53 protein-coding genes (1 of these 53 cut by a window edge) are annotated in these 56,923 nt (G+C 63.9%); 26 read left to right on the forward strand and 27 right to left on the reverse strand.

The features are described 5' to 3' along the window. Positions 1–464: 464 nt before the first annotated feature. The gene (locus tag FLO80_RS17325) at positions 465–1,022 is read right to left on the reverse strand and encodes a GNAT family N-acetyltransferase (RefSeq protein ID WP_188078329.1); all 558 of its coding nucleotides are present in this window, start codon (positions 1,020–1,022) and stop codon (positions 465–467) included. A gap of 300 nt (positions 1,023–1,322) precedes the next feature. Here FLO80_RS17325 and FLO80_RS17330 point away from each other — a divergent pair, with 300 nt between their 5' ends. Continuing rightward, positions 1,323–2,021 (forward strand): Crp/Fnr family transcriptional regulator, encoded by a 699-nt coding sequence (locus tag FLO80_RS17330; RefSeq protein WP_111364657.1) that lies wholly within the window; start codon positions 1,323–1,325, stop codon positions 2,019–2,021. Positions 2,022–2,038: 17 nt separating this feature from the next. Here FLO80_RS17330 and FLO80_RS17335 read toward each other — a convergent pair whose 3' ends face one another. Then, positions 2,039–2,722: an NnrU family protein gene (locus tag FLO80_RS17335; protein WP_111364660.1), complete on the reverse strand. Its 684-nt coding sequence runs from the start codon at positions 2,720–2,722 to the stop codon at positions 2,039–2,041. A gap of 139 nt (positions 2,723–2,861) precedes the next feature. Between FLO80_RS17335 and FLO80_RS17340 the strand changes: the two genes are divergently transcribed. From FLO80_RS17340 to FLO80_RS17380, 9 genes are all read left to right on the forward strand, one after another. Continuing rightward, entirely contained in the window at positions 2,862–4,547 is a 1,686-nt protein-coding gene (locus tag FLO80_RS17340) for a cytochrome D1 domain-containing protein (RefSeq protein WP_111364663.1), read from the forward strand. Between the two features lie 113 nt (positions 4,548–4,660). Then, positions 4,661–6,412, forward strand: coding sequence for a NapC/NirT family cytochrome c (locus tag FLO80_RS17345; protein WP_111364666.1), 1,752 nt, complete (start codon positions 4,661–4,663; stop codon positions 6,410–6,412). A gap of 120 nt (positions 6,413–6,532) precedes the next feature. Beyond that, positions 6,533–7,003, forward strand: a complete 471-nt coding sequence (locus tag FLO80_RS17350) for a c-type cytochrome (RefSeq protein WP_111364669.1) — start codon at positions 6,533–6,535, stop codon at positions 7,001–7,003. 85 nt (positions 7,004–7,088) lie between these two features. After that, the gene (gene cobA, locus FLO80_RS17355) at positions 7,089–7,865 is read left to right on the forward strand and encodes a uroporphyrinogen-III C-methyltransferase (RefSeq protein ID WP_111364672.1); all 777 of its coding nucleotides are present in this window, start codon (positions 7,089–7,091) and stop codon (positions 7,863–7,865) included. Then, the gene (locus FLO80_RS17360) at positions 7,858–8,193 is read left to right on the forward strand and encodes a c-type cytochrome (protein ID WP_111364675.1); all 336 of its coding nucleotides are present in this window, start codon (positions 7,858–7,860) and stop codon (positions 8,191–8,193) included. The genes cobA and FLO80_RS17360 overlap by 8 nt, the downstream gene beginning before the upstream one ends. 2 nt (positions 8,194–8,195) lie before the next feature. Continuing rightward, positions 8,196–9,350, forward strand: coding sequence for a cytochrome D1 domain-containing protein (locus FLO80_RS17365; RefSeq protein WP_111364678.1), 1,155 nt, complete (start codon positions 8,196–8,198; stop codon positions 9,348–9,350). 3 nt (positions 9,351–9,353) lie between these two features. After that, complete coding sequence (ahbB, locus tag FLO80_RS17370; RefSeq protein ID WP_111364680.1) at positions 9,354–10,343, forward strand: siroheme decarboxylase subunit beta; 990 nt, start codon at positions 9,354–9,356, stop codon at positions 10,341–10,343. After that, positions 10,340–11,077: a CbiX/SirB N-terminal domain-containing protein gene (locus FLO80_RS17375; protein ID WP_111364683.1), complete on the forward strand. Its 738-nt coding sequence runs from the start codon at positions 10,340–10,342 to the stop codon at positions 11,075–11,077. The genes ahbB and FLO80_RS17375 overlap by 4 nt, the downstream gene beginning before the upstream one ends. Beyond that, entirely contained in the window at positions 11,074–11,331 is a 258-nt protein-coding gene (locus FLO80_RS17380; RefSeq protein WP_111364686.1) for a hypothetical protein, read from the forward strand. The genes FLO80_RS17375 and FLO80_RS17380 overlap by 4 nt, the downstream gene beginning before the upstream one ends. A 13-nt stretch (positions 11,332–11,344) precedes the next feature. Here FLO80_RS17380 and FLO80_RS17385 read toward each other — a convergent pair whose 3' ends face one another. Both FLO80_RS17385 and sfsA read right to left on the reverse strand, forming a co-directional pair. Then, entirely contained in the window at positions 11,345–11,563 is a 219-nt protein-coding gene (locus tag FLO80_RS17385) for a hypothetical protein (protein ID WP_146611023.1), read from the reverse strand. A gap of 125 nt (positions 11,564–11,688) precedes the next feature. Next, the gene (gene sfsA / locus FLO80_RS17390) at positions 11,689–12,387 is read right to left on the reverse strand and encodes a DNA/RNA nuclease SfsA (protein ID WP_111364691.1); all 699 of its coding nucleotides are present in this window, start codon (positions 12,385–12,387) and stop codon (positions 11,689–11,691) included. Between the two features lie 59 nt (positions 12,388–12,446). On the opposite strand from sfsA, the gene FLO80_RS17395 reads away from it, so the two are divergent. From FLO80_RS17395 to FLO80_RS17410, 4 genes are read left to right on the forward strand one after another with little or no spacing between them, the layout of a single operon-like run. Further along, positions 12,447–13,178, forward strand: coding sequence for a competence/damage-inducible protein A (locus FLO80_RS17395; protein WP_111364694.1), 732 nt, complete (start codon positions 12,447–12,449; stop codon positions 13,176–13,178). Beyond that, the gene (locus FLO80_RS17400) at positions 13,165–13,890 is read left to right on the forward strand and encodes a GNAT family N-acetyltransferase (protein WP_342781745.1); all 726 of its coding nucleotides are present in this window, start codon (positions 13,165–13,167) and stop codon (positions 13,888–13,890) included. Before FLO80_RS17395 ends, FLO80_RS17400 begins: the two co-directional genes overlap by 14 nt. Positions 13,891–13,892: 2 nt before the next feature. Further along, a complete protein-coding gene (locus FLO80_RS17405; protein ID WP_111364696.1) occupies positions 13,893–14,462 on the forward strand; it encodes a peroxidase-related enzyme in 570 nt (189 codons plus the stop codon). Continuing rightward, a complete protein-coding gene (locus FLO80_RS17410; protein WP_111364699.1) occupies positions 14,434–15,447 on the forward strand; it encodes an OmpA family protein in 1,014 nt (337 codons plus the stop codon). Before FLO80_RS17405 ends, FLO80_RS17410 begins: the two co-directional genes overlap by 29 nt. 306 nt (positions 15,448–15,753) lie before the next feature. On the opposite strand, the gene FLO80_RS17415 is transcribed toward FLO80_RS17410, so the two are convergent. The 3 genes from FLO80_RS17415 to FLO80_RS17425 form a co-directional block, all read right to left on the reverse strand. Continuing rightward, positions 15,754–16,659 carry a LysR family transcriptional regulator gene (locus FLO80_RS17415; protein ID WP_111364702.1) on the reverse strand — a complete coding sequence of 302 codons (906 nt, stop codon included), beginning with the start codon at positions 16,657–16,659 and terminating at the stop codon, positions 15,754–15,756. Between the two features lie 243 nt (positions 16,660–16,902). Further along, positions 16,903–17,190, reverse strand: coding sequence for an NfeD family protein (locus FLO80_RS17420; protein ID WP_111364704.1), 288 nt, complete (start codon positions 17,188–17,190; stop codon positions 16,903–16,905). Beyond that, positions 17,190–18,083, reverse strand: a complete 894-nt coding sequence (locus tag FLO80_RS17425; protein WP_111364985.1) for an SPFH domain-containing protein — start codon at positions 18,081–18,083, stop codon at positions 17,190–17,192. Before FLO80_RS17425 ends, FLO80_RS17420 begins: the two co-directional genes overlap by 1 nt. 147 nt (positions 18,084–18,230) lie before the next feature. Between FLO80_RS17425 and FLO80_RS17430 the strand changes: the two genes are divergently transcribed. Next, positions 18,231–19,484 (forward strand): DNA polymerase IV, encoded by a 1,254-nt coding sequence (locus tag FLO80_RS17430; RefSeq protein ID WP_111364706.1) that lies wholly within the window; start codon positions 18,231–18,233, stop codon positions 19,482–19,484. A gap of 186 nt (positions 19,485–19,670) precedes the next feature. Here FLO80_RS17430 and FLO80_RS17435 read toward each other — a convergent pair whose 3' ends face one another. After that, positions 19,671–20,804 carry a citrate/2-methylcitrate synthase gene (locus FLO80_RS17435; protein ID WP_111364708.1) on the reverse strand — a complete coding sequence of 378 codons (1,134 nt, stop codon included), beginning with the start codon at positions 20,802–20,804 and terminating at the stop codon, positions 19,671–19,673. A 33-nt stretch (positions 20,805–20,837) separates the two neighbouring features. Between FLO80_RS17435 and FLO80_RS17440 the strand changes: the two genes are divergently transcribed. Next, positions 20,838–21,692 carry a phosphate acyltransferase gene (locus tag FLO80_RS17440; RefSeq protein ID WP_111364710.1) on the forward strand — a complete coding sequence of 285 codons (855 nt, stop codon included), beginning with the start codon at positions 20,838–20,840 and terminating at the stop codon, positions 21,690–21,692. Positions 21,693–21,742: 50 nt separating this feature from the next. Here FLO80_RS17440 and xsc read toward each other — a convergent pair whose 3' ends face one another. The 8 genes from xsc to FLO80_RS17480 all read right to left on the reverse strand — a co-directional run bounded on the left by xsc (position 21,743) and on the right by FLO80_RS17480 (position 32,030). Further along, positions 21,743–23,515, reverse strand: a complete 1,773-nt coding sequence (gene xsc / locus FLO80_RS17445) for a sulfoacetaldehyde acetyltransferase (protein WP_111364712.1) — start codon at positions 23,513–23,515, stop codon at positions 21,743–21,745. A 117-nt stretch (positions 23,516–23,632) separates the two neighbouring features. After that, positions 23,633–25,102 (reverse strand): MocR-like pyridoxine biosynthesis transcription factor PdxR, encoded by a 1,470-nt coding sequence (gene pdxR / locus FLO80_RS17450; protein ID WP_111364714.1) that lies wholly within the window; start codon positions 25,100–25,102, stop codon positions 23,633–23,635. 126 nt (positions 25,103–25,228) lie between these two features. Next, a complete protein-coding gene (locus FLO80_RS17455; protein WP_188078335.1) occupies positions 25,229–25,909 on the reverse strand; it encodes a DUF1523 family protein in 681 nt (226 codons plus the stop codon). A gap of 21 nt (positions 25,910–25,930) precedes the next feature. Continuing rightward, the gene (locus FLO80_RS17460) at positions 25,931–26,203 is read right to left on the reverse strand and encodes a hypothetical protein (RefSeq protein WP_111364718.1); all 273 of its coding nucleotides are present in this window, start codon (positions 26,201–26,203) and stop codon (positions 25,931–25,933) included. Further along, positions 26,191–27,570, reverse strand: coding sequence for a DUF6638 family protein (locus FLO80_RS17465; protein WP_111364720.1), 1,380 nt, complete (start codon positions 27,568–27,570; stop codon positions 26,191–26,193). Before FLO80_RS17465 ends, FLO80_RS17460 begins: the two co-directional genes overlap by 13 nt. Positions 27,571–27,693: 123 nt before the next feature. Continuing rightward, positions 27,694–29,631, reverse strand: a complete 1,938-nt coding sequence (locus FLO80_RS17470; RefSeq protein ID WP_111364722.1) for an AAA family ATPase — start codon at positions 29,629–29,631, stop codon at positions 27,694–27,696. A gap of 68 nt (positions 29,632–29,699) precedes the next feature. Beyond that, entirely contained in the window at positions 29,700–30,857 is a 1,158-nt protein-coding gene (locus tag FLO80_RS17475) for a hypothetical protein (protein ID WP_111364988.1), read from the reverse strand. Positions 30,858–30,953: 96 nt separating this feature from the next. Continuing rightward, positions 30,954–32,030 carry a hypothetical protein gene (locus FLO80_RS17480; RefSeq protein WP_111364991.1) on the reverse strand — a complete coding sequence of 359 codons (1,077 nt, stop codon included), beginning with the start codon at positions 32,028–32,030 and terminating at the stop codon, positions 30,954–30,956. A gap of 218 nt (positions 32,031–32,248) precedes the next feature. Between FLO80_RS17480 and FLO80_RS17485 the strand changes: the two genes are divergently transcribed. Both FLO80_RS17485 and FLO80_RS17490 read left to right on the forward strand, forming a co-directional pair. Then, positions 32,249–33,067 (forward strand): cyclase family protein, encoded by an 819-nt coding sequence (locus FLO80_RS17485; protein WP_111364724.1) that lies wholly within the window; start codon positions 32,249–32,251, stop codon positions 33,065–33,067. A gap of 251 nt (positions 33,068–33,318) precedes the next feature. Then, complete coding sequence (locus FLO80_RS17490) at positions 33,319–34,308, forward strand: P1 family peptidase (RefSeq protein ID WP_111364726.1); 990 nt, start codon at positions 33,319–33,321, stop codon at positions 34,306–34,308. Between the two features lie 59 nt (positions 34,309–34,367). On the opposite strand, the gene FLO80_RS17495 is transcribed toward FLO80_RS17490, so the two are convergent. Further along, complete coding sequence (locus tag FLO80_RS17495) at positions 34,368–35,159, reverse strand: hormone-sensitive lipase (protein ID WP_111364728.1); 792 nt, start codon at positions 35,157–35,159, stop codon at positions 34,368–34,370. A 110-nt stretch (positions 35,160–35,269) separates the two neighbouring features. On the opposite strand from FLO80_RS17495, the gene FLO80_RS17500 reads away from it, so the two are divergent. Together FLO80_RS17500 and FLO80_RS17505 are read left to right on the forward strand one after the other, a co-directional pair. Further along, positions 35,270–36,745, forward strand: a complete 1,476-nt coding sequence (locus FLO80_RS17500; RefSeq protein WP_111364994.1) for an NAD-dependent succinate-semialdehyde dehydrogenase — start codon at positions 35,270–35,272, stop codon at positions 36,743–36,745. Between the two features lie 115 nt (positions 36,746–36,860). Beyond that, positions 36,861–38,093: an META domain-containing protein gene (locus FLO80_RS17505; protein WP_111364730.1), complete on the forward strand. Its 1,233-nt coding sequence runs from the start codon at positions 36,861–36,863 to the stop codon at positions 38,091–38,093. Between the two features lie 71 nt (positions 38,094–38,164). Here the strand turns inward: FLO80_RS17505 and FLO80_RS17510 are convergent, their stop codons facing one another. The 8 genes from FLO80_RS17510 to pyrF all read right to left on the reverse strand — a co-directional run bounded on the left by FLO80_RS17510 (position 38,165) and on the right by pyrF (position 45,908). Continuing rightward, positions 38,165–38,635 (reverse strand): Hsp20 family protein, encoded by a 471-nt coding sequence (locus tag FLO80_RS17510; RefSeq protein ID WP_111364733.1) that lies wholly within the window; start codon positions 38,633–38,635, stop codon positions 38,165–38,167. 269 nt (positions 38,636–38,904) lie between these two features. Continuing rightward, positions 38,905–39,723, reverse strand: coding sequence for a trypsin-like serine peptidase (locus FLO80_RS17515; RefSeq protein ID WP_111364736.1), 819 nt, complete (start codon positions 39,721–39,723; stop codon positions 38,905–38,907). A gap of 16 nt (positions 39,724–39,739) precedes the next feature. Continuing rightward, positions 39,740–41,080, reverse strand: coding sequence for a glycolate oxidase subunit GlcF (gene glcF / locus FLO80_RS17520; protein ID WP_111364738.1), 1,341 nt, complete (start codon positions 41,078–41,080; stop codon positions 39,740–39,742). Positions 41,081–41,086: 6 nt separating this feature from the next. Next, on the reverse strand, positions 41,087–41,431 hold the full coding sequence (locus tag FLO80_RS17525) for a hypothetical protein (RefSeq protein ID WP_146611024.1): 345 nt from the start codon (positions 41,429–41,431) through the stop codon (positions 41,087–41,089). Between the two features lie 5 nt (positions 41,432–41,436). Then, a complete protein-coding gene (locus FLO80_RS17530; protein ID WP_111364743.1) occupies positions 41,437–42,570 on the reverse strand; it encodes an FAD-binding protein in 1,134 nt (377 codons plus the stop codon). A gap of 58 nt (positions 42,571–42,628) precedes the next feature. After that, positions 42,629–44,062 (reverse strand): FAD-linked oxidase C-terminal domain-containing protein, encoded by a 1,434-nt coding sequence (locus FLO80_RS17535; RefSeq protein ID WP_111364745.1) that lies wholly within the window; start codon positions 44,060–44,062, stop codon positions 42,629–42,631. 62 nt (positions 44,063–44,124) lie between these two features. Further along, positions 44,125–44,865: a DUF998 domain-containing protein gene (locus FLO80_RS17540; RefSeq protein ID WP_146611025.1), complete on the reverse strand. Its 741-nt coding sequence runs from the start codon at positions 44,863–44,865 to the stop codon at positions 44,125–44,127. A gap of 329 nt (positions 44,866–45,194) precedes the next feature. Next, positions 45,195–45,908 (reverse strand): orotidine-5'-phosphate decarboxylase, encoded by a 714-nt coding sequence (gene pyrF / locus FLO80_RS17545; protein ID WP_111364750.1) that lies wholly within the window; start codon positions 45,906–45,908, stop codon positions 45,195–45,197. A gap of 357 nt (positions 45,909–46,265) precedes the next feature. On the opposite strand from pyrF, the gene FLO80_RS17550 reads away from it, so the two are divergent. Continuing rightward, the gene (locus FLO80_RS17550) at positions 46,266–47,303 is read left to right on the forward strand and encodes an AI-2E family transporter (protein ID WP_246156717.1); all 1,038 of its coding nucleotides are present in this window, start codon (positions 46,266–46,268) and stop codon (positions 47,301–47,303) included. A gap of 260 nt (positions 47,304–47,563) precedes the next feature. Beyond that, positions 47,564–50,182: an ATP-dependent chaperone ClpB gene (clpB, locus tag FLO80_RS17555; RefSeq protein ID WP_111364753.1), complete on the forward strand. Its 2,619-nt coding sequence runs from the start codon at positions 47,564–47,566 to the stop codon at positions 50,180–50,182. Between the two features lie 59 nt (positions 50,183–50,241). Here clpB and FLO80_RS17560 read toward each other — a convergent pair whose 3' ends face one another. Both FLO80_RS17560 and FLO80_RS17565 read right to left on the reverse strand, forming a co-directional pair. Then, positions 50,242–50,709 (reverse strand): hypothetical protein, encoded by a 468-nt coding sequence (locus FLO80_RS17560; RefSeq protein WP_111364756.1) that lies wholly within the window; start codon positions 50,707–50,709, stop codon positions 50,242–50,244. Then, complete coding sequence (locus tag FLO80_RS17565) at positions 50,706–52,466, reverse strand: DNA polymerase III subunit gamma/tau (RefSeq protein WP_111364759.1); 1,761 nt, start codon at positions 52,464–52,466, stop codon at positions 50,706–50,708. The genes FLO80_RS17560 and FLO80_RS17565 overlap by 4 nt, the downstream gene beginning before the upstream one ends. A 356-nt stretch (positions 52,467–52,822) precedes the next feature. On the opposite strand from FLO80_RS17565, the gene FLO80_RS17570 reads away from it, so the two are divergent. The 4 genes from FLO80_RS17570 to FLO80_RS17585 form a co-directional block, all read left to right on the forward strand. Then, positions 52,823–53,356: a phosphatase domain-containing putative toxin gene (locus FLO80_RS17570; RefSeq protein ID WP_111365000.1), complete on the forward strand. Its 534-nt coding sequence runs from the start codon at positions 52,823–52,825 to the stop codon at positions 53,354–53,356. Positions 53,357–53,607: 251 nt separating this feature from the next. Further along, entirely contained in the window at positions 53,608–54,693 is a 1,086-nt protein-coding gene (locus FLO80_RS17575; RefSeq protein ID WP_111364761.1) for a TRAP transporter substrate-binding protein, read from the forward strand. A gap of 112 nt (positions 54,694–54,805) precedes the next feature. Next, positions 54,806–55,801, forward strand: a complete 996-nt coding sequence (locus tag FLO80_RS17580; protein ID WP_111364764.1) for a TRAP transporter small permease subunit — start codon at positions 54,806–54,808, stop codon at positions 55,799–55,801. 15 nt (positions 55,802–55,816) lie between these two features. Beyond that, a protein-coding gene (locus tag FLO80_RS17585) for a TRAP transporter large permease subunit (RefSeq protein ID WP_111364767.1) crosses the window boundary here: on the forward strand, positions 55,817–56,923 show its 5' portion. 1,554 nt of this gene lie beyond the right edge of the window; 1,107 of the gene's 2,661 nt are visible here — the first part of the coding sequence; the start codon lies at positions 55,817–55,819; the stop codon falls past the right edge of the window.

Raw genomic sequence — 56,923 nt, forward strand, 5'->3', positions numbered from 1 at the left:
CGACGACTGCGTCTCTGATTTTCATACCCAATCCTTCTTTCTGTCCACCAGTTGCTCAAAGGTACGCAGCCTACTGAAAGAAGGCAATCAGCAGCAACTCGCCAATGCTGCCATTCGTCCATGCCGCAGCATTAGTCGAAGAGGGCTCTTTTCAGGCATTCTCTGCGCGCCGTCCTAATGGCCGCTTCAGTGACACTGGCGCGCGAGACGCGCCAGGTGCAAGGCAAGCCATTCTGACAAAAAGCCAGATTCTGCGCTGTGTGGGATTTATCATCCTGTTTGAAATGGAATTTCGTTGTCTTAAAGGCAGAACGTTGTGACAATTTTCATTCCACCGGAAAGCACCAGACAGTTTTGCCTTTGGGGTCAGGGGTTTTGCCTTTGCGGCCTTTCCATCCCGCGAATGACGGCATGGCGGGTTCAAACGGGCCTCGATCTCAAGGCATTGTCCGGGGCGGCCCGGCCTATGCGTCTCCTTGGGAGCGCGCCCGCGCGCCGGGCGCCCAATCCGCCTTGTCCAGCCGCCAGAACCGCTTTTCGCTGACCCCGACGGGTGTGAAGCCGGCGCTTTCGGCGAGGCGGGCAGCGACGACATTGCCGGGCGCGGTGTCGGCCGTGAGGGCCTTCAGCGGAAAACAGGTGAACGCCCAGTCTATGATCGCTTCCGAAATCTCGATTGCAAACCGATGTCTTCCCCAGTAGCGGCGCGCAAGTTCTATCCCGAAATCCGCCGTCTCGGCCCCGGGAGTTTCCATCCTTATGCCACAGCTCCCGATCAGGCGGTCATCCTCGGCCGCATGGCATACGGCCAACTGGTAATGCGTGCGCGGGGTCTCTGCCTGCCAGTCGATGAATTTCCGGAACACGGCGCGCGCATGCTGCGCGCCACGTTCGTCCGCGGTGTGGTGGATCGCGAACCCGGGATCGGTTTGATAGCGTATGAACTCCGGTTCATCGGCGGGTGAATAATCGCGAAGATGGAAGCGATCGGTTCGGATCGGCAGGGCAGGGGGTTTGTACATTCTCGAAATATGATGCCTTTTCATGGGCTTGAAAACCCCGGTCGGCTTGATGCGGCTGCGGCACCCGTCATTGGCGCCGACAAGTGTCATCATGCCTGTCTCGATGCACAGCAATGGCTGTTGGCGGGATTGGCGCGCGGCTTTGCATCACGGCGAAAGCGTTGACTGCCTTTCGAGCCGAGGTGCGAATCGCTTTGAGCGGCCGGTATTGGCGGGGCGCGAGCCGGGTGGCAAAGGCTTGCCTTGCCCGGGCCGGGTCGCGTAACCAGTATGGAGCAGGGCCAGACGCAGGGGCGGGACATGAAACCGGAACACAGGCAGATCGCCTGCCAGACGCTTTTGCTGACAAGCGTGCCGGAGGGCGAGGTCGACCGAATCCTGTCCGAAGCGCATGTGACGCGGTTCGACCGCGGGCAGACGATCTTCCTCCAGGGTGAAACCGCGAACGCGATCTATATCGTGCTCGACGGCTGGGTCAAACTCTACCGCATCGCGGCCAACGGCGCCGAGGCGATCGTCGGGGTCTTTACCCGCGGGCGCAGCTTTGGCGAGGCGGTGGCCTTTCGCAAGGATGTCTACCCGGTTTCGGCCGAGGCGGTGACGCCCTGCACGCTGATTCGCGTCGAGGCCGACAGCTATCTGCGCGGGGTGCGCAATTCGCCCGAGACGGCAATCGCGATGCTGTCCTCGACCTTCGCGCATCTGCACAGCCTGGTGTCGCAGCTCGAGGCGATGAAGGCGCGCACCGGGGCGCAGCGGGTGGCGGAATTCCTGTGCGAACTGGCGCCATGCGACGACGGGGCCTGCGAGGTGACGCTGCCGTATGACAAGGTGCTGATCGCCGGGCGGCTGGGGATGAAGCCCGAAAGCCTGAGCCGTGCCTTTGCCAAGCTCAAGCCCGAGGGCGTGACGATCCAGCAGAACAAGGCCCGGATCGCGGATGTCGGGCGGCTGCGAACCTATGTCGAGGAAGATCCCGCGAACGCCTGGAACCGCTGAGACCCGGCCCCACCTGCTCACGGCAGGGGCGAAACGCCGATCACGGGCAGGTGCAGATACCACAGCAGCGCCCATGTCCCGATCGCCAGCGCAAGGCGGGCCACCGAAGGCCCCGACGCCGGGCGCCAACGCCCCGAGATCAGCGCGGCAAAGGGCACAAGCCCGGTGTGGCGCGCGGCGCGGTCAAACCCGTCGGCCCCCATCTCGCGCCGTCGCCGCGCCTCGACGATCCACATGCCCAGCGCCGAGAACCCGGCGAAGGTGCCGAACAGGATCGCATGGGCGAGATCGCCATTGGCCCCGAGATGCGCGCATGACCACAACAACAGCGCCCAGAGCAGCGGTTGCCGGGTGAGTCCGGCAATGCCGGGGCGGTCGGGGTCGAAATCGCCCTTGCGCCCCTCGAAGGCAAAGGGGTTGGGCGCGCCAATCGCGAAAACGGCCAGCGCCACCGCAAGCGGCATGGCGAGGTTCACCGCCCAGCGCGCCGCCAGCGTCTGATCCCACAGCGGCACGAACGGCGCGCGCCCGGCGGCCACGATCACCCAGGCCAGGAGTGCCAGCGAGGCGAGGCTGAAGAGCGCGGTATAGCCGCGCGCCCCCAGCACCCGCACCAACCCCTCTTTCACTCCCAGCGCGGCGGGAATGCGGTGCGACGCCATGAAAAGCACCATGGCGAGTGCGAATTCGATCCATCCCATCTGGTCCTGCCTTTCCCTCGCGTGTCGGTGACACCCCTATGCGCACCCCCCGCCTGTCGGTCTTAACGAAAGTCAAGGCGCGTGGCGGCAATGTCATGTTCACGTTTTCGTGCCTCACCAGCGCAACGGAGAATATGACATGACAACCCCAAATGCGAAGAAAGCAAGGACCACGGGCATTGGCCTGGGCTTTGGCTTTTCGCTGCTTCTGTCGTCGGTCGCTCAGCCGGTCTTCGGGCAGGAACTGCCGACCATGTCCGAAGACGCCTTTGAAGGTGCCAAGCAAACCTATTTCGAGCAATGCGCGGGCTGCCATGGCGTGTTGCGCAAGGGCGCAACCGGCAAGCACCTGCTGCCCGAGGTCAAGGTCAAGAACGACGACGGTACAGAAACGGTGACTGGCACGCTCAAACTCGGCCAGGACCGCCTCGAGCGGATCATCACCTGGGGCACCGAAGGCGGGATGAACAATTTCGACGGCATCCTGACGCCCGAGCAGATCACCGACCTGGCCACCTATATCCAGATCGACCCGCCGAAACCGCCGGAAATGTCGCTCGCCCAGATGAAAGAGACCCGCAAGGTCTATATCGAGCCCGAGGATTACCCGACCGAGCCGCTGCATGGCCGCAACTGGGAAAATTTCTTTGTCGTCATCGAACGTGACGTGGGCAAGGTGGCGGTGATCGACGGCGACACCAAGGAAGTGCTGGTGCATATTCCGACCGGATATGCCGTGCACGTTCTCAAGGCGTCCGAGCATCACAGCATCAACGAGCCCGAGAATCCCGGCCGCTTCTGGTACACCATGGGCCGCGACGGCAAGATGACCAAGATCGACCTGTGGCAAAAACCCGAGAACATGCTCGTCGCCGAGGTCAAGATCGCCTATGACGCCCGCGACGTGGCGGTGTCGGGCGATGGCAAATACGTCATCGGCGGGGGCTACTGGCCGCCGCATTTCGCGATCGTCGATGCCGAAACGATGGAGCCGAGAAAGGTCGTCTCGACCCGTGGCATGAACGTCGACGGCGAATATGTCGAGGAAAGCCGCGTTGCCGCGATCTATACCACCCCGCACGAACCGACATGGGTGGTCGCGATCAAGGAGCTGGGCCAGATCTGGCAGGTCGATTACAGCGATATCGACAACCTGCGGATCGACAAGATCGACAATTCCAAGTTCCTGCATGACGGGTTCTTCGACCCGACCGGCCGGTATTTCCAGATCGCGGCGAACGCCTCGAACCAGATGGTCGTGGTCGACACCAAGACCCGCAAGCTCGAAGCGACGATCGACACCAAGGCCCTGCCGCATCCCGGCCCCGGCGCCAACTGGATCGACCCGAATTGCGGCCCGGTAGGCGGCACCACGCACCTTGGCACCGGTTACGTGACCGTTTGGGGCAACGACCCGGTGAACCGTGCCGACGACGCCTGGAAGATCTGCTACGAGGTCGAAACCGACGGACCCGGGCTCTTCATCCGGACCCACCCGAACAGCGATTATGTCTGGGCCGATCAGACGCTGCATCCGGAGCCGGAAATCCAGCAATCGGTGCAGGTCATCTCGAAAGAGACTGGCGAGATCGTCAAGACGATCCAGTTGACCGAAACCGAGGGCTACGTGGCCGTTCATTTCGAGTTCAACCAGGATGGTTCGGAAGTCTGGGCCTCGGTCTGGAACCGGAAGGATTCGAAGACCGACAACGGTGAAATCGTGGTCTTCGACGCCCAGACGCTGGAAGAGAAATACCGGATCAAGGGCCTGTTTGCGCCCACCGGCAAGTTCAACGTCTACAACCGGTCGAACCACAAGACCTGAGGCCAAGCCGTGCATCGGGGGGCGGTGACAGATCGCCCTCCGTTTCATCCGCCCGCCCGGTGGCCGCACCCCCGGTGCGGAACCGCCCGTAAACTGGACAGAGCGTTATTCACATGACAGACGAAACCCAAAAGAAGCCCGGTCGCATGTGGCGCCGCTGGATCTGGTTCGGCGTGCCGATCGGCGGCGCAGCCGTGGCCTTCATCGTCGGCATCGTCTTCTGGGGCGGGTTCAACACCGCCATGGAAGCCACCAACACCAAGGAATTCTGCATCTCGTGCCACGAGATGCGCGACAACGTGTTCCTCGAATACGAACACACCATCCACCACGAGAACCGCTCGGGCGTGCAGGCCACCTGTTCGGATTGCCACGTGCCCGACCCGTGGATTCACAAGATGGTGCGCAAGGTCAAGGCATCGAAAGAGCTCTTGGGCTGGGCCACGGGCAAGATCAACACGCCCGAGAAGTTCGAGGCGCATCGCCTCACCATGGCGCGCAACGTCTGGGAAACGATGAAACAGACCGACTCGCGCGAGTGCCGCAACTGTCACACGCTCGAAAGCATGAACCCGCGGTTCCAGGCGCCGCGCGCGCGTCAGCAGCACCTGACCGCGATGGAAACCGGCCAGACCTGCATCGACTGTCACAAGGGCATCGCCCACAAGGACGTGCGCAACCTCTTGCCCGAGGACGAGCTTGAGGCACTGGAAGCGCCGAACCCCGCCCATATCAAGGAAGTGCCGACGAGTTTTACCGACGGGCTGGCCTATATCCAGAAGATCGAGGCCGAGGAGGCCGAACGCGCCGCCGCCGCCGCGAAGGCCGCCGAAGAGGCCGTCGAGGCGCGCATCGCGTCCGCGGTGCAACGCGCCATGGCCGAGGCCGAGGGCACATCGGAGGCCGCCGCCGGTGACGGGCCGGGTCGCGCGATCGACTGGTCGGCCATTCCGGTGGTCAAGGTCGGGCTGTTCTATCCCGGCCAGGCGTCGTGGGAATGGGTGCTCAACGGCAAGACCCATGGCGGCGCGCGCGCCTTTACCAAGGGCGGCGACAATTGCTCGGTCTGCCATTCCAAGGAAACACCCGCCATGGGCGCCAGGATCGTGAGCGGCGAAACCGCCGAAACCACGCCGATCTCCGGCAAGCGCGGCGCGGTCGAGCTTGACGTGCAGGCCGCCCATGACGGTGAGATGCTGTATCTGCGCATGACATGGAAAGACACGCCGCATGTGCCCGTGCCGTTCATCGAGGGCGGCAAGATGGACCCCGACAACAAGGTCAAACTGGCGATGATGGTGATGGGCGATGGCGTCGAGCACGGGGAACAGGCCGGGTGCTGGGCCAGTTGCCATATCGACAGCCGCACCATGCCCAACACGCCCGAAAGCACCGGCGATCTCGACGAGCGTCTCGGCGGTCATGGCTACGTGCAGAAATACATCCCCGAAAGCCGCACCAAGATCGAGCTGCGCGGCCGCAACCGCCCGATGGGTGGCTGGGACATGCTGCAAAGCGAAGACGACCTTGCCGCTTTCCTCGAAAACGGCACCTTCATGGACCTCACCCGCGTCGACGCCACGGGCGCGCCGCAACGCGGTTACCTGCTCGAAAGCCGTCACGAGAATGCGGGCCACCCGGTCGAGGCGCAGGCCACGCTTGATGGCGACACATGGACCATGGTCATCGCCCGCCCGCTGGCGGCGACCGGCCCCGGCGAGATCGCGATCGAACCGGGCAAGGTCTATACCGTGGGCTTCGCGCTGCATGACGATCACAGCGCCGCGCGGTTTCACCATGTCTCGCTCGATCTGCGGCTCGCGCTTGACGATGCGTCGGTCGAGTTGAACGCGACGCAACCCTGAGCTCCCTCAGGGCAGGCGGGGTTTTCCCTGCCCGCCTGCCTGCCCCCGGTCCGGCCCCTCGCAAGGGGGCCGGGCCATTTGCCATCGCTCGCCCCGACCGGGATCGAAAGGAGACCCGCCATGCGCAAGATCATTTTCGCCTGCCTTCTGCCCGTCGCGGCGCTGGCCGGTGGCGGCGCGGCCGACGAGGCCCAACCGCACCTGCAAGGTGACGGCGTGGTGATCGACGGCACGCTCTTCACCCAAGAGGACATCGACAAGGGCGCCGCGATCTTCATGCGGCGCTGCTCGCAATGCCACGGGCTCGACCGCACCAACTACAAAGCGCCATGGCTCAACGGTATCTTGGGTCGCCCCTCGGCCAGCGTCGCGGATTGGGCCTATTCCGAACCGTTTCGCGCATGGGGCGGGGTCTGGACGGTCGAGAGCCTGAGGGCGTGGCTGACTAGGCCGCAGGACATGATTCCCGAAACCGAGATGAATTTCGGCGGGTTCCGCCGCCGCACCGAGGATCGCGACAACGTCATCGCCTTCCTGGTCGCGCGCGCGCTGGCCGAAGGGATCGAAGGTGCTGACCCGGCTTCCGACTGATCCACCGCCCCCGCGCTTAACGAAAGTCAAGGTCGGCCCCGGCCCGATCGGCGACGATAAACCAACATCACATCGGGAGACAGCGATGAAAGATCTCAGCCAGGGCCGTGTGTTGCTTGTGGGGGCCGGACCGGGCGACCCCGAACTTCTGACCGTCAAGGCGCTCAGGGCGATCCAGACTGCCGATGTGGTGGTGTTCGACCGCCTCGTCAGCCCCGAGATCATGGCGCTGATCCCCGACACCACGCGGCGGATCGACGTCGGCAAATCCCCCAAATGCCACAAGCTGCCACAGGACGACATCAACGCGCTCTTGGTCGCGCTGGCCAGCGACGAGCTGATGGTGGTGCGGCTCAAGGGCGGTGATCCGCTGATCTTCGGGCGGGGCAGCGAAGAGGCGGCGGTGCTGCGCAAAGCGGGCATCGACTGCGATTACATCCCCGGCATCACCTCGGCGCAGGGGGCGTCATCCTCGACCGGCGTGCCGCTCACCCATCGCGGGCTGGCCACCGGCGTGCGCTATGTCACCGGGCACCGCGCGGCCGATGCGCGGCTCGATCTCGACTGGCCAAGCCTCGCCTGCGCCGACACCACGTTGGTGTGTTACATGAGCGCGATGAACATCGCCGAAATCGCGTTCGAACTGATGCGCCACGGCCTGCCCGCGACGACCCCGGTGCTCAGCGTCGCCTCGGCCACCACCCCGCGCGAGGCGCGCATCGTCTCGACCCTTGGCGGGATCGCCGCCGATGTCGCCATGCATCGGCCCGAAGCCCCGGTTCTCTTCATCATCGGGCGGGTCGTCTCGCTCTATGGCGCGCTGCCCGACGCGGCGGTGCTGAGGGCGCAAAACTATGCCTGATCCGCGCGCCCTGCTTGCCGCGCTCGTTCTCGCCACGGGCGCACATGCCACCGATTCTGGCCCGACCGGGGCCGAGGCGGCATGGCTCGAGCACCTGGTCATCCAGGATTGCGGCTCGTGTCACGGGCTGCGTTTCAAGGGCGGGCTGGGCAGCCCGCTCACCCCCGAGGCGCTGGCCCATCACGACGGGCCCGAAACGCTGGCCCATATCATTCTCGACGGTATCCCCGACACCGCGATGCCGCCATGGCGCGCGCTTCTGACCGAGGAACAGGCGCTGTGGATCGCCCGTTACCTGATCGACCCCGACGCCCGAGACAAGGAGTAGCCATGTCCCGCTTTCTCGTCCTCATGTCCTTTGTCCTGCTGTTCGCGGCAGGCAAATCCATCGCCGAACCGGCGATGCCCACCGGCGCGCTGGGCGTGGTGATCGAACGCGCCACCGGGTCGGTCCTCATCATCGACCGGATGCAGCACGAGGCCATCGACCGGATCGAGGGGCTGGGCGATCTGTCCCACGCCTCGGTCAACTTCTCGCCCGATGAGCGTTTTGCCTATGTGTTCGGCCGCGATGGCGGGCTGACCAAGATCGACCTCTTGGAACGCCGCATCGCCAAACGCATCATCCAGGGCGGCAACTCCATCGGCGGGGCGATCTCGGACGACGGCGCGCTGGTCGCGGTGTCGAATTACGAACCCGGTGGCATTCGGGTGTTCGACGCCGACACGCTCGACATGGTGGCCGACATCCCGGCGCAATCGAAAACCGTGGGCCTCGTCGAACTGCCCGGGCGGCGCTTTGCCTGGGCTGGGTGGGAAAGCGGCGATGCCTACATGGCCGACCTTTCGGGGCCCGAGCCGGTTGTCACCCGGCTGGGCGCGACCGGGGCCAACCCCTATGACGCGGTGCTGTCGGGTGACGGGCGGCATTTCGTGGTGGGGCTCTTCGGTGAACAGGGCCTTACGCTTTTCGACATGTGGGAGGATGCGCCGGAACCCGTCCGCTTCCTGTCGGATTACGGCAAGGAGGGCGAGGACATGCCGGTCTACAAGATGCCCCACCTTCAGGGCTGGGCCTTTACCGAGGGGCAATTCGCCCTGCCCGCCGTGGGCCGGCACGCGGTGCTCTGGGTCAACCGCGACACGCTGGCCGAGACCGCCCGCACCAAGACCCATGGCCAGCCGATCTTCGTGCTCTCGCAACCGGCCAGCCCCTATGCCTGGGTCAATTTCGCCTTGCCGCATAACGACACGCTTCAGGTGATCGACAGCCGCACCCACGCGGTGGTCGCAACCCTTAAACCCGGCGCGGCGGTGCTCCACATGGAGTTCAGCCCCCGTGGGCACGAGGTCTGGGTGTCGTCGCGCGATGACAACAAGATCATCGTCTACGACACCCACCGCCGCGCGGTGAAAGCCGAGATCCCGGCGCAAAGCCCCTCGGGCATCTTCTTCACCGCCCGCGCCCACAGAACGGGACTCTGAGCCATGACACCCCGGATCGACCCGACCGATGCGCGGCTCTTGCAAGAGTATCAGCGCGATTTCCCGCTGGTGCCCGCGCCCTTTGCCGCCATCGCCGCCGATCTGGGCCTTGCCGAAGACGACGTGCTCGACCGCCTGCGCCGCCTGCAGGGCGAGGGCAAGATCGCCCGCGTCGGTGCCACGGTGCGCCCCAATACCGCCGGGGTCTCGACGCTGGCGGCACTCGCGGTGCCCGAAACGCGGCTGGACGAGGTGGCAGCGATCGTGAGCGCGGAACCCGGCGTCAATCATGCCTATCACCGCGAGAACCGCTGGAACCTGTGGTTCGTCGCCACCGCCGCCAACCGGATCGACCTTGCGACGACGCTCGACCGGATCAGGCGGCGCAGCGGGCTCGGACTGCTTGATCTGCCGCTGGTGCGGGCCTTCAACATCGACCTCGGCTTCTGCCTTGACGGGGGGCGCCATTCCATGGGTCGCGCGCATGCGCCTGACCTGTCCGCGCTGACCGAGGGCGACCGCCCGTTACTGCATGCGCTGTCACAGGGTCTGGCGCTCGACCGCGCGCCCTTTGCTGCGCTGGGCCGTGACCTCGACCTGCGTGAGACACAGGTCATGATCCGGATTGCCACGCTCTTGCGCGCGGGCATCCTCACCCGCCTGGGCGTGATCGTGCGGCACCGCCCGCTGGGCTGGTCCTCGAACGCGATGGTGGCCTTTGATCTGCCCGACAGCCTGATCGAGGCGGCGGGCTTCGCACTCGCCCGGCATCCGGGCGTCACCCTGTGTTATCAGCGCCGCACCGCGATGGGGCTCTGGCCCTATGGCCTTTTCTGCATGATCCACGCCCGCAGCCGGTCCGAGGCGCAGGGCATCCTTGACGGCGTGCGCGCCCTCCCGAGCCTGCGCGGCACCCCGCATCAGGTCATGTTCTCGCTGCGCTGTTTCAAACAGACCGGCGCGCGCCTGACCCGGCAGGAGGACGCGGCATGAGCGACCGGGCCCGCCCCGTCCCTTTGCGCGCCGTGATCGTGGCGCACGGAAGCCCCTCGAACCCCGACCCGCAGGACCGCGCGATGCGGGCGCTGGCGGCGTCGGTCGCCCGGCACCTGCCCGGCGCGGATGTCGTGGGCGTGACGCTCGCCAGCGAGGGCCGGTTCGAGGCGGCGCTGGACAGTGCCGCAGAGGGGCAGGGCGCGCCCCTCGTCTATCCCTTCTTCATGGCGCGCGGATGGTTCACCGAAACCTTCCTGCGCCGCCGCACGGGCAACCGGCCCGGGTGGCAAATGGCACCGTTCGGGCTTGAACCCGGACTGCCCGATCTGGCGGCCGGCACCCTGCGCAAGACGCTGGCCGAACAGGCATGGGCGGCGGGGGATACGACCCTGTTCCTCGCCGCCCATGGCAGCCGTTCGAACCGCGCCAGCCGCGACAGCGCCCTGCGCGCGGCCCCGGCCATCGCAAAGATGGCGGGCATGGCCCGCGTCCGCGTCGGGTTCGTCGAGGAAGCGCCTTTTCTTGCCGAGACCGCGCGCGATCTGGGCCAGGCGATCTGCCTGCCGTTCTTTGCCCTGCCTGCCGGCCATGTCACGGAGGACATTCCCGAGGCATTGGCCGAGGCGCGTTTCGACGGGCCGGTCCTGCCGCCCTTTGTCGACCATCACGATGTCGGCGCGCTCATCGCGGCAAGCCTTGCCCGCGCGGCGCGCGCAAGGCGGGCGGCATGAACCTGCACAGCCGCAAGGGATTTCTCAGGCTCTGCGCCTGGCTCTATCCGTTCACCGCCGCGGCAGTGGCGATCAACCTCTTTCTCTTGTTCCTGATGCTTCAGGCGCTGGGCGTGCCCGCCATGCCGCCGCTGGTCGCGGTGATCGTCGCCATCCCGCTTGGCATCCCGGCCACATGGGCCGCCGCCCGCTGGGTCCGCCACCTCATCGACGAGGCCGAACGCCGCCCCGGGCACCGTGATGACGGGGCCTAGCGCCTGTTGCCAATCAGCGCCGGTTCCTTCTCACGATCTTCCATAAACCAAACAGGAACATCGCCGCGCCGATGATGAAGGTCGGGACGAAGAATTGAAGGGCCTCCCAATCACCCCAGGCGAGTGTGACGCCCCGGCATCCGGTCGTGTTCATCCCGCAGGCCAGCGCATTGAGATACCACCACGCGGCAAAAGTGATGGCGAAAATCACTGCGCCGAAGAACATCAGCAATGCGGATTTCACGATTGACCTCTCAAAGGGTTCGTTGCCTGTAATGAACCATCAAACACCGGCGCGCGCCCGGGTGTAAAGCCCATGAACGGCGACGGCACGCGGTGAAAGGTGCAAGATGAGACCTAACCCCGAAACGGCAACGCCCGGCCCAGCGTGATCTCTTGCGGTGAGATCCGGCAATCGAACACCATCACCTCGACCCCCGCCGCCCGTGCCCGCTCCAGCCCGGCGGCATAGTCGGGGTCGATATCGCCCGCGATGCCAACGCGCGCGCAGTCGGTGCGCTGCACGAGGTAGAGCATCACCGCCCGCGCCCCTGCCTGCGCCACTTTCGACAGTTCTTCGAGATGCCGCAGCCCCCGCGCGGTGCGCGCATCGGGAAACTCGGCCAGCCCCGCCTCGCGGCACAGCGTCACGGATTTCACCTCGACGTAAACATCCGGCCCCGCCCCCGAAAGCAGGAAATCGACGCGGCTTTTCTCGCCATATTTCACTTCCGGCCGCACCATCGGCGCCCTGAGCCCCGGCACCTCGCCCGCGATCAGCGCCGATTTCAGCGCCCGGTTCGGCACCGAGGTATCGACCCCGGTGAAATGGCCGTTTTCATGATCGACAAGCCGCCAGCCGTATCCGAGTTTCTTCCTCGGATCGTCATTGGGTTCCACCCAGATTTTCATGCCTTCCCCGGCCAGCCCCATCATGGAGCCCGGATTGGCACAATGCGCCACAACCTCGCGCCCGTCCTCCAGCCGTATGTCGGCCAGAAACCGTTTATAGCGCCGGATCAGCCGGGCCGGTTCAAGAGGGGTTTGAAAGCGCATGGGCTTGGGCCTATACCGACCCCACGCATCGTTCAAGTGCGCCACGCGAAGGAGGCCCCATGCCCAACCCCACCGCCGCCATGCTTGTCATCGGGGATGAAATCCTCTCGGGGCGCACCCGTGACGCCAACATGCATCACCTTGCGGGGGCGCTGACCAAGCACGGCATCGACCTCAAGGAAGTGCGCATGGTCTCCGACGATGCCCCCGCCATCACCGCGGCGGTCAGGGCGCTCAGCGCCGGGTTCGACCATCTCTTCACCTCGGGCGGCATAGGCCCCACCCATGACGACATCACCGCCGATTGCGTCGCCGCGGCCTTTGGCCGCGCCATCGACATCCGCGACGACGCCCGCGCCGTCCTTCAGGCCCATTACGACCGCACCGGCACCGAGCTGAACGAGGCGCGCCTGCGCATGGCCCGCATCCCCGACGGGGCGACGCTCATCGACAACCCGATCTCGGCGGCGCCGGGGTTCACCATCGAGAACACCCATGTCATGGCCGGTGTGCCACAGATCTTCGAGGCGATGGTCGCCTCCGTCCTGCCCACGCTCACCGGCGGTGCGCCGCTTCTGAGCCAGAGCCTGCGCATAGAGCGTGGCGAGGGCGACATCGCCGGCCCCCTGCGCACGCTGTCCGAGGACTTCCCCGATCTCTCGTTCGGCTCCTACCCCTATTCGCATTCCGGGGCGTTCGGCGCGCATATCGTGATCCGCGGTCATGACGGCGCGCGGCTCGATGCGGCGATTCAGGCGCTTTCAAGGTTGTTCCCCGATGATGCTTCCTGATGTTCAGACGCTTTACGGCGTGATCGACGGCACCTGGCCCGCCGCGCGCTATACCGAGACCCCCGCCTTCACCTTCCGCGAAGGGCAGGGCGGGGGCCAGCGGGTCAGCGCCACGACCGTCAAACGCCCGGTCACCGAGGACGAGTTGACCGAGGCCGAAGAGACCATGCGCAGCCTGGGCCAGCCCTGCCTTTTCATGATCCGCGCGGGGCAAGAGCCGCTTGACGCCCAACTTGCCGCGCGCGGCTATGACGTGGTCGATCCGGTCAACCTCCATGTCACGCCGATCGAGACCCTGACCGCCGAACCCCTGCCACCGGTGACCGCCATCCCGGTCTGGGAGCCCTTGGCGATCATGCACGACATCTGGGAAAAGGGCGGGATCGGGCCGGGGCGGGTCGCCGTGATGCACCGCGCCCAGGGCCCCAAGACCTCGATCATCGCGCGCTGGAACGACCATCCGGGCGGCGTGTGCTTCATCGCGATCCATGATCGGATCGCCATGGTCCACGCGCTTGAACTCCTCGCCCACCAGCGCGGACAGGGGCTTGGAAAATGGATGATGCGCCGCGCCGCATTCTGGGCCGCGGACCAGGGCGCCACGCATATCTCGGCCGTCTGCACCCAGGCGAACGTGGCGGCAAATGCGCTCTATGCTTCCCTTGGAATGACCCTTGTGGGACAGTATCACTATCGCAAACGGAAAGGCTGAACATGAGCAAGGACCAACCCACCGCCCTCGACCTGCCGATGGTCGATCCGCTGCCCGAAAAGACGCAGAAATATTTCGATATCTGCCAGGACAAGCTGGGCCTCGTGCCCAACGTGTTGAAATCCTATGCCTTCGACATCGACAAGCTCAACGCCTTCACCGCGCTTTACAACGACCTGATGCTGGGCGACTCGGGATTGACCAAGCTTGAACGCGAAATGATCGCGGTCGCGGTCTCGTCGATCAACAAGTGCTTCTATTGCCTCACCGCGCACGGGCAGGCGGTGCGGGAATTGTCGGGCAACCCGATGCTGGGCGAGATGATGGTGATGAACTGGCGCGCGGCCGATCTCGACGATCGCCAATATGCCATGCTCGACTTTGCCGAGATGATGACCGTGGCAAGCCACAAGATCGAAGAGAAACACCGCGCCCGGCTGCGCGAGGTCGGATTCACCGACCGCGACATCTGGGACATCGCCAATGTCGCGGGCTTTTACAACATGACCAACCGCGTGGCCTCGGCCACCGACATGCGGCCGAATGACGAATACCACGCGCAATCGCGCTGAACCGGGCCGGGCCCTTGCCCGGATCCTGACACTGGGTCTGGGCCTCGTCCTTGCGGGCGGCCCCGCCCGGGCCGTCGATCTTGTCCTGCCGTCGAATGCGCGGCTCACCGCCGAGCGGCTCAGCGGCCAGGATAGCCATGTCCTTGCCACCGGCCCTGTCGTCGACGGCCAGGTCCCCACGATCACCGCCGAGGGGCAGGTGGCGCGCCGGGCCTGGCGGATAAATGCGCAGGGGCTGACCACGCTCCAGCTTCTGGCGCCGCTGCGCGCGCAACTGGTCAATGCGGGCTATGAAACCCTCTATGAATGCGCGGCGGCGGCCTGTGGCGGCTTCGATTTCCGCTTCGCGCTCGAAGTGATGCCCGCCCCGGACATGCATGTGGACCTGTTCGATTTCCGCTATCTCGCCGCCCGGCGCACCGACAGCGACGGACGCCAGAGCCATGTCGCGCTGTTGACCAGCCGCACCGCGACCGCGGGTTTCGTGCAGGTGGTCCAGATCGTGCCCCCGGACCGGGCGGCACCTCGAAGCGCGGAAGGCGACCGGCCCGCCCTTGGCCCGGCTGACCCGGCACAGACCGCGGACCCGGCACGGCCCGGCACGCCGCTGCCCCTCGTTGCCGCGCTCGAACGCGACGGCCACGCGGTTCTCTCGGATCTGACCTTCGAAACCGGGTCGTCCACGCTCGGGTCCGGCGATTTCGCCTCGCTCGCGGCGCTGGCCGACTATCTTCTGGCCGATCCCGCCCGCCGGGTCGCGCTTGTCGGCCATACCGATGCGGTCGGCGGGCTCGACGGCAATATCGCGCTGTCCAAGCGCCGCGCGACGTCGGTGCTCGAACGGCTCGCCACGGATTTCGGGGTGCCGCGATCGCAGATGGCGGCCGAAGGCATGGGTTATCTCGCGCCGCTTGCCTCCAACCTGGCGCCGGAGGGCCGAGAGATGAACCGCCGGGTCGAGGCGGTGCTGCTCAACACCGAATGATCCCGACGATCCCGACGGGCCTGTCCGCGACGAGGGATTGCGCCGCGGCTGCGCCGCGTCGCGGCGGGCCTCGCTTCGCTCGGCCCTGATGAGTATTTTTCCCAAGAAAGAGAGGGGGCGGTGCGGGGGCGTCGCTGCCCGGCGCACGGTGGATTAATGAATTTCCGGTTAACAGATGCCGCGCTGCGGCGGTGCACGCCGGGCAGCCGGGCGGCAGCCGGACATCACCCCCCGGTTCCAGGGGTGGTCACGGGCGTTAACCCCACCGCGCGCCGTGGCAGGACATTGGCAAGGAATACCGGGGGCTCACCAGTTGGTCGGCCCCTTGTCGGTGAACGTGTAGACCAGGAAATCGATGAAGGCGCGCACCTTGGGCTGGGTAAACCGGCCCGGCGGATAGACCGCGTAGATGCCCTGCGTCTCGACCGGAAGATCGGGGATCACGTCCTCGACCAGGCCCTTTTTCATCGCGTCGGCATAAAGAAAACTCGGCAGGTAGGCGATGCCAAGGCCGGAAACCGCAGCGTTCAGAAGGCTTTGCCCGTCATTCACGCTCAGCCACCCGGCGGTGCGAACCTGGCGTTTTTCGCCCGAGGGCGCGGTGATCTTCCACACGTTTCCGGCCGACTGGTTGGAATAATGCAAAAGCTTGTGTTCATTCAGATCGTCGATCCGCTCGGGCCGGCCATAGCGTTTGAAATACTCGGGGCTGGCGATCATCCGCTTGTTGGTTTCCGTGAGTTTGCGGGCGCGCAGGGTCGAATCTTCGAGTTCGCCAATGCGAATCGCCATGTCGAACCCTTCCGAGATCAGTTCGACGTAACGGTTGTTCAACACCATGTTAACCGTGATGTCGGGAAAATCGGCCAGGAAATCGCCCAGAATCGGGCTCAGGTGATTGACCCCGAAATCGGTCGCCACCGAGATCCGCAACAGGCCCGAGGGGTCCGACTGCATCGAGGAGACAAGCGCATCCGCCTCCCCCGCATCGTTGAGAACGCGCCGCGCGCGATCGTAATAGGCCAGCCCGATCTCGGTCGGGCTCACCCGGCGCGTGGTCCGGTTCAGCAGCCGCGCACCCAGCCGCGCCTCGAGCGAGGAGACATGTTTCGAGACGGCGGATTTCGAGATTCCCATCTTCTTGGCGGCATCGGTGAAACCGCCCTGATCCACGACTGTCGCAAAGGCTTCCATTTCGGTCAGACGGTCCATGCTCGATCCCTCGGTATCTTCCTGGTCAGCCCCGGTATGACCACAGAATAGGGCAGAATGCGGGCATGGATGCGATAATATCAGGGATTTGCCGCAGATCGTTGATGGTGCGGAAACAGGGAAACGGAGGTTTCCAAGGGCGACAAGACCCGCTTGCCACCTTGCCATGCAGAGGCTGACCGCCGCGCCGCCGCAAGCCGGAACGCATTGTTGTGAAAGGCATAAAGGCGCGCAATGGGGCCGTCAGTCCTCGTTGATGTCCTTGTCCCAGATGCGGGTCTGGCCCTTGCGCACGCCGACCACCTTGCGCATCACCAGCCACGCCACGAGCGAGAAGATCGCGAACATCAGCACGGTCATTGCAAGCGACCCGCCGAGCCATGCGGCCACACCACCACCGAGGAGCAGCAGGAACCCGATCACCGCCGCGCCCACGGCAAATCCGAGGAACACGTAACCGGGCGCCAGAACCTCGAGAATGGCCAGAACGATCGCCCCGGCCATCCAGACCCACCAGACATCCCAGCCCATCACTTGCCCCCCTTGAGCATCCGGAAGGCATCGGCAAAGGCATCGACCGCGTTGGCGGGCAGGATGACGGTCTGGTTGCCCGTGCCGTCGGCCACCTTGGCCAGCGCCTCGACCTGTTTGAGCGCGACGTTATACTGTGCCGCCTCCATGCCGTTGTCCTGGATCGCCGTGGCCACGACGCTCGTGGCATAGGCTTCGGCATCGGCGGTGACGCGCCGCGCCTTGGCGGCCTGTTCGGCGGCGTAAAGCTCGGCATCGGCCTGAAGCTCGACCGCGCGGCGCTGGCCCTCGGCCTCCATCACCACCGCGCGCCGGGCGCGTTCGGCGTTGAGCTGTTGCAGCATCGCCTGCCGCGTCGCCTCGTCGAGATTGACATCGAGGATCTCGGCCCGCGTCACCTCGATCCCCCAATTGTCGACGGCGTCTTCGACATTCGACTTGATCTCGGAGATCAGTTCCGAGCGGTTCGACTGCACCTCGTCGAGTTCCATCCGACCGATCGCGGCGCGCACGATCCCCGCCACCGTGGTGGCAATCGCGCCATCCACATCGCGAATGCGGTAGACCGTCTTTTCCGGCTCGATGATGCGATAGAACACGCTGGTCTCGACCTGAACCAGCACGTTGTCCGAGGTGATCGCATCCTGCATCGCATCGGGCAATTGCCGCTCGAGGATCGAAATCTTGTGCCGCACCCGGTCGAGAAACGGCACGATGATGTTGATCCCCGGCCCCAGAACCGCACGCAACCGCCCGAACCGTTCGACCACGTGCTTTTCCGATTGCGGCACGATTCGCACCCCCAGAAGGATGCAAAGGATGATGAATCCGGCAAGGAGCAGCCAGACAAGGCCGCTCCCCGTGGCTTCGGCCAGAATCTGATCGGGGGTCATGAGAACCATCCTTTCCAAACAACGAAAACCTGCCCCGATAATGGAGTTTTGTGCCGGAACGGAAAGCCAAACCGCAGCGAAAGGCGTATTTTCGCGATGCGCGCAGGGCTCTGGCGTGGCGCGGCGAAGGGGCGTATCCTGTGACCCATGCCCGCGCTTTGCCGTTCCTGCCTCCAGAGTTTTGACACAGGCCCGCGTTGTCCGGCCTGTCACAGCCCGCGTGTGAGAGAACATCCCGAGCTGTTCACGCTCTCCATCGCGCATATGGATTGCGATGCGTTTTATGCCTCGGTCGAGAAACGCGACAATCCCGACCTTGCCGCCAAACCCGTGATCATCGGCGGCGGGCGGCGCGGCGTGGTCTCGACCGCCTGCTATATCGCCCGCATCCGGGGCGTGAAATCGGCCATGCCGATGTTCCAGGCGCTGAAGCTCTGCCCCGATGCGGTGGTGCTGCCACCCCGGATGAAGCTTTACGCCGAGGTCTCGCGCGAGATCCGCGCGATGATGGAAGAGCTGACCCCCGCGATCGAGCCGCTGTCGCTCGACGAGGCGTTTCTCGATCTGACCGGCACCGCGCGGCTGCACGGACAGCCCCCCGCGGTGATGCTGGCGCGGCTGGTCAGGCGGATGAAGGACGAGCTGGGCGTGACCGGCTCGATCGGCCTTTCGCATAACAAGTTCCTCGCCAAGATCGCCTCGGATCTCGACAAGCCGAACGGGTTTTCCGTGATCGGCGAGGCGGAAACCGCCGGTTTTCTGCAGGACAAGCCGGTGCGGATGATCTGGGGCGTGGGGCAGGCGATGCAGGCGCAGTTGGACAATGCGGGCATCCACCGGTTTTCCGACCTGCTCAGATGGGACAAGACCGACCTGCATGCCCGGTTCGGCGCGATGGGGGATCGGCTCTATCACCTCGCCCGCGGCGAGGACCGGCGCCGCGTTTCGGCCAATGCGCCGGTCAAGTCGATCTCGAACGAGACCACGTTTTTCGAGGACACGTCCGATCCCGACCTGCTCGATGGCCATATCTGGCGGCTGGCCGAGAACGTGTCGGACCGGGCCAAGGCGCGCGAACTCGCGGGGCGGGTGGTGACGCTCAAGCTCAAGCGGGCCGATCACACGTCACTCACCCGCCGGGTGAGCCTGCGCGACGGCACGCAGATGGCCGACACGATCTATCGCACCGCGCGGGCGCTGTTTGATGCTGCTGGCGACCAGGGGCCTTACCGGTTGATCGGGGTGGGGATTTCCGACCTGATCACGGAGGCGGAGGCCGACCGCGCCCCAGACCTGCTCGATCCGGGCGCGGCCCGGCGGAGCGGGGCGGAACGTGCCAGCGACGCCATTCGCGCCCGGTTCGGCCCGGACGCGATCCGCAAGGGGCGCTCGCTGCGCTGAACGAGGGTTTGCGCCGCGGCTTCGCCCGCGTCGCGGCGGGGSCYCGCYTCGCTCGGCCCSGGKGGCCCGGGCGGSATGACCCCGGTATGTGCCCCGGCCCAGATGTCGGGCCGCGTGGCGGTGTCGGGAAAGTGAGTATTTTTCCCAAGAAAGAGACAGGGATGCGCGTGTCGGGGCAGGGTGCCGTTATCGTTGCTCTATCGGCACATAGGCACGGGTGTCCGGCCCGTCATAGAGCGTGAGGGGGCGGATCAGGATGTTCTTGCGCTGTTGCTCGATGCACTGGATCACCCAGCCGGGCATGCGCCCGATGGCGAAGATCGGCACGTAGAGATCCATCGGGATGCCATGCAACTGGTAGATCACGCCGGAATAGAAATCGACATTCACGTTGAGCCCGTGGCGGGCATAGGGCTGCATTGCCTCGACCACGGCTTGCAGGATCTCATACCATTCCGGCGCGCCCATTTCCTCGCCCAGCTTGCGCACGCCGTCGCGCATGTGGCGCGCGCGCGGGTCTTCGGCGCGATAGACACGGTGGCCGAACCCTGTCACCGCCTCGCGATTGGCGCGCTTTTGCTTGACATAGGCGGCGGCATTCTCGGGTTTGCCGATCTCGTGGACCATCTTCATCACGTCCTCGGCGGCGCCACCATGGGCCGGGCCCGCGAGGGTGGCGAGTGCGGTGACGATGGCGCCGTGCAGGTTGGCCTCGGTGCCCACGGTGACGCGGGCGGCAAAGGAGGAGGCGTTGGAGCCATGCTCGGCGTGCAGGATGAAATCGACATCCGCCAGCCGCGCGGCATCGGTGCTGGGCTTTTCGTCCTTGAGCATCCAGAGCCAGTTGGCGGCATGGCCGAGGTCCGGATCGGCGGCCGTGGGGGCGCGGCCATTGCGGATCGCCTCATGCGCGGCGACGATCATCGGCACCTGTGAGGTGAGGCGGATACCGTTCTCGATGAAAGCCTCCTCGCCGGTCTCTCGACTGGCGGGTTCCAGCGCCGCCAGCGCCGACACGGCGGTGCGCAGCACGTCCATCGGGTGGCCGTCTTGGCAGGCGGAGATGATGTCGAGGATCGCGGGCGGCAGGTGGCGGGCGGATTTGAGCCTTGCGTCGAAATCGGCAAGCTGCTGCGCGTCGGGCAATTCGCCGTGGATCAGGAGATAGGCGACCTCCTCGAACGTCGATTGCGTGGCAAGGTCGTGGATCGAATAGCCGCGATAGGTGAGCTCGCCTTTCGCGCCGTCGATATGGCTCACCCCGGAGCGTTCGAAATAGACCCCCTTGAGGCCGCGATTGATCTTGACGGTATCTGTCATTGTGGTCTCCTTTCGGGAAACGAGGGGGCAGGCATGGAATTCATCGACCGGATGTATGAGCACGCGCGCGGACGCGAGGCGCGGCTGGTTTTTCCCGAGCTGGACGAGCCGCGGGTGGCCGAAGCGGCGGCGCGGCTCGGGGCCGAAGGGCTGTGCGTGCCGGTCGGGTTGGCGGATGTGTCAGAGGCGCAAGTGGCCGCACTCGTCGCGGCGCGGGGCATGAAGGAGGCGATGGCGCGGCGGCTTCTGGCCAAGCCCTTGTATCGCGCGGCGGCGATGGTGGCGGCGGGCGAGGCCGATGGCATGGTCGCAGGCGCCGATTCACCCACGCGGCGGGTGATCGAGGCGGCGGCGATGGCGATCGGACCGGACGAGGGGATCACGGTGCCGTCGTCGTTCTTCGTGATGCTGTTCCCTGACGGGCGCGAGATGGTGTTCGCCGATTGCGCGGTGAACGTGGCGCCCGATGCTGCGCAACTGGCCGATATCGCGCTTGCCTCGGCGCGCTCGGCCGAGGCGCTTTTCGGCGTGGCGCGGGTGGCGATGCTATCCTTCTCGACCGGCACGAGCGGCGCGGGGGCAAGCGTCGATCGGGTCGCGGAGGCGGCGGAACGGGCCGGTTTCCCGGGGCCGGTGCAGGCCGATGCGGCGTTGAATCCGCTGATCGCGGCGAAAAAGGGCATCACCGGGGCGGAGCCCGCCAACGTGCTGATTTTCCCCGATCTCGACGCGGGCAACATCGCGTACAAACTCTGCCAGGAACTGGCAGGCGCGCAGGCGCTGGGGCCGTTCCTGCAAGGTTTCCGGCGCCCGGTCTGCGACCTGAGCCGGGGCGCGCGGGTCGAGGACATCGTGGCCTCGGCGGTGGTCACGGCGGCGATGGGCTGACGCCCGCTCTCCGGGGTGGAAAACGGGCGCGGTTCGCGCAGGCGCATCGCTCAGACCTGTTGCGGGCGCATGTCCGCCGGGTCGATCCCGGCCACCACGTTGGGCTTGGTCATCGCGTCGCGGCGGAACGGCTCGCCCAGTTCCTGGTTGAGCAGCACCTCGATCAGGGTGGTCTTGCCCGCCATCTGGTCCTTGATCGCCCGGTCGAGCGCATCGGTCAGCTCATCCATGCGGCGCGCCACCACGCCTTGCAGCCCGCAGGCCTTGGCGATGCCCGCGTAGGACACCTGCTGATCAAGCTCGGTGCCGACGAAATTGTCGTCATACCACAGCGTCGAGTTGCGCTTTTCCGCGCCCCATTGATAGTTGCGGAACACGATCTGGGTGATCGCGGGCCATTCCTTGCGCCCGATCGCGGTGAGCTCCGTCACCGCGATGCCGAACGCCCCGTCACCGGCAAAACCCACCACCGGCACATCCGGGCAGCCGATCTTGGCGCCCACGATGGCGGGCAGGCCATAGCCACAGGGACCGAAAAGGCCCGGCGCAAGGTATTTGCGCCCCTCCTCAAAACTTGGATAGGCGTTGCCGATGGCACAGTTGTTGCCGATATCGCTCGAGATGATCGCCTCTTTCGGCAGCGCGGCCTGGATCGCGCGCCACGCCATGCGCGGGCTCATCCAGTCGGGCTTGTCGGCGCGGGCGCGTTCGTTCCATGTGGTGCCGGGATCATCCTCTTCGTGATCCATGCCCGAAAGTTGCTGTGCCCATGTCGATTTGCTTTGCGCGATCAGCGCCTTGCGCGCGTCGCGGCCGGCATCTCCGGCAGTATCCGAAAGCCCGTCGAGGATCTGTTCCGCCACCAGCCTGGCATCGCCCACAATGCCGACGCTGACCTTCTTGGTCAGGCCGATCCGGTCGGGGTTGATGTCGACCTGGATGATCTTCGCGTCCTTGGGCCAATAGTCGATGCCATAGCCCGGCAGGGTCGAGAACGGGTTGAGCCGCGTGCCAAGCGCCAGCACCACGTCGGCCTGCGCGATCAGGTCCATCGCCGCCTTGGAGCCGTTATAGCCGAGCGGCCCGGCGAAAAGCGGGTGCGAGCCGGGGAAGGCGTCATTGTGCTGATACCCCACACAGACCGGCGCATCGAGCCGCTCGGCAAGCCGCATCGAGGCCGGGATCGCCCCGCCGAGCACCACGCCCGCGCCGTTGAGGATCACCGGGAACTTTGCCTCGGACAGCAGTTTCGCCGCCTCCGAAAGCGCCTGTGCCCCGCCCCGGGGGCGTTCGAACTCGACGATCTCGGGCAGCTCGATGTCGATCACGCGTGTCCAGAAATCGCGTGGCATGTTGATCTGCGCAGGCGCCGAGGCGCGGCGCGCGTTGAGGATCACGCGGTTGAGCACTTCGGCCACGCGGGCAGGGTCGCGCACCTCTTCCTGGTAGGCGACCATGTCCTCGAACAGTTTCATCTGCTCGACCTCCTGGAAGCCGCCCTGGCCGATGGTCTTGTTGGCGGCCTGCGGTGTCACCAGCAAAAGCGGCGTGTGGTTCCAATAGGCGGTTTTCACGGCGGTGACGAAATTGGTGATGCCGGGGCCGTTCTGGGCGATCATCATGCTCATCTTGCCCGAGGCGCGGGTATAGCCATCGGCCATCATCCCGCCCGAACCCTCATGCGCGCAGTCCCAGAACGTGATGCCGGCGCGCGGGAAAATATCGGAAATCGGCATGAAGGCCGAACCGATGATGCCGAAAGCATGTTCGATCCCATGGCGCTGGAGCACTTTGACAAAGGCTTCTTCGGTGGTCATTTTCATCTGGTGTTGTCCTCTGAGCGGAATCCCGGGCCGAGTCGGTCACGGTTGTCACGGTTATGGTTGCGGCGAAAATACGGATGCATGCCCGGGCATGTTAGGGCCAGTTGGCTCACCCCTCTAGGTCCAATCATTGGCCTCGATCACGGCGGCAATCCGGGCGAGGCCCGCGTCGATCCGGTTTGACGGGATCGAAGAATAGGCCAGCCGGTAATGATTCCGCCCCCGCGCAGGATCGGCAAAGAACGGCTGGCCCGGCTCGATCAGCACGTCCTCGGGTTTCAGCCGCGCGGCCAGCGCCCCGCTATCGACCCCGTCAGGCGCGCGCATCCAGAAGGACGAGCCGCCAAAGACGCCGCGCCCCGAGACCTGCAACCCATGGCGCGCAATTGCGTCGCTCATCACCTCGTGACGCCGTCTGAGCGTGTCGCTCATGCGGCGGATCAGGCTGTCGTAATGACCGAGGCTGAGGAAATAGGCCGCCGTGCGCTGGATATGGCCGGGCACATGGCGAAAAACGCTGGCACGCAGCGCGCGGGCCTCGCGAATGAACGGTGCCGCGCCCACGAGATAGCCGAGGCGAAGCCCCGGAAAGAGCGATTTCGAGAACGAGCCGACATAGATCACCCGCCCATCCCGGTCGAGCGATTTGAGCGCGGGCGAAGGTCGCGCAAGAAACGACATCTCGAATTCGTAATCATCCTCGACGATGAGCGCCTCCATCTCGCGCGCCCGGGTCAGGAGCGCCTGCCGCCGGTCCAGCGGCATGGTCGCATTGGTCGGGCATTGATGGCTCGGCGTGGTGAATATCACGTCGGTGCGTTCGGGGATCGCGTCGGGCGGCAACCCGTCCGCATCGACCGGCACCGGCGTGACCCGACAGCGGCTTTGGGTCAGGATATCGCGCAACGCCGGATAGCACGGGTCTTCGATCGCCGCCTGCCTGCGTTGGGTCAACAGCACCTGCGCGGCGAGCCAAAGCGCGTTCTGCGCCCCCATGGTGACAAGGATCTCGTCCGGCCCTGCAATGATGCCCCGGCGCGGCAGGGTGTGGCGGGCGATGAAATCGACAAGCTGCGGGTCGTCCTGATCGTAGTAATCCGAGGTGAGCGCCGCGAAATCCTTTTGCCCCAGCGCTTGCAACGCGCATTGCCGCCAGCTTGCATGGTCGAAAAGCGTCGGATCGGTCTGGCCATAGACGAAAGGATAGCGATAGGAGGACCAGTCCTGCGGCTTGACCGGCGTCACCCCTCCCGAGAACCGCTGCCCCAGCGCGCGCGACCAGTCGATATTGTCCTGTTGCGGCGGCTGGGGCGGGAAATCGGGCGGTTCGGGCGCGGTGTCCGAGACGAAATAGCCCGACCGCCCGCGCGCGGCGAGGTAATCATTGGCGACAAGCTCGGTATAGGCGGCGGTGACGGTGATGCGCGCCACGCCCAGATGTTCGGCCAACCGGCGCGACGAGGGCAGTTTCTCACCCCGCCGGAACCGCCCCGACAGGATACCCTCGGCCACGATCCGCTGGATCTGTGACTGCAACGTGCCCTGTGCCACCGGGTCGAGAAAGAAAGTGTCCACCGAAATCGCCATGGGGGCGCAGGCTAGACTGGACCGAAGCGCATGGCAATCTGGCCCTATCGGGTCTCGGTGAGAAACCGGATCGTCGTTAGCCTGCCACCGTTCCCGCCCGCCGGAGCTCGCGCGCGAAGGCGCGTATCACTTCTTGTCCCGCCACGTATCCAGCCAGCGCCGGATGCGCCCGCGCTTTTCGTTCACCCGGCTGCTCATCTCGTCCCAGCTTTCCTCGGCATCCTGCACCGCCGGGTCCACCATGCGCTGGCGAAATTGCCGCCACGCCGCCCGGGCGAACGCCCAAGCCACGACCACGAAGACGAAGAAGAAGATGTTGAACCACGGGATCACCGTCACATCCGGCGCGTCCACCGGCCGGATCGCTACCGCGTTGGGAAAGGTCGACCACAATTCGTTGCGCCAGCCGTAATGGGTCATCACCGCCCATTCCGGATTTTCCTTTTCCGAACGCAGGTCATCGGCCTCGGTTTGCAGATTGGCAGTGTCGAACTTGAAATAGAACGGCCAGGACCAGCCGGTATCCTCGTTGCGATAGACCATCGTCTCTTCGCCACCGGTTTGGTAGAACCCGAGCAGCCACGTCTTCCTGCGCACCGTCTGGATGAACTGCACGTCCCGGTTGGCGAGGTTTGCCGCCTGATCGTCCGGATGCGCCCAGAAAATCCGCGTCCAGTCGCCCAGGTCCTGCCGCTCCTGATAGGTGTTCACCACCCGCACCACGTCATGCTGGGGCAGGGTGTAATGCGCTAGCGCGAAAAGCGTCGACCACAGCACGATGCGGAACGTCCATTTCAAATAGGTCAACATGGGCGCTGTCTCCTTTGCTCAATTGATCATGTAAATCAGCACGGCGGCCGCAACCGTCGGCACGATGTAAACCAGCAGGATCAGCTTGCGCCTGAGCCCGGTTTCATAGGCACGCATGCCGTCCTCGATATAGGCATTGCGCGCGCTTTCGTCACCGCCATCAGGATGATCGGCATCCCAGCTTTGCTCAAGCTTCTCGCGCCGCACCGAGCGTGAATAGATCGACACCACGACATAGATCACGCTGAGCGCGAGAAAGCCGAAGATCACCAGCCGGATCAACCCCCCCATGGTCCGCTCCTCTTCGCGGGTTTCGCCGCGCCCACCGCACCCCACGGGCCGACCCGCGCGATCAAATCCTCCTGCGGCACCGCGCGATCATCGTCAAGCGGCGCGTCATGCCCGAAAAGTGCATGCCGTGCGCCCGCCTTGTCCACCAGGTATTCGCGTTCCAGGAAATCGGCGACATAGCTTTTCTTGGTCTCGCTCCACCCCGCGTAGAGCCGATAGAACAGCTCCTTGTGGCAGATGAAAAGCTGCCGCACGTCCTTGGGCGCCAGATCGGCCAGCAACTGGTTGACGAGATCGCGGTCGGCATGATCGCTCGCCCGCAGGGTATAGAAATAGGCCGGGTTGTCGCTGTCGATCTCGGGCCACCGGCCCCGGTTCTCGGCCCAGTTCACCAGCGCGTTCAGCGTGTGATATTCCTGCGGCAGCCGCCGTGTATTCTTGCGCGCCAGCGCGCGGATATCGGCCCGCGTCGCCCCACGCAGGTCCACCCCGGCCTCTTGCGCCGCGTCGACCACGATGAAATCCATCTTCTGACGCAGGATCGCCGCCGCATCGACGCCGCGCGCCTTCACGATCGGCTCCACCAGGTCGTTGGCTTGCAGGAACCGCGCGATCTGTGATCGGTCCTGCGCGGCAAGCGACACCTCGATCGGGATCGTCCCCGGGTCGATCCGCTCGCCCATCGAGATCAGCGCCTGATGCTTCACCCCCCGAAACAGGTAGACCCCGCCGAAATGGGCGGTCCAGAAATTCTCCTGCTGAAACTCCATCTGTTCGAGCCGCACCGGGTTGCGCGTCACGTCGCCGGTCTCCTGCGCCAGCCCGATCATCTCGGCGATCAGCACGTCGTCGAACCACGCATCTTCCTCGCGTTTGAACCGGTTCACCAACTCGGCCAGCTTCTCGGCCTGCCGCACCGTGCCCTTGGTCGTGTCGGCCTCAACCACCACCCGTTGAATATCGAAAAGCCGCGCCGGGCTCTCCATCGCAAAGACCGAATTGACCAGCTCGCCCGCCACCGCATCGCGCGCGGTCAGCGCGAAAAGCTGCGCCTCGTTGGTCTCGATGAACTGCCGCAGGATGCCGCGCGAGGTCGAGAATTTCGCGTTGAGCAAGGGCGCGCGCTTCTGCTCGGTGGTCAGCAGGATGAACTGCCGGTTCACCCCCGCATGGTTGAGGTAGAGATGATCGCCCAATTCATCGCCCACCTCGGGGCTGTAGCCCGAAATGTCGATGTGGAAATCGTCAAGCGCCGTGCGCTTGCCGGTCAGATGCTCCAGCGCCCGGTTATACCGCTCGACGAGCGCCGGGCTCGCCACCTCGATCAGCCCGCCGAACATCAATCCCTTTTCGATCAGGCGTTTCATTTACAGACTTCCCGCCCGGCGGCACCGCCGGGCAGCGCCCGTCCCGCCCCCCACGGGGCGGGCGCTTCACGCCCACCCCGCCGGGCCGGGCGCTGCCCTACGCGCCATTGGGTCAACAGGGGCCTACCCATTCTTCCCCTCCAGATACCTTCTCTTCGCCGCCTCGGTCCGCTGCATGTCGCGCACCATGTTGGCAATCGCCACCTCGTCGGACTTGTCGGCATAGCGGAATTCCGAATCCGCGTAGCGGTTGATCTCCTGCACCACCATCTCGACCGTGATCGGCTGGCGCAACTCCTCGATCATGCCCGCCTTGGTCTCGTAATCCTTGAAGAGGAACAGGTCCGGCTCTTCCATCCATTCGTCGGGCAGTTCGAAATCCATCGCCCGCACCTTCACGGCATCGGTGATGTTCTTGATCGCGCGGCCGGTGAAACGCGGGTCCGCTTCCTGGATGGCCTTGAGATAGGTGCCGAGCTTGGCAATCGTGTCGAGCCGCCCGATCTCGGCCTCGACCCGCTCATAGACCCCGATCAGCCCCTCTTCATGCGGCCGGTTATGCGATTCAAACGACCGTGCCACCGCGCGCCGGATCTCCTGCGCGGCATAAAGCTCATGATCGCCCAGCGGAATGTCATGCTTGCGCCCCATCAGCAGGTGCAGGATGTCGATGTAATCCTCGCGCGTCTGCGGCCCGTCGACAAGGAACCGCGCCCCCGCCCGCTGGCGTAGCGCATCGTCCACGTTCTCGGGAAAGTTCGAGAACATGCCGAAGGTGCAATTGCCCCGCACCACCGTATTGGCCCCGGCAAAGGCCTCCATGAACACGGCCGTCACCTCCTGCTGGCCCGCGCTTGATTGCCGGTCGCCGCGCTTGCCCGCGATCTGGTCGATATCGTCGATCGTGCCGAACCCGATCACGTTCGGGTCGAGCACGCCCTGCACGAACGCCTTGGCATTCTGCCCCGACTTGCCCTGGTAGCTGTCGATATTGTCGATGCCGAAATTCTGATAGCGGAACGGGTATCCCGCGTTGTCGCAATATCCCTTGAGCAGCCCCGCCATCATCTGGATGAGCGTGGTCTTGCCCGTCCCCGGCGCGCCGTCGCCCATGAAGGTAAAGATGAACCCGCCCAGTTCGGCAAAGGGGTTCAGGTGACGCTCGAAATCATAGGCCATCAGCATCTTCGAAAGCCGCAGCGCCTGGTACTTGGCGATATGGTTGCCCACCACCTCATGCGGCTTCTTGAAGGTCATGGTCAGGACCGAGCCCTTGGCCGCCCGCGCCGGTGTGAAGCCGCGGATCTGGAAATCGTCGGCCTCGACCTTCCACGCCGCGCCGGTGAACGGCTCCAGCCGCGCCGCGTTCTGGGCGCGCAGGGCGACTTTTTCCATCACCTGCTCGGCAAAGGCACAAACCGTCGCCACCAGCCGCGCATCGTCGCCCGCGAAGGCGGAAATGTCCTGGTCCAGCTCCCACAACGCGCCATGCAGCGCCAGTTGGCCATTGTCGGTCAACACCTCCTCGACCTCGCCCACCTCGACACTGACCTCGCCCAGATGCGGGGAGAGCAGAAACGCGGTGGCGTTGGCAAAGACATGCAGCGTGATCAGCGCCTCGGCGCTCAGAAGCTCGGCAAACTCGGTCTTGCGATCCGGCGGCAACGCCCCTTCAAGGTTCGCCCGCTTCAACTCGGCCAGCCCGACCTGCGCGCCATAGGTCTCGGCCAGCGCCAGCGCGATCGCAAGCGCCCGCCGCAGCCCGTTCATCACGCTCGCCTGCGCCGGGCTCACCAGCGGGTCATCGCCATCCGCCGCCTCGATCCGCGCGATCAACTGCACCCCCTCGGGCCGCGCCGTCGAGCGCGTCACCAACCCCGGCGTGGTGGTGCGAAACCGCCGCCGCGTGCCGATCCCCGCCGAGCGCTCGACCTCGGGCGCGTCCTTGCCCTTGCCGATCCGCGGCGTGTGATCGAACCCCAGAAGCAGCGCCGCCGCCGCCGGGTAATGCTTGCGGATATCCTCTTCCCGCAGCTCCATCTGATCGCTTGTCCGGCTCATCTCTTATTCAAACCCATGCTTCATCTTGCCAAAAATACTCACCCCGAACCTTCGCCCGAAAACCCGTCCTACCGATAACTCAGCACCCGCCCCCCGGCGCCGACCACGAACTTGCGCACCCCCGAGAACCCCGGCGGCTGGCGCTCCTCCAACACCTGGTAGGGCCGTTGCGGCAGGATGATCGCGCGCTCGGTGCGCGTCGCCCCCGTATCCACCCCGCGCCCCGAAAACGGGTCGAGCGCGAACACCTCCCGCTCCACCGTCGAGAACCAGCCCGCGCGCGCCTCGCTCACCCGCTCGCTTTCGAGCTCCTCGACCGTCCAGGCCAGCGCCCAGTCCTGCCCCTCCGGCGCGTGCGCATCGCGCAGCACCTCGCGCAGCGGCCCGCTCTGTTGCGTATAGGCGTGGCTATACATCGGCCCCAGGTGGAACCGGCGCAGCAGCTTGGGGTGCAGGTCGTCGAAATCCTCGTCGAACCCCCGCGCGATGGTCAGAAGCTTCAGCCCCCCCACCGACTGTCCCATCAGGTGCGCCTGCGCCTCGGGCCAGCGCCGCTCGTCCTTGGGCAGGGCCGTGCGCCCCGAATCCTCGACCTCCATGAGATAGATCGTGGGCAGGTTGACCATGCTGTCATAGACCGCCCAATGCAGCAGGTAACGCCGCCGCCGCTCGCCCGCATCGCCAAGCCAGATCGCCTGTGGATCGTTGCGCGCCCAAAACAGGTCGCCGCGCAGCAATTCCTCGTAATAAAGCCGCTGCGACAGCGCGAATTGCAGCTTGGTGGGAATCTCGCGCTCGCCCAGGATCTTGCGCAGCATCTCGTCCTTGAGCGTCTCGGTGTCGGCCATGTTTTCGAGATGCTTTGCCGCCTGCGCCGCGTCATTGGCCATCACCAGCAACTCGTTGAACACCGGGAACCCGCTTTCGACCCGGTCCATCTCAAGCACGCCGAAAAACCGCCCCGTGTCCCGGCCCGCCATCAGGTACTTCATGCTCAGCGCCCGGAAGGTATAGCCCAGCGCCGCGACATAGCGGGTCAGGATCTTCACCTCGGTATCGCTCAGATCGCCCTCGGCGCGCATCTGTGCGGCCACCCGCGTGAGGTGGGTGGTGATGGTGCGGAACTTGGCGAAATAGCGGCGGCTGGCAAAGGTATCCTTCAGGCCCACGTGATCGCGGTCCCCGGTGATCGCGTCGCGGCGGTCGGTGATGTCAGTTTCCGGCATGAAAGGCATCCTGCCCTGTCGTCTTGATGTTCCGAGGGCAGGCAGGTGCTATCCGGCGTTGCACACCGGGCACCGCTCTGACCTCGAGCGCGCGCATCACGCCCCGTAAAGGTTCTTGTCGTGTTTCTCGACGATCTTCTGGAACCGCCGGGCGAACCGCTCGTCGGCCTTGGCCTTGGCCTCCAGAACCTCGCGCGCGAACACCATGTGGCCCTCATGCGCCTCCATCATGTCGGCCATCCGCTGGTTGGTGGCCGCCCCGATCGCCGCCATCGACGTTTGCGCCTCCTTGTCGGTCTCGACCCCGATCTCGTTGATCCGGTGCGCCACGTCCTGCTGCTGCGCGGTCTTGAGCGATTTGCTCAGCGCATCGTAAAGCACCACGCGCTGTTTCGTATCCGTCTGCAACTTGTTGATCAGGACCATCTGCGTCGCCGCCTGGTTCTGCAAGCTGTCGATCCAGGTCTTGCCCTTCTCGATATAGCGTTCCAGCGTCTGGCTCTTGGCGAGCTTCACCTGCTCGTCCTGCACCATCTCGTTGTATTTCGCGTTGAGCTGCGCCAGTTCCGTTTCCAGCCGCGTGCGCGCCGCCGCGTCTTGTTCCACCGCGATCTTGTTTTCCAACTCGATGATCTTGGGGTCCATCGCCTTGATCTCGGTGCGCAGGGATTCAAGCGCGCCCACCGTCACCTCGCGCTCGTCCAGCGTTTCCGAGAGGTTGGCCTCGACCTGTTCCTTCTGCCTGTTCAACTCGTCAAGCTGACCTTGCAACAACTGGGTGATGACGTCGGATTTCGCGATCAGGTCCTGCAACTTGTCGTCGATGCTCGCCGTGCGCATCCGCTCCTGGCGCATCGATTCCGACTTGCCCCGCGAAAAGATGCCGACAAAGCTCTCCCACGCGGTTTTCGAGCGCATCTCGTCGAAATCCTTGGAAAATGCCGCCGTCACATCGTCGAGCCCCATGATGAGTTCCGCGATATTGGCGTTCATCATCTCGGTATGGGCATGCACCTCGTCCAGCGTCGCATTCTCGATGTCGATGGCGATATCCTCGCCGGTCTTCATCTTCTGCCGGGCGCTGTCGATCCGGCCAGTGAGTTCCGACATTTTCGCCTGCGCTTCGGCCACCTGCTTTTGCGATTCCAGAACCTGTTCCTCGAAATTCGCCATCATTTACTCCCTTCCGGTCAATCGCCTGGTGAGCATATAGTGCATGTTAATGCAATTTACATCCGCCCGCTTTCAGAAATTGCCCAAATTGTCGCAAAAGCAAGGGTCAAAGGGAAGGGGAAAGGTAACGCGGACCTCGCCCCGGCCAAAGCTTTCTGGCGCGACTCACTTCCCGTGCTAGGCTGACCCCCTCAACAGGGACAAATGGAGTGAAAACCATGTGTGATATCTGCGTCATGAACGCCGTGAAAAAGAAAATGCTCTCGCGGCGCGATCTGTTCAGGGGGGCGGCCATGGCCGGTGCCGCCGCCGCCATCGGCGGCACAGCGGCCACGCCCGCGCTGGCTGCGGGCCATGCGGCGGGGCCAACCGACATGACCCACACGTTGCACCGCAACTTTCCGACCTTCTTCGGCGATCCGCAATATTCCGAAGAGCAGTTGTTCAACTACGCCGAACATAGCTTCAACCTGAAGCAACTCACCGTCAACGAACACACCGGCACCCATGTCGATGCGCCGCTGCATTTCTCGGCCGACGGGGCCTCGGTTGACGAGATCCCGATCGAGCAACTGGTCGCGCCGCTCTGCATCATCGACATCGCCGCCCGCGCCGAGGATGATCCCGACGCGCAGGTGACACCCGATGACATCAGCGCGTGGATCGCCACCCATGGCGAGATCCCGGCCAATGCCTGCGTCGCGATGCATTCGGGCTGGGGGCCCAAGGTGAACGGCGACGGGTTCCGCAATTTCGACGGTGAGGCGATGCATTTCCCGGGCTTCCATGTCGAGGCCGCGACCATGCTGATCGAGGAAACCGGCGCGATGTCGATCGCGGTCGATACGCTTTCGCTCGATCACGGGCCGTCGCCCGATTTCGCCACCCATTACGCGTGGCTGCCCACGGGCCGGTTCGGGATCGAATGTGTCGCCAATCTCGACATGCTGCCCGCTGCGGGCGCGACGCTGGTCATTGGCGCGCCCAAGCATCGCGGCGGCACCGGCGGCCCGGCCCGGCTCATCGCGCTGGCCTGAACACGGGCTTGGTCTCGCCGCGCGTTGCGTGAAAGGTTAACGACAAAGGCGGCCTCCCCCGGCAGCCGGATGGCAGCCGGGGGGTGCGCGCAAGTCACCCCCCGTTTTCGCGCCGTCGGGCCAATTCCTTAGCGCGGCGCCCGCAGCCCTCGCCATGATGCGCGCACCGGTGCAGGATTTCCCCTTGCCGATCCCGCGCGATCTGGCAGGATGTCAAAAAGTCCTGTGAAATCAAAGGAAAGGAACAGCCCATGACCGCCCGCCCCGGTGCAAGAAACTTGATCACCGACGTCGAGGGCCTGTTGGTCGGCCATGCATCCGATACGCGGATCAAGACCGGCTGCACCGTCCTACTCGCCAACAAACCCTTCACCTGCGGCGTCCACGTCATGGGCGGCGCCCCCGGCTCCCGCGAAACCGATCTGCTCGCGCCTGACAAGACGGTGGAACAGGTCGATGCGCTGGTGCTTTCGGGCGGGTCGGCCTTCGGGCTCGATGCGGCCTCGGGCGTGGCCGACGGGTTGCGTGCGCAGGGGCGCGGTTTCGCCGTGGGCGATCAGCGGGTGCCAATCGTGCCCGGCGCGATTCTCTTTGACCTGATCAATGGCGGTGACAAGGCGTGGGGCGAGAACCCCTACAAGGTGCTTGGCGGGCAAGCCCTTGACGGAACGTCGGAAAAATTTGATCTCGGCAGTGTCGGCGCCGGCGCCGGCGCGACCACGGCCAATCTCAAGGGCGGCCTCGGCTCGGCCTCGGTCATGCTGCCTTCGGGCCACACGGTGGGCGCGCTCGTGGCCGTGAACAGCCTTGGCGCGGCGACCGTGGGCGACACCCCGCATTTCTGGGCCGCACCGTTCGAGATCGACGACGAGTTCGGCGGTCTCGGCCCCTCGGCCATCTTTCCCGAACCGCATGTCCCGCCGACCAAGCTGGCGGCGCATGCCAACACCACGATCGGGATCGTTGCCACCGATGCCCAACTCACGCAGGCGCAATGCACCCGCGTCGCCACCGCCGCCCATGACGGCTTTGCCCGCGCGCTTTTCCCGTCGCATACGCCGATGGATGGTGACCTGATCTTTGCGGCCGCTACCGGTGCACGATCGCTGGAAAACCCCTTGGCCGACACGCTTTATCTCGGTCACGCCGCTGCGATTGCCATGGCGCGTGCCATCGCCCGCGCAGTGTTTCACGCAACCCCGGCAGAGGGCGACATGTTCCCCTGCTGGTCTTCTCTTTGATCCTTCATCTTGCCCGAAATACTCCGGGGAGCGCGAGGGGTGGAACCCCTCGCTCCGCCCTATCCCACAAGCAGTTCGACCAGATCGCTGTCGGCCAGTTCCAGTGGCTCGATCACGTCGAAATGATGCCGCCCCTCGGCCACCACGCAATCGCAATTCCACGCGTGCGAAAGCCAACGGGCCTGATCAAGGAAAACAGGCCGCTCATCGCCCCCGACCCAGGCCGTGACCGGCACGTCAAGCCGGTCTTCCATCAGAACCGGGCTTTCGGCTGCGGCTTCTGCCGCGTCGAGCCGTAGTTCCGCATTCATCGAGGTGCGCAGAAGCGGGCGTAGATCCGCCACCGGAGAGATCGGAACGACCCGGTGCAATCGCGTTGCCACCTCGTTTGCCAACATTCCGCGATCCAGCATCCGTGCCACCAGGTGCCCGCCCGCTGAATGCCCGGTCAGAACCATCGGTCCCGCCACCATATCGGCCATCACGCCCACCGCGCGGGCGATCTGCCGCGTGATCTGGCTGATCCGCACGGTCGGGCAAAGATCATAGGACGGCATTGCCGCCGCCCATCCCCGCGTCACCGCCCCGGCGGCCAGGTGCGACCACGAGGACTTGTCGAACTTGAGCCAATATCCCCCATGCACAAACACGATGAGCCCCTTCGGGGTGTCGCCGGGCAGGAACAGGTCGAACCGTTCGCGCGGGCGGGCTCCATAGGCAAGATCAAGCCGCACGCGATCCTCATGCGCCTGTTGCGTCCGCCACATCTCTGCCGCCTCGGCCCATTTGCCGGGAAACCGCTCGGCCCCCGGAATATGCGCGGCATTGGCATAAGCATCGTCCAGTTCCACCTGTCATTCCTCCCGATCTGGCCCTAGACAATCCTAGGCCCAAATGCTTTGCCTTGGCGAGACACTTTCCGCATTCTAAAAACTGACCCATGAAGGGGGAGGATACACTCATGCTCGATACTGTCACCAATCTCGCCTCGCTGCTCAACGATCCTACGCTGCTTGTCACCCGCGCCTATGTCGCCGGGGAATTCGTTGATGGCGACAACGGCACCTTTGCCGTGACCAACCCCGCCCGCGGCGATGTCATCGCCGACGTGGCCGATCTTTCGCGCGCGCAGGTGGCCGATGCCATCGCCAAGGCGGAAGCGGCCCAGAAAGATTGGGCGAAATGGACCGGCAAGGAACGCGCCGCCGTGCTGCGCCGCTGGTTCGACCTGATGATGGAACATCAGGACGATCTCGGGACCATTCTGACCGCCGAGATGGGCAAGCCCTTGGCCGAGGCCCGCGGCGAGATCGCCTATGGTGCCTCGTTCATTGAGTTCTTCGCCGAAGAGGCCAAGCGCGTCTATGGCGAGACGATTCCGGGTCACCAGCGCGACAAGCGCATCACCGTTATTCGACAGCCGATCGGGGTGGCTGCCTCGATCACGCCCTGGAACTTCCCCAACGCGATGATCACGCGCAAGGCCGGACCGGCGCTGGCCGCGGGTTGCTCGATGGTCGCCCGTCCCGCCAAGGAAACGCCGCTTTCGGCACTGGTTCTGGGCGAGTTGGCCAAGCGCGCCGGCATCCCCGACGGCGTTTTCTCGGTCGTCACTTCGTCATCGGCCTCCGAGATCGGCAAGGAATTCTGCGACAACCCGGCGGTGCGCAAGCTCACGTTCACCGGCTCGACCGAGGTGGGCCGCATCCTGCTGCGTCAGGCCGCGGATCAGGTGATGAAATGCTCGATGGAACTGGGCGGTAACGCTCCGTTCATCGTTTTTGACGATGCTGACCTCGATGCGGCCGTGGAAGGCGCGATCATGTGCAAGTTCCGCAACAACGGTCAAACCTGCGTCTGTGCCAACCGCATCTATGTCCAGGCCGGGGTTTACGATGCCTTCGCCGAGAAGCTGGCCGATAGGCTGTCCACGATGAAGGTGGGCGACGGGCTTGAAGAAGACACCAACTTCGGCCCGCTGATCAACGCGGGCGCGGTCGATAAGGTGCGTGAACATATCGACGACGCGCTCTCCAAGGGCGGCAAGATCACCTTTGGTGGAAGTCAGCACAACCTTGGCGGCACGTTCTTCCAGCCGACGATCATCACCGGGGCCACGCAGGACATGCAGGTCGCCACCGATGAAACCTTCGGCCCTATGGCCCCGCTTTTCAAATTCGAGGACGAGGACGAGGTCATCGCGATGGCCAATGACACGATCTTTGGGCTCGCGTCCTATTTCTATGCCAAGGATCTTTCCCGCGTCTACAAGGTTGCCGAGGCGCTGGAATACGGGATCATCGGCGTCAATACCGGCATCATTTCGACCGAGGTGGCACCCTTCGGCGGGGTCAAGCAATCGGGCCTCGGGCGCGAAGGCTCCAGCCACGGCATCGACGAGTTTCTTGAAATGAAGTACATCTGCATGTCGGTCTGATCCCGGTTTCGAACAGGCAATAGGCGAAGCCGTGCGCAGGCGCGGCTTCGCCTCTCGCGTCCAGGCCTGAGACGGCCTAGATTGACGGCATCCAGTCCTGTTTCGGAGGCACACCATGGCCCGGACGTTATCGTTCCTTCTCGCTGCGTTTTTCGCCCTGCCGCTTGCCGCCCAGGAGGGCGCGCGCGACATCACCGGGTCGCTGAGCTACCTGGCGCGGATTGCACTGCCGCCCGATGCAGAGATTTCGGTCACCGCGCGAGGTGCCTTTGACACGGTGCTGGGGGAAACGCAGTTCACTACCGAAGGGAAACAGGTGCCATTACCCTTTTCCCTGACCGTGCCGGGCGGACTTTCCGGGCAGGTCGATGCGTTCATCCGCATTGGCGGTACGCCACGCTGGATCATTCGCGACGTTCCTTTCTCGGCCGGGGAAACCCCGGTCGATCTGGGCGAATTGCAGCTTGCGCCGATAACCCCGCTGACCTTTGCGGCCGAGTATGATTGCCATGGCCTGCCCGTGGCCTTTGGCATCCTGAATGACCGCGCGATGCTTCGCGTGGACGGGCGTGATTTCGAGATGCAGGAAGAGGTTTCGGCCTCGGGTGCGCGATATGTCTCGGTGGACGATCCGGGCACCGAATTCTGGTCCAAGGGCGACGAGGCGATGCTGACGGTCGAAGGTCAGGACATGGGCCGCTGCGTCAAGGTTGCGCCCGCAGAACCGCCAGTTTACCGCGCTCAAGGAAACGAACCTGGCTGGCATGCGCTGATTGGGGCCGATATCGTCGAACTCACCGCTGATTATGGCGCGCGGACCCATACAGAGCCACGCCCGGATGCGCAGGTCTCGCCCGGAACCTATGCATTCGACATGCCGCAGGTCGACGCGCGACTGACCCTGCAAGAAACGCTTTGCCATGACGGTGCAACCGGCATGCCATATCCGCACAGCGCCACGCTCTTGCTTGGCGATCGCAGTCTGAAAGGCTGTGGCGGCGATCCGACCGATCTTTTGACCGGTGCCGCGTGGCGTATCGCGGATGTCGGGGGACAGGGGGTGATCGATAATGTCGAGACTACCATTGCCTTCGATGCCGACGGGCGGGTTTCGGGGCGCGCGGGCTGCAACGGCTTCTCGGGCAGGTTCGAGTTGACCGGTGAGGGCCTGCGGTTTGGCCGGATGGTGGCGACGATGATGGCCTGCGCCGAGGAGAAAATGACACAAGAGCGTCGGGTTCTCGATGCGCTGGGGGCGGTGCGGCGCTTTGATATAGATGCCAGCGGCGCGCTGCTACTTATCGGCGGCGCCGAGGATGCGCCGATCTTGATCGCGCGGCGGTCCTGATCGAAGCAGGATAGGAAAAGCCCGGCCAGTGGGCCGGCCGGGCTGCTGTTATTCAGATCGAGACGTGCCGATCAGTTTACGGTTTCCGCGTCAACCACGTCCTTCTCGACCACGTCATCGCCTTTGGCGATGGCGATCCGGCGCGGTTTCAACGCCTCGGGGATCTCGCGAACGAGGTCGATATGCAGCATCCCGTCGGTATGGGTCGCACCCATCACCTTGACGTGATCGGCCAGTTGAAAGCGGCGCTCGAAAGCGCGGGTGGCGATCCCGCGATGCAGATAGACGCGGTCCTCGTCCTCTTCGGCCTTGCGTGCCGAGACGATCAGCGCGCCGTCCCTGACCTCGACCGACAGATCGTTTTCGGCGAAACCGGCCACGGCGATCGAGATGCGATAGGCATCGTCGGCGGTCTTCTCAATGTTGTAGGGGGGATAGGTGTTGGCGGTCATGTCGTTTGACATCACCCGGTCCAGCATGTCGGCGATCTGGTCAAAGCCGACGGTTGCACGGTAAAGCGGTGCAAGATCAAAGTTGCGCATGGGTCATCCTCCTTTGAGCGATAACATGTCATGTTGCGATCTTCCCGTTGCGGGACAGACCATTGGAACGTCCGGACCCTGAACGGCGCCCTGACCCCGCTCAGATGGTGATGCGGATTCCCCGTGTCAAGAGTGGGGGCTCAACCCGCGCGACGGCGATGGCTGGACTGAGCCACCGCACGCGCTACGCAGTGCTCAACAATCACCGGATCAAGTCGCCAGCGGGGCTGAAACCGCATCGCGTCCGCGCCATAGCGCTGCCCTGGCCTTCATGGCTTGACGAATTTCGCGCCGGTTTCGCCTCGCGCGCCGCCCACGATGATCCGCCGCACCCGCGGTGATTCGCCCTCGCCAAACGTCCCGCGCCCGGCGGCCAACTCGGCCCTGAGACGCGCCAGTGGTTCCGCAAGCGCGGTGCCGAGCGACACGGGCGCGCCGTCCACCTCTGCCTTGGCCGACACCACCGATACGATCCGCGCCGTTTCACCGTCAAAGCTGAATACCGGGGCGCCGCTCGATCCGAAATCAATGTCACAGGACATCACCAGAACCCCCTGTTGCCGCGCCAGAACCCGGCACATTTCCTGTATTGACGGGGCCTCGGAGCGGTCCTTGGCATAGGAGACCACGCCGATCCGACCTCCCTTGACCGGGCGTGCATCGGTCTCGAACGGGATCACCGTCGTGTTCCGGATCGGATGGTGCAGCTCAAGAAGCGCCACATCGTTGCGCACTCGCGCAGTGGCAAGCGCATCGTCATAGCTGTAATCGGGATGGATCACCGCGCGACGGACCCAGCGATAGGCCGAGGCCCGTCCATTGCGCCATCCGGCTAGAAACTCGATCTTGGCATGGTCCACTCGCATGCCACTCTGCTTGTCAAAGAGGCAATGCGCCGCCGTCAGCACCAGGTCGGGCGCGATCAGCGCCCCGGTGCAAAATCCCCTGCCGTCGATATCGAGCCGCCCCACGGCTTCCCAGCCGCGGCTGTCATCGCCCGTGTCCAGCCGTTTAAGGCGCGTATCCTGTGCCTGCCCAATGGTGGCAAGAAAGCTCAGAACCAGTGAAAGCGACAGGATTCGAAACATGTGCACTCCGGTTGGATCAGGTTGGGGCTTGTCCTGCGACTAGCCGGGATATGGGGCGAAATTTGGGCATATCGTCGGCCAATGCCCGTGGTCTTGGGCCGCCTGTCGCCCAATCGAGCAATTCGACCGTGTGAACCACTGGCACATCCGTGCCTGACCCGATCTGCATCATGCAGCCGATATTCCCGGCGGCGATGACATCCGGTGCCTTGGCTTCCAACGTGCGCAGTTTACGCGCTTTGAGCTGCCCGGATATCTCGGGCTGAAGCAGGTTGTATGTGCCTGCCGAGCCGCAACACAAATGGCTGTCGGCGGGTTCCACCACCTCGAATCCAACACGTTTCAACAGGTCCTTGGGGTGCGTTTTGATCTGCTGGCCATGTTGCAGCGAACAGGCCGCATGATAGGCGACGCGCAATGCCTTTTCTTCCCTCTCCGGCACATCCAGCCGGACCAGAATCTCGCTCACATCCATCGCGATTTCGGCCACTCGCGTGGCTTCCTGTGCCAGTGCTTCGTTGCGAAACATATGACCATAATCCTTGACCGTGGTGCCGCACCCGCTCGTATTGATTACCACCGCATCAAGACCCTCGCCATCCATCTCGGCGACCCAAGCACGGATATTCCTTGCCGCCGTGGCATGGCTTTCACCGCTCTTGCCCATATGGTGGGTGAGCGCGCCGCAGCACCCCGCACCCTTGGCGACCACGACTTCACAACCCAGCCGCCGCAACAGGCGGATCGTGGCATCGTTGATATCGGTGTTGAGCGCCTTTTGCGCACAGCCCGTCATCAGCGCCACCCGCATCCGTCGCGCGCCCTCGGGCGCAAAGGTCTGCGGGTCGTCATTGCGGCTCACCGGTGGGATGTCCTTTGGCGCCATGTCAAGCATTGCGCGCAATCGCGCATCGGGGATCAGCCGCCGGAACGGCCGCCCGATCTTCGCTCCCAGCAGGGCAATCCGGAATCGCCCCGGATAGGGCAGGATGCGGGCCAGAACCCAGCGCAAGAGGCGGTCGCCCAAGGGCCGTTTGTAATTCGCCTCGATGTATTCACGCGCATGGTCGACCAGATGCATGTAATGCACGCCGCTGGGACAGGTGGTCATGCAGGCCAGGCAGGAAAGGCAGCGGTCGATATGCTTGACCGTCTTCGCATCTGGAACGCGTTCGTTCTCAAGCATGTCCTTGATCTGGTAGATGCGCCCGCGCGGGCTGTCCAACTCATCACCCAGAACCTGGTAAGTCGGGCAGGTCGCGGTGCAGAACCCGCAATGCACACAGGCCCGCAGGATCTCGTTCGCGCGCTGAATGCCCGGATCGCGCAACTGCTCTTCGGTGAAATTCGTTTGCATTCGCCTTCACGTCCCCATTGCCAGTGACAGACCGAACCACGGTGCTCCCGTCGCCACCGCGCCCGCTGCGGCGCTCCATTTCCTGATATTTGGCAACTGCATGCGCAGCCGCGCCGCCTGCACCGCGGTGGCGATCATCACCACCCAGCCCAGCCATAGGCAAGCAAGCCACGCCAGTGCCAACACGGGCCCTTGTGCCATACCGCGCAGAACCCAGGCCATCACCATCAGGCCGACGACCGAGACGGCTCCGATCAGCACCCGCCCACGCGACGGGCGTGCCCGCACGAGGCCCAGAAAAATCAGCGGCCCAGCCGCGAAAGAAACCAGATAGGTCATAATCAGCGCCATGGTCATCATCCCATCAACCCGGGGTTCAGAATGCCCCTCGGATCGAACCTATCCCGCAAAGCTTGCGAAATCTTTTGGATTGGTGGCACCTCGGGTTGAAACACCGGCAATCGCGTCCGGGTCTCCTCGTCTGCCCGGATCAGCGTCGCGTGGCCATCCAACCGGTCGGGGCGCATGTCCGCCCCCTCCGGTACCAGCGCCCAGACAAGGCCGCCACCCCAATCATATTGTAGCGCCCGCGCACCCATGGCCCGCAGCAAGGCGCCCAGCGTCGCCCCTTGTGTCGGTCGCACCGAATAACGCCATACATCGCCTGCGCGACCATGAAATGCCGCGACGTCCCGCAGCGCGCGCCAATCCCTCGCGATTTCGGCCTTGTCCCGCTCGATCGTCACCTCGCCGAAATCGGCCAACAGGTCGGCCAGCCGCCCGGCCCGGTAGGACACGCTGGCGTCAAACCCTTCGATCCGGATCAATGTCTTCGATGTGCCACTGCTTGTCTCCTCGGACAGATGCGCCGCCCCCGTCACCTCGAAAGGCGATCGGATCGCCGCGCACATCGCTTCGCCCGCGCGGGTCTCGTCCAAACCGCCAAGATGCAGGACCGCCGCCGCCGGCGGCTCGGGCAGAACCTTGAAACTGACCTCGCTCAGAACACCCAGCGTGCCGCGGCTCCCGGCCATCAGCTTGACCAGGTCATAGCCGGTGACGTTCTTCATCACCCGCCCGCCATTCTTGAGAATACGCCCGGTTCCATCGACGAACCGCACCCCCAAAAGGTGGTCCCGACAGGCCCCGGCCTGAATCCGTCTTGGCCCGCTTACATTCGCCGCCACCACGCCACCGATTGTGGGCGCGCCCTTGGTGCCCAGGAGCCCGCGATGATCCATCGGCTCGAAGGGTAGGCGCTGCCCCTCGGCGGCCAGAACCCGTTCGACCTCTGCAACCGGCGTGCCCGCCTTCACCACGAGCGTCAGCGCGCCGGGCTCGTAATCGACAACCCCGCTCAGCCGCGTCAAGGCAAGCGTCGCACCTTCCACGGGCCGCCCCACGGGCCGCGTGCCGCCACCGACGACTCGCAGCGGGCCATCCGCACCCGCGATCATTTCGCTCAGTTCACTTTCGGAAACCGGTTCCATTCTTCATCTGACCCTCAAATACCTCGGGGGGTCCGGGGGGCTGTCCCCCGGGGTGCGATCACGCGGCCCGCCGTCCGGCGGATGCTGTCAGCGGAAACACCTTCGCCGGATTGAGCAGCCATTTCGGGTCGAACACGTCCTTCACCGCCATCTGGATATCAAGATCATCGGGCGCGAACTGATCGAACATCAGGTCGCGCTTTTCGATCCCGACGCCGTGCTCACCGGTCAGGCAGCCGCCCACCTCGACGCAAAGCCTCAGGATATCGGCACCGAATGCCTCGCACAGCTCCAGGTCACCGGGCTTGTTGGCGTCGAACAGGATCAGCGGATGCATGTTTCCGTCGCCCGCGTGAAAGACATTGCCCACGTCCAGTCCATAGTCCTTGGACATTTCCCCGATGCGGCGCAGCACATGGGGCAACTGGCTCACCGGGATCGTGCCGTCGAGACACATGTAATCGTTGATCTGCCCCATCGCGCCAAAGGCCGACTTGCGGCCGAGCCATATCCGCGCGCTCTCTTCGGGCGAGCGGCTCTCACGCAGTTCCACCGGGTTGTGTCTGCGGGCAATCGCGAGGATCACGCCCAACTGCTCGTCGATCTCGGCGTCGCTACCCTCGACCTCGACGATCAGGAGCGCCTCGCAATCGGGGTAGCCGGCATGGGCAAAGGCTTCGGTGGCGCGGATGCAGGGCCGGTCCATGAACTCGATTGCCACTGGCAGGACACCGGCCCTGATGATGTCTGACACGACCTCGCCCGCCACTTCGGAGCTGTCGTAACCCATTAGGACGGGTCGCGCGCCCTCGGGCTTGCGCAATATGCGCAGCGTTGCCTCGGTCACCACACCTAACTGTCCTTCCGAGCCACAAATCAGTCCCAGGAGATCATACCCGCCCGCATCCAGATGCGCGCCGCCGATCTCAATCACCTCGCCATTCATCATCACCATGGTCACGCCCAAAAGGTTGTTGGTGGTGACGCCGTATTTGAGGCAATGTGCCCCGCCGGAATTCATCGCGATATTGCCCGCGATGGCACAGGCGAGCTGCGATGACGGATCGGGCGCGTAAAAGAAATCCTCTTCCTCGACCGCCCCGGTCACACTCAGGTTGGTGCGGCCCGTCTGGACCCGGATGAACCGGTCGTCATAATCGGTCTCGAGAACCTCGGTCATCCGGGCCACACCCAGAATCACGCTGTCGGCCGTGGGCAGCGCCCCACCTGCCAGCGACGTGCCCGCCCCGCGCGGCACGACCGGAACCCCCATCTCGTGACAGATCCGAAGTATATCCGACACCTCTTGGGTCGACGACGGCAATACCACCGCCAGCGGCGCACAGCGATACGCGGTCAGCGCATCGCATTCATAGGCCCGTGTTTCGACCTCTTCGTGGATAACCGCGTCATTTGGCAAGGTTTCCAGCAAGCGGCTGATGAGTTGCGACTTTTTGCCGATGACGTCGATATCGGGTGCGGGCATGTCCATGGCAATCTCCGAGCAATTGGTAAAAAAATATAACCAATTGTCCCGAAAGGCAAGCTCGCAATTCAGTTCCCATAGAAAAAGCGGGTGGGGGCGTTGCGCAATGCCTCGCCCTTGACCAGCCATGCGGTGCCAAAGGCCCAGACGGCCACGGATTCCGCCCAGAAGGTGAAGTGCCATGCCGTGTCCCATGACAGCCCCAGGTCCCGCAAAACCAATTTAAATAGAAAAAGTGCGGCGACCATGGTGAGGATCACGGCGCCACAGGCGCGAAAGAGCCGGTTGCGGCGTAGCTTGTCAGGTGGTGGATCGACCGCGTCGGTACGGGTGAACAAGCAGATGCACATCACCGCGAGCGACGATAGGAAAATCCCTGCCGCGCCGGAATGCAAGGCACCCTGCCAAGCCTCCGATACGATCAACCGGTCAGCGAGTGTGGGCGGCTCATAGCAGGTGATGTCGCAGAGCGTGGGGATGAGGGCCACGCCAAGAGCCGCGACGCCTGCCACGGTCGAAACGCGCCAATCGGTCAGCCACTCGTCGGCTTCCGGGTCGTGCCCATGGTAGGCGATGAGAAAGACGCCGACCCCACCCATGGCGATCACGAAGATGTCGCGCAGCCCGGTAAAGAAAAACCTGGAGATCGAATGCTGCATTGGTACGTCGAACGCCACAACGCCAAGCAGAAGCGCGAAGGGCAGGCAAAAACCGATCAGGCCGATGGCCTTGCGCAACCTGTGCAGGGCTTCTTCGTGCTGGATTGCCTTGCGTTCGAGTTGCGGGCGAGACATCTCTTTCGGTTTCATAGGCGATCCTCCTCGTCTACAGGTTGGGCAATGGGCGGTGTCGTGGCAAGTGGGGAATCCCGGTATCAACACTCTGGGGCAGGTTGAAATGGTGTGGGTGCGGGATGGATCAGGGGACTGTTTCGTAAGCTGATGCTTGCGGGATCAGCTCAAGCGAGGCAGCAATGTGCCTATTGCGGTTACATATCGTGATTGTCCGCCATGCCGCCTTGTTCAACAAGATGGTCCGGAAGTTTGAAATTTTCCGGTTTTGCCAGGGTCGAGTTGTTTTCGTAACACGGCCATTACCACATGACGCTTAACGCAGTATCCGACCGGCACAGTTCATGTCAGGGCAGTTCGTTCAGCACTGAGCGGGCGGCTTCGGCGGGCGATCGGGCCTGCCAGATTGGGCGGCCGACGACGATGTGATCGGCGCCGTCGGCGATTGCCTGGCCGGGGGTGGCGACGCGTTTCTGATCGCCCAGCGCCGCGCCTGCCGGACGCACGCCGGGGGTGACGATAAGCCGATCCCGGGCCTGTGGCAGGGCGCGGATGAGTGCGGCCTCCTGTGGCGAGGCGATCACGCCGTCGGCCCCAGCCTCGAAGGCGCGAGCCGCGCGTTCGGTTACCAGATCGCGGATATCGCCGGATTTCATCAACCCGGCATCAAGATCGGCCCGGTCGAGTGAGGTGAGGATCGTGACGGCCAGGATTTTCAAATCTTTGCCCGCCGCCCCCTCGCAGGCCGCGCGCACGACGTGCGGATCGCCATGCACGGTGAGAAAATCGAGATTAAATTGTGCGAGTCCGCGCACCGCGTTTTCGACCGTGGCGCCGATGTCGAAAAGCTTCATGTCGAGGAAGATACGCTTGCCATGTTCTTGCTTGAGTTCGCCCGCGAGTGCGAGCCCGCCAGTGGTGAGCATGCCCAATCCGATCTTGTAGAACGAAACTACGTCACCCAATGCTTCGGCCAGTTGCAGCCCTTCGAGTGCATTGGGTAGGTCGAGAGCGACGATCAGGCGGTCATCGGCGGTGCGTTCAGTCGCGGTGGTGGGCATTGGGGACTCCGTGTTCGGCTCATGGCTTCATAGGGCGTGGGGGTCATCGGGGCAAGCCAGCTCGCCTAGGTTGGGCGTTGTCGCTCAGGTCTGCTCGATCAGGAAATTTTCGTGTGGCTCAATATCGCACATGGGCCTGGGCGGCTTTTACGTGTCGAAAAGTGATGCAAAATAGTTCATCCGGTAACGCCAATCTCTGCCAGGTTTTTCCGCGTAGCGGCATGCATGAGGCGAAAGTGGCCTCGAACCGGTCGACCGGGATTGCATTACCGGGTTCGAGCAGGTTTGATGTACAAGGGTGCAGCATCGCATGTGGTTATGCTGGCAAATAACAAGGGGAAGCCCGAAGCGACGATCTTGCAAGTCAGGAGCATAACATACGCGACCGCCTTTGCGATCATGCTGGGCTGGCTTTTGTGGGTTGGACAGCCCGTGCTGTTGCCGGTGATTGCGGCGTTGATTTCGGTCTATATCCTGTCTGCCGCCGCCAACGCGATGGAACGTGTGCCAATGTTGGGGCAGTTTCCGGGCTGGGTGCGCCGGACGATCGTTCTGATCGCCTTTGCCCTTGGCGTTTCGTTGCTGTTCGTCCTGGTGATCAACAACCTCGCGCAAGTGGCGACGGCGCTTATCCGTTACGAAGAGAACCTCTATGCCCTGGCAACGCGGGCCGTGGGGCTTCTTGGCGTCGAGGACGAGCCGACATGGGCCAATCTGCGACGCGTGACGCTGGACGAGCTCGACATGCGCGCATGGATCACCCCCGCGCTGTTGTCATTGCGGTCCTTCGGGGTGACGTTGTTTCTGGTGGTTCTTTACGCTGCCTTCTTCATGGCCGAACGCGGTGTGATGGCGCAGAAGCTTGTTCTTGCAATGGGTGGCGAGATCCAGGGGCAGAAGGCGCTTGAGATACTCGATCGGATCAACGATCGGATCGGCGGCTATCTGTTCGTCAAGACGGTGGTGAACATCATTCTTGGCGGGATGTCCTTTGTCATCATGCTGGTTCTGGGGATCGAGTTCGCCCTGTTCTGGGCCGTTCTGATCGCCTTTCTCAACTATATTCCCTATATCGGATCGCTGATCGGGGTGATCTTTCCGGTCTTGCTGAGCCTGGCGCAGTTCGGCACGATCTGGATGGCCAGCGTGGTTCTGGTGACCCTGACCTCGGCGCAGGTTTTCGTGGCTGGATATCTCGAACCGCGGATGATGGGCCGGGCGTTCAACCTGAGCCCGTTCGTGGTTCTGTTGGCGCTGGCTTTCTGGAGCACGCTTTGGGGGCTGGCAGGTGCGATCCTTGCGGTACCCCTGACGGCGAGTGCGGTGATCATGCTCAACGAGATGAAGGCTACCCGTCCTTTTGCCATCATGCTCTCGGCCAGTGGCCGGATCTGAACCGGGCTTACGTGACCAGCGGTGCCGGGAAAGGGCCGGGGTGGCGACGATGAGTTGCTGATATATCCTGTGGATAGCTTGGATGCCAAGCATGACTTTCATTCGGGGATTCACGGGAAGGTGTATATCTGTGCGACAATCCGCACATTGCGCCTTGAAGCCCCGCACGCCCCATCCCATTTATCCCTTGAGGTTCCCGAAAGCCCCATGCCTCTCCCGAGGGTGGGCGAAATGGGAAGGCTTGAAAAAGGAGAGAAAGCATGAACTTGGACAAGTTCACCGAACGGTCGCGCGGTTTCATTCAATCGGCACAGACGATCGCGATGCGCGAAGACCATCAGCGGCTCGTTCCCGAGCACCTTCTCAAGGCATTGATGGACGACGATCAGGGGCTGGCGGCCAATCTGATCAAACGTGCGGGTGGCGCGCCCGAACGTGTACGCCAGGCGGTTGACCTGGCCGTCGACAAGTTACCCAAGGTGTCGGGCGATGCCGGTCAGATCTACATGGATGGCCAGTTCGCCAAGGTTCTCGGCGAGGCCGAGAAACTGGCGCAAAAGGCTGGCGACAGTTTCGTCGCGGTCGAGCGTATGCTGATGGCGCTCAACATGGTGAAATCGAAGGCGCGCGAGGCGCTCGAGGCCGGTGCGGTCAATGCGCAGGCCCTGAACGCGGCGATCGAGGACATCCGAAAGGGGCGCACGGCGGATTCCGCCAGCGCCGAAGAGGGCTATGACGCGCTCAAGAAATACGCGCGCGACCTGACCGAAGCGGCGAGAGAGGGCAAGATCGACCCGATCATCGGCCGCGACGAGGAAATTCGCCGCACGATGCAGGTGTTGTCGCGCCGGACCAAGAACAACCCGGTCCTGATCGGTGAGCCCGGCGTGGGTAAGACCGCCATCGCCGAGGGCATGGCGCTGCGCATCATCAATGGTGACGTGCCCGAATCGCTGCGCAACAAGAAGCTCATGGCGCTCGACATGGGCGCGCTGATTGCGGGCGCGAAATATCGCGGCGAATTCGAGGAGCGGCTCAAGGCGGTGCTGAACGAGATCACCGCGGCGGCGGGCGAGATCATCCTGTTCATCGACGAGATGCATACGCTGGTCGGTGCGGGCAAGACGGATGGCGCAATGGATGCGGCCAACCTGATCAAGCCGGCGCTGGCGCGCGGTGAGTTGCATTGTATCGGTGCAACGACGCTGGATGAATACCGCAAGTATGTCGAGAAGGACGCGGCGCTTGCCCGTCGGTTCCAGCCGCTGATCGTCGAGGAACCCACGGTCGAGGACACGATCTCGATCCTGCGTGGTATCAAGGAAAAATACGAACTGCACCATGGCGTGCGGATCGCTGACAGCGCGCTTGTCGCGGCGGCGGAGCTTTCGCACCGTTACATCACCGACCGGTTCCTGCCGGACAAGGCGATCGACCTTGTCGATGAGGCGTCGAGCCGCCTGCGCATGGAAGTAGACAGCAAGCCCGAAGAGCTTGACCAGATTGACCGGCAGATTCTGCAAATGCAGATCGAGGCGGAAGCGCTCAAGAAAGAGGACGATCAGGCGTCGAAAGACCGGCTTGAAACGCTCGAAAAAGAGCTGGCGGGTTTGCAGGATCAATCTGCCGAGATGACCGCCAGATGGCAGGCCGAGCGTGACAAGCTGGCCAGCGCGCGCGATCTCAAGGAACAGCTTGACCGGGCGCGGGCCGAACTGGACATCGCCAAGCGCGAGGGCAACCTCGCGAAGGCCGGTGAGCTCAGCTATGGCGTCATTCCGCAGCTCGAAAAGCAGCTTCTAGAGGCCGAAAAGGCCGAGGATGACGGCGTGATGGTCGAAGAGGCCGTGCGCCCGGAACAGATCGCGAGTGTCGTCGAGCGCTGGACGGGTATTCCCGCGGGCAAGATGCTCGAAGGCGAGCGCGAGAAACTGCTGGGTATGGAAGAGAACCTGCACGCCCGGGTGATCGGCCAGAATACGGCGGTCAAGGCCGTGGCCAATGCGGTGCGTCGGGCGCGCGCGGGGCTCAACGACGAGAACCGGCCGCTGGGTTCGTTCCTGTTCCTGGGGCCGACCGGCGTAGGTAAGACCGAGCTGACCAAGGCGGTGGCCGAGTTCCTCTTTGACGACGACAGCGCGATGGTACGTATCGACATGTCGGAATTCATGGAGAAACATTCGGTCGCCCGCCTGATCGGGGCGCCTCCGGGTTATGTCGGCTATGACGAGGGCGGCGTTCTGACCGAGGCGGTGCGTCGCAGGCCCTATCAGGTGGTGCTGTTCGACGAAGTCGAAAAGGCCCATCCCGAGGTCTTCAACGTGCTGTTGCAAGTGCTGGACGACGGGGTTCTGACCGACGGTCATGGCCGCACGGTGGATTTCAAGCAGACGCTGATCGTGCTGACGTCGAACCTTGGGTCACAGGCGCTGAGCCAACTGCCCGAAGGCGCGGATGCGGCGCAGGCGCAGCGCGACGTGATGGACGCGGTGCGGGCGCATTTCCGGCCCGAGTTTCTCAACCGGCTTGACGACATGATCGTTTTCGACCGGCTGAGCCGGGGCGACATGGGCGCGATCGTCGAGATTCAGATCAAACGCCTGATGAAACGTCTGGTTGGGCGCAAGATCAGGCTCGATCTGGACGCAGCGGCCAAGACATGGTTGGCCGACGAAGGCTATGATCCGGTCTATGGTGCGCGCCCGCTGAAGCGGGTGATCCAGCGCGCGCTTCAGGACCCGCTGGCCGAGGCGATCCTTGCGGGCGATATCCGCGATGGTGCGACGGTTCCGGTCAGCGCCGGGCCTGACGGGCTGATCATCGGGGACCGTGTCGGGGCCAGTAACCGGCCCAAGCCGGATGACGCCGTGGTGCATTGAGCCCCAGGTGACAGGATGTGAAATGACCGCCCGGAGCCGCTTGGCCTCGGGCGGTTTCTTTATGCGGGATCGGACGGGGGCGCGCGGAGCCTAAGCCAGAGCAGGGCACCCAAGGCGATGAGGCAGAGCACGGCCAAAACCCAGATGGCGGGTGCGTAGTCGCCGACGCAACCCACGCTGCGGGTCTCCGCATGCAGCCCGGTGGGGTCAACCCGGCTCTCATACCAGAGGCCCAGCGCGACGATGCCGGAAAACAGCGCGGCCACGGCAAAGTAGATCGGTCGCCCACCCAGTAGCGCCAGCGTGAAGGCCCCGATGATGCCCAGCCCGGGCAGGGTGGTGGCGATGTGGAACAACTCGTCCAGTCCGGTCATGGGGCCATCGGTGGGTGACCAATCGGGGCGTTCGGTGTCACAGACCCCGGCGGCTCGCACAGTGCCAGGCAACGCAAGCAAGAGACCGGCGAGCAGCAGGTGAAACAGGCGGCCGGTTCTCTGACCGACATGGCTAAAGACGGTCAGGATCATTCTTCCTCGAACGGGTCCCATTCCTCTTCGACCTCGGGCAGCGCTTCGGCCTGGGCTTCGGCGGTGATGTCCCGACGGGTCTTGATATCGACGATCCTGGCGTTCGGAAAGACATCGAACACGGCCTGAACGAGCGGGTGGTCGCGGGCTTCGCTTTCGCGCGATACCCTTTCGGCGTTGCGGGTCTCGACGATCGATGGGGTGCCGTTCTCCGAGGTGACAGTGACGGCCCAGCGGTTTCCCGTCCAGCGTTGCAGGGCGGCCCCGAGACGCGAGGCTAGGTCCGATGGCGCGTCGGGCGTCGGCTGGAAGGTGATGCGTCCGGGTTGATAGCTGACCAGCCGCAGATCGGCCTCGACATCCATCAAAAGCTTGCCATCGCGATTGGCGCGGATCAGTTCAAGCACATGGTCGAACGTTGGATAGCGTGCGAGTGCCTGTGCCGAATCCTGTGCCAGTGCGGCAGAGGGGCCGCCGGATCGGCCCGATGTCGAGCGGCCTGAGGACAGGGGCGTATTTGCCTGTCCGTTGCCGCCGCCCGACCCCTGCGGCGGCAGGGGTGCCCCTCGCGTGGGTGGTGGCGGTGGCGGAGTTTCATCGTTGAGCCGCTTTACGAGATCTTCGGGCGTGGGCAGGTCGGCCACATGAGTTAGCCGGATGATCGCCATTTCGGCCGCCATCATCGCGTTGGGGGCCTGGGCCACCTCGTCCAGTGCCTTGAGCAGCATCTGCCACATTCGCGCCAGAACCCTGAGTGGCAACGCCCCGGCCATGGCCTGACCGCGGCTGCGCTCATCGGGCGAGATGGTGGGGTCTTCGGCCGCGTCAGGGGTGATCTTGACCACCGAGACCCAATGGGTGATCTCGGCCAGATCGCGCAGCACCGCCAGCGGATCGGCCCCTTCGGCATATTCCGCCGCAAGCTCGGCCAGCGCACCGGCGGCGTCGCCTTTCATGATCATGTCGAAGAGGTCGAGCACGCGACCGCGGTCGGCCAGCCCCAGCATGGCGCGGACCTGAGTTGCCGTGGTTTCGCCCGCGCCATGGCTGATCGCCTGATCGAGCAGGGAGGTGGCATCGCGGGCCGATCCTTCGGCGGCGCGGGTGATAAGGGCCAGCGCGTCATCGGCGATCTGCGCTTCTTCGGCGGTTGCGATCCGGCGCAGCATGGCGATCATGTCTTCTGGTTCGATGCGGCGCAGGTCAAAGCGTTGACAGCGCGACAGAACCGTGACCGGCACCTTGCGGATCTCGGTGGTGGCGAAGATGAATTTCACGTGCTCGGGCGGCTCTTCGAGCGTTTTCAACAGCGCGTTGAAAGCGGAGGTGCTGAGCATGTGCACTTCGTCGATGATGTAGATCTTGTAGCGGGCCGAAGCCGCGCGGTAGTGGACGCTCTCGATGATCTCGCGGATGTCGCCGACGCCGGTGCGCGAGGCCGCGTCCATTTCCATCACATCGACATGGCGCCCCTCCATGATCGCCGTACAGTGTTCGCAGACCCCGCATGGATCGGTCGTTGGGCCGCCCGTGCCATCGGGGCCGATGCAGTTCATGCCCTTTGCGATGATTCGTGCGGTCGTGGTTTTGCCGGTGCCGCGAATGCCCGTCATGATGAAGGCCTGCGCGATGCGGTCGGCCATGAACGCGTTCTTGAGCGTGCGTACCATCGCATCCTGACCGACGAGGTCGGCAAAGGTCTCGGGTCGGTACTTGCGGGCGAGAACCTGATAGCCCTTGGTTGTATGTTCGCTCATGGGGCGTGCCGGGATTCGCGTGATGGGTTACGGTCGGCCCCAACCTAGGCCGGGCAGGGCGGCGCGTCCATGGGGAATGGGGCGGTCTTCCGTGCGGTGGTGGTGCGATGGATCGAGGAAGGCAGGTCTTTGTCGCAACACTTGCCCGAATTGACGATGCGATGCGCGTGTTTCCTTGGCAAAGCCGTGCGGATCGGTGCAATCCTTGGGTCAAGCGGGTTTGCCTTGGGGGGAGATCATGCGGCCTGGCCCTGTGTGGTGTGGAGAATACACGCAAATCGATTTTGACGCCGCGCTCGAGGTAGCGACGAGTGGCGGGCTTGCGGATATGTGTCTTGCGATGCGGTTGTGACATGATGGCCGATGCCGAAAAGGGGATGCTGATCTATGCACTTCCGGTGGGCGGTGGCACCTTGGCCATGTCGGCCCTGCCGGGTCGTGGCGGTGACTATGCCGGGGATCTTGGCCTTTTTCGGGAATGGCAGCCCGGGATCGTTCTGACCATGGTGACGGATGCGGAACTGGCCGAAGCTGGGGCGCCGAACCTGGGCACCGATATTCAGGCCATGGCGAGCCGCTGGTTCCATCTGCCGGTGCGTGATTACGGCACGCCCTCGCCTGAAGTCGAAGCTGTATGGCCTGAAGCCAGCCGGGCGGTACGTGCCGCCCTGAAAGGGGGCGGTCGCGTGATCGTGCATTGCAAGGGTGGGTGCGGGCGCTCGGGCATGGCGGTGCTGCGGTTGATGGTGGAAAGCGGCGAAGATCGCTTTGTCGCGCTCAAGCGTTTGCGCAGCCTGTGCAATTGCGCGATCGAAACCAACGCGCAATTGGATTGGGCATTTGGCGGTGAGCCTGACGCGGTTCCGACCGGCCGAGACCGGGCCGGGTAAGCGCCAAGGCACAACCGAATCGACGACGTGCCGCGCGAAAGCTCAGGAAAAATGCATCTATGAGGCGAGCGAGCACTGAAATTGGTCGAAGGTGATGAGCCCATGTGCATGGCTTGGTAAGAAAACATTACCGGACGGCAAAAAAACTGTTTGTTTTCGTAATCCGCTTGCTTAGTAATTGACGCAGGAGATTCAGCCGGGTTTACCTAGCCCTGCGAACAATAAAGAAAACGACAACTCGGAGGAGAATTATGGAACGTCGTAAGTTTTTGAAGGGCGCCGCGCTTGGTGCCGGAGCAACCGCGCTGGCCACACCGGCCCTGGCGCAGGGTGCCAAGCAACTGACCATCGTGTCGACATGGCCGCGTGACTTCCCCGGACTGGGCATCTCGGCCCAGCGTCTGGCCGCGAGGATCGCCGAGCTGTCGGATGGTGCGTTCAACGTGGAATATTTCGCGGCGGGCGAGCGCGTGGGCGCGTTCGACGTGTTCGACGAAGTGGCCAGCGGCAACAGCCAGGCCTATGTCGCTGCGGATTACTACTGGGTCGGCAAGCACCCGGGTTTTGCCTATTTCACCTCGGTGCCGTTCGGCATGACCACGGTCGAGTGGAATGCGTGGATCAAGTATCGCGGCGGTCAGGCGCTCTGGGACGAGCTGGCCGGTGAATTCGGCCTCAAGACGATTCCCTGTGGCGCGACCGGCACGCAGGCCGGTGGCTGGTTCAACAAGGAAATCGAGAGCCCTGATGATTTCAGGGGCCTCAAGATGCGGATTCCGGGCCTTGGCGGCCAGGTCATCTCGAAAATGGGTGGTTCCACCGTGTCGCTCCCGGGTGGTCAGATCTATGAAAACCTCGTTTCGGGCGCCGTTGACGCAACCGAGTGGGTCGGCCCCTATAACGATTACTTCATGAAGTTCTATGAGGCCGCGCAGTACTACTATACCGGCGGGATGCATGAGCCGGGCGGTGGTCTGGGCTTTGGCATGAACCGGGCGTGGTATGACGGTTTGAGCGATTGGGAAAAAGCCGTGATCGAGGCGGCCTGCCTTGAAGAGCACGCCAATTCCTATGAGGAAGCGCAGGCCCTGAACGGCGAATACCTGCAGCGACTCATCGACGAGCAAGGCGTACAGGTGCGCAACTTCAACGACGATGTCTGGGACGGCTTCGGCGAGGCGTCGGCGGAAGTGTTCGAGGAGGTGCGCGACCATTCGGCGCTGGCCAAGAAGATCGACGATGCATTCCAGGCGAACCTTCGGGAAATCGGCAACATGATGGCGCAGTTCGAGATCACCTTCGTGAACCAGCGTAACCGCGTTCTGGGGCTGGGCTAATCCTGACCTGAATGACATGATATGAGAGTGGGGCTCCGGCCCCACTCTTTTTCAATATGTTTGCAGCTCATGCCGCGAGATATGGGGCATGAGCCCCGAGGGGAGGGGATCAATGGTCAAGGCCGAGGCAACTGAGATTCCACGGGTTGGACGGCCTGCGCTTGTGGCGCGGCTTTTCGGTTGGTCGATGCTGGCGGCGCTGGTGGCGTTCCTCATCAACAACCTGCTGGTGGTGTGGTTCGACTATCCCGGCGTTGCGGTGCTGTGGAATGGCGGAGGCGGCGCCGGGGCCTGGCTCAATGTCATGGTCTATGCCGTGTTTTTCGTTGTGAGCTGGGTCTATGTCCTGTCGACGCGCGACGTTTCCCTGCGCTGGGAGGCGCTGCGGGTGCATGGCTTCAATGTCTATCTGGTCCGGGCGCTGTTCTGGTCTGTTTTCCTGGTCGGTGTGGTGGATGTGGCGGTGTCTTTCATGCGCGTCGAGAGCCTGTTGGGCGTATTCGTCGGCGATGAGTTCGCGCGCAACTTTACCAGGCCCACCTGGGTCGGAATCTATGTGCACTTTCCGCTGGTCGTCGCCGGGTTCGTGATCGCGCTGTTTTCGCGGACGCTGGGATTTACATGGCTGACCCTGATGATCGTCACGGCCGAGCTGGGGATCGTGGTTTCGCGTTTTGTGTTTTCCTATGAGCAGGCCTTGATGGCCGATCTGGTGCGCTATTGGTATGCGGCGTTGTTCCTGTTTGCGAGCGCCTATACCCTGTTCGAAGATGGCCATGTGCGCGTCGACGTTCTCTATGCCGGGTTTGCCCAGACCAAGCGGGGCTTTTTCAACGCCTGGGGCACGATACTCCTGGGTTGCTCGACGGCCTGGGTGATCCTTTATATCGGGTTCAACGGCAAGACGTCGATCATCAACTCGCCTTTTTCGAATTTCGAGGTGTCGCAATCCGGAACCAGCGGAATGTTTGTCAAATACCAGATGGCGATGTTCCTCGGTATCTTTGCGATCACCATGCTGATCCAATTCATCAGCTATTTCTTCGAGTCCGTCGCCGACTGGCGGGACGAACCCGGGCGCCGCGAAGCTGCGCCGATCGTGCATTAACGGAAGGCAGACACCGTGGAACTCTATTTTCTCGCTCTTCTGGTCTTTCTCATGGCCTTCGCGCTGGGCTCGGGCTATCCGGTGGCCTTTGCCCTACCCGGTGCGGCGATCATCTCGATCACGGCTGCGGCCGGTGCGGGTTATCTCTTTACCGGATCGACCGATGCCTTTTTCCATTCCGGCGGGCCACAGCAATGGCTGTCGGCAGGGGTGACGAACTTGCGCGGGGTATATTGGGAGGTCGAGCGCGATACGCTGATCGCGATTCCCTTGTTCATTTTCATGGGCATTATGCTGCAACGCTCGAAGATTGCCGAGGACCTGCTGGTTACGATGGCCAAGCTGTTCGGGCCGGTGCCCGGAGGCTTGGGCATTTCGGTGGTCTTTGTGGGCGCGCTTCTGGCAGCGACGACCGGTATCGTCGGTGCAACAGTGGTGGCGATGGGGCTGATCAGTCTGCCCGCCATGCTGCGCAACAAGTATTCGCCCAGCCTTGCCACCGGCACAATTGCGGCCAGCGGCACGCTGGGACAGATCATTCCGCCCTCGATCGTGCTGATCATCCTGGCCGACCAGCTTGCCAGCGCAACCGATCAGGCCGCCACATTGCGCAAGACCCTTTACAACGAGGCAACCGGCGAATTGACGATGCCGTCGATCTTCGGCGTGGGATCGACCAGCGCAGGTGAGATGTTCCTGGGCGCGTTCGTGCCGGGTATTCTCCTGGTTCTGCTGTACATGGCCTATATTCTGGTTTCGGCGATCATCAACCCGAAATCAGCCCCGGCGGTGCGCAGCGAAGAGGGTTTTGACCGGAAATTCTGGAGTCAGGTCGCGCTGACGCTGATCCCGCCGCTGACACTCATTTTCCTGGTTCTTGGGTCGATCATCACCGGGGTTGCCACGGTGAACCAGGCCGGGGCGATCGGGGCGTCGGGTGCGCTCGTCATGGCGGGGTATCGACTGCCGGCCAAGGGGACAAGGCATCTCTACACGCCGGCCATCATGGCGCTGGCGTCGCTCGGGGTCCTGGGGGTTCTGCTCGACAATTACGACATGAACGTCAAGGCGATAGAAACCACGGCGGATGCGACGGGTATCACGCTCGGCGCTATTGCGGCG

This window comes from Aquicoccus porphyridii, assembly GCF_008369105.1.
Classification (GTDB): Bacteria; Pseudomonadota; Alphaproteobacteria; order Rhodobacterales; family Rhodobacteraceae; genus Aquicoccus; species Aquicoccus porphyridii.

Bases quoted from the DNA above. Each gene is read 5' to 3' on its own strand.
- FLO80_RS17420 (WP_111364704.1), bottom strand. From the start codon at position 17,190: ATGGGCTGGGATGTCTGGTGGGTCTGGATGGCCGGGGCGATCGTTCTG.
- FLO80_RS17350 (WP_111364669.1), top strand. From the start codon at position 6,533: ATGCGCAAGATCATTTTCGCCTGCCTTCTGCCCGTCGCGGCGCTGGCC.
- FLO80_RS17535 (WP_111364745.1), bottom strand. From the start codon at position 44,062: ATGGACATGCCCGCACCCGATATCGACGTCATCGGCAAAAAGTCGCAA.
- FLO80_RS17400 (WP_342781745.1), top strand. From the start codon at position 13,165: ATGATGCTTCCTGATGTTCAGACGCTTTACGGCGTGATCGACGGCACC.
- FLO80_RS17340 (WP_111364663.1), top strand. From the start codon at position 2,862: ATGACAACCCCAAATGCGAAGAAAGCAAGGACCACGGGCATTGGCCTG.
- FLO80_RS17380 (WP_111364686.1), top strand. From the start codon at position 11,074: ATGAACCTGCACAGCCGCAAGGGATTTCTCAGGCTCTGCGCCTGGCTC.
- FLO80_RS17575 (WP_111364761.1), top strand. From the start codon at position 53,608: ATGGAACGTCGTAAGTTTTTGAAGGGCGCCGCGCTTGGTGCCGGAGCA.
- FLO80_RS17570 (WP_111365000.1), top strand. From the start codon at position 52,823: ATGGCCGATGCCGAAAAGGGGATGCTGATCTATGCACTTCCGGTGGGC.
- sfsA (WP_111364691.1), bottom strand. From the start codon at position 12,387: ATGCGCTTTCAAACCCCTCTTGAACCGGCCCGGCTGATCCGGCGCTAT.
- FLO80_RS17530 (WP_111364743.1), bottom strand. From the start codon at position 42,570: ATGGAACCGGTTTCCGAAAGTGAACTGAGCGAAATGATCGCGGGTGCG.
- pdxR (WP_111364714.1), bottom strand. From the start codon at position 25,102: ATGGCGATTTCGGTGGACACTTTCTTTCTCGACCCGGTGGCACAGGGC.
- FLO80_RS17475 (WP_111364988.1), bottom strand. From the start codon at position 30,857: ATGCCGGAAACTGACATCACCGACCGCCGCGACGCGATCACCGGGGAC.
- FLO80_RS17470 (WP_111364722.1), bottom strand. From the start codon at position 29,631: ATGAGCCGGACAAGCGATCAGATGGAGCTGCGGGAAGAGGATATCCGC.
- FLO80_RS17485 (WP_111364724.1), top strand. From the start codon at position 32,249: ATGTGTGATATCTGCGTCATGAACGCCGTGAAAAAGAAAATGCTCTCG.
- FLO80_RS17560 (WP_111364756.1), bottom strand. From the start codon at position 50,709: ATGATCCTGACCGTCTTTAGCCATGTCGGTCAGAGAACCGGCCGCCTG.
- FLO80_RS17465 (WP_111364720.1), bottom strand. From the start codon at position 27,570: ATGAAACGCCTGATCGAAAAGGGATTGATGTTCGGCGGGCTGATCGAG.
- ahbB (WP_111364680.1), top strand. From the start codon at position 9,354: ATGACACCCCGGATCGACCCGACCGATGCGCGGCTCTTGCAAGAGTAT.
- FLO80_RS17565 (WP_111364759.1), bottom strand. From the start codon at position 52,466: ATGAGCGAACATACAACCAAGGGCTATCAGGTTCTCGCCCGCAAGTAC.
- FLO80_RS17360 (WP_111364675.1), top strand. From the start codon at position 7,858: ATGCCTGATCCGCGCGCCCTGCTTGCCGCGCTCGTTCTCGCCACGGGC.
- FLO80_RS17330 (WP_111364657.1), top strand. From the start codon at position 1,323: ATGAAACCGGAACACAGGCAGATCGCCTGCCAGACGCTTTTGCTGACA.
- pyrF (WP_111364750.1), bottom strand. From the start codon at position 45,908: ATGCCCACCACCGCGACTGAACGCACCGCCGATGACCGCCTGATCGTC.
- FLO80_RS17580 (WP_111364764.1), top strand. From the start codon at position 54,806: ATGGTCAAGGCCGAGGCAACTGAGATTCCACGGGTTGGACGGCCTGCG.
- xsc (WP_111364712.1), bottom strand. From the start codon at position 23,515: ATGAAAATGACCACCGAAGAAGCCTTTGTCAAAGTGCTCCAGCGCCAT.
- FLO80_RS17375 (WP_111364683.1), top strand. From the start codon at position 10,340: ATGAGCGACCGGGCCCGCCCCGTCCCTTTGCGCGCCGTGATCGTGGCG.
- FLO80_RS17435 (WP_111364708.1), bottom strand. From the start codon at position 20,804: ATGACAGATACCGTCAAGATCAATCGCGGCCTCAAGGGGGTCTATTTC.
- FLO80_RS17365 (WP_111364678.1), top strand. From the start codon at position 8,196: ATGTCCCGCTTTCTCGTCCTCATGTCCTTTGTCCTGCTGTTCGCGGCA.
- clpB (WP_111364753.1), top strand. From the start codon at position 47,564: ATGAACTTGGACAAGTTCACCGAACGGTCGCGCGGTTTCATTCAATCG.
- FLO80_RS17415 (WP_111364702.1), bottom strand. From the start codon at position 16,659: ATGGACCGTCTGACCGAAATGGAAGCCTTTGCGACAGTCGTGGATCAG.
- FLO80_RS17460 (WP_111364718.1), bottom strand. From the start codon at position 26,203: ATGGGGGGGTTGATCCGGCTGGTGATCTTCGGCTTTCTCGCGCTCAGC.
- FLO80_RS17490 (WP_111364726.1), top strand. From the start codon at position 33,319: ATGACCGCCCGCCCCGGTGCAAGAAACTTGATCACCGACGTCGAGGGC.
- FLO80_RS17410 (WP_111364699.1), top strand. From the start codon at position 14,434: ATGACGAATACCACGCGCAATCGCGCTGAACCGGGCCGGGCCCTTGCC.
- cobA (WP_111364672.1), top strand. From the start codon at position 7,089: ATGAAAGATCTCAGCCAGGGCCGTGTGTTGCTTGTGGGGGCCGGACCG.
- FLO80_RS17325 (WP_188078329.1), bottom strand. From the start codon at position 1,022: ATGTACAAACCCCCTGCCCTGCCGATCCGAACCGATCGCTTCCATCTT.
- FLO80_RS17345 (WP_111364666.1), top strand. From the start codon at position 4,661: ATGACAGACGAAACCCAAAAGAAGCCCGGTCGCATGTGGCGCCGCTGG.
- FLO80_RS17425 (WP_111364985.1), bottom strand. From the start codon at position 18,083: ATGACCCCCGATCAGATTCTGGCCGAAGCCACGGGGAGCGGCCTTGTC.
- FLO80_RS17510 (WP_111364733.1), bottom strand. From the start codon at position 38,635: ATGCGCAACTTTGATCTTGCACCGCTTTACCGTGCAACCGTCGGCTTT.
- FLO80_RS17440 (WP_111364710.1), top strand. From the start codon at position 20,838: ATGGAATTCATCGACCGGATGTATGAGCACGCGCGCGGACGCGAGGCG.
- FLO80_RS17430 (WP_111364706.1), top strand. From the start codon at position 18,231: ATGCCCGCGCTTTGCCGTTCCTGCCTCCAGAGTTTTGACACAGGCCCG.
- FLO80_RS17335 (WP_111364660.1), bottom strand. From the start codon at position 2,722: ATGGGATGGATCGAATTCGCACTCGCCATGGTGCTTTTCATGGCGTCG.
- FLO80_RS17525 (WP_146611024.1), bottom strand. From the start codon at position 41,431: ATGGCGCTGATTATGACCTATCTGGTTTCTTTCGCGGCTGGGCCGCTG.
- FLO80_RS17505 (WP_111364730.1), top strand. From the start codon at position 36,861: ATGGCCCGGACGTTATCGTTCCTTCTCGCTGCGTTTTTCGCCCTGCCG.
- FLO80_RS17540 (WP_146611025.1), bottom strand. From the start codon at position 44,865: ATGAAACCGAAAGAGATGTCTCGCCCGCAACTCGAACGCAAGGCAATC.
- FLO80_RS17500 (WP_111364994.1), top strand. From the start codon at position 35,270: ATGCTCGATACTGTCACCAATCTCGCCTCGCTGCTCAACGATCCTACG.
- FLO80_RS17515 (WP_111364736.1), bottom strand. From the start codon at position 39,723: ATGTTTCGAATCCTGTCGCTTTCACTGGTTCTGAGCTTTCTTGCCACC.
- FLO80_RS17480 (WP_111364991.1), bottom strand. From the start codon at position 32,030: ATGGCGAATTTCGAGGAACAGGTTCTGGAATCGCAAAAGCAGGTGGCC.
- FLO80_RS17405 (WP_111364696.1), top strand. From the start codon at position 13,893: ATGAGCAAGGACCAACCCACCGCCCTCGACCTGCCGATGGTCGATCCG.
- glcF (WP_111364738.1), bottom strand. From the start codon at position 41,080: ATGCAAACGAATTTCACCGAAGAGCAGTTGCGCGATCCGGGCATTCAG.
- FLO80_RS17395 (WP_111364694.1), top strand. From the start codon at position 12,447: ATGCCCAACCCCACCGCCGCCATGCTTGTCATCGGGGATGAAATCCTC.